Origin of the sequence: Pseudomonas sp. ARP3 (assembly GCF_001029595.1) — a bacterium.
GTDB lineage: Bacteria > Pseudomonadota > Gammaproteobacteria > Pseudomonadales > Pseudomonadaceae > Aquipseudomonas > Aquipseudomonas rhodesiae.
In genome coordinates this window covers 1-56,943 of record NZ_LEKF01000028.1, presented here as the reverse complement: position 1 = coordinate 56,943, position 56,943 = coordinate 1, and the positions used below count along the sequence as shown (strand labels likewise).

The window sequence follows — 56,943 nt, the reverse complement described above, 5'->3', positions numbered from 1 at the left end:
GGATCGATATGAAACCGACCGCAGCCAACTGCGTCAGGACTTCAAACAGTCGCTGAATCAATTTCTCAAAGTGGCCTGGAACGATACCCACCGCGGCCTCTATCCCACCGAAGAGGGCCCCGGTCGCACCGACGCCTTTGGCCGCATCGCCAACGCCAGCTTTGGCGATGGGATTTCGCCAGACAACTACCGCGTCGCCAATGCCCCCGTGGACTACCCGCAGCTGTGGGACATCTGGACCTTCGACTGGGTGCAATGGAACGGCTCGGCGCAACAACCCATGGCACGCAACATCGGCGAAGCCCTGGGCGTCGGCGCGACCCTGACCTTCTTCGACAGCGCCGGCCAACCCCTGCAAGGCGAGGCGCGCTACCCTTCCAGCGTACGGGTGCGCGACCTCAACCTGATTGAAGAAACCCTGCAACGCCTCAAACCGCCCACCTGGCCGGAAGACCTGTTCGGCGCCATCGACAAGCCTCTGGCCGCCCAAGGTCGTGCGCTGTTCGCCGAAAACTGCGCAGGCTGCCACGTACCGAATGTGACCGAGGAAAATGGTCGGCCAGTGCAGCACTTGAAAATGCTGCCGGTTGAATACATCGGCACCGACCCCGGTACCGCCAGTAATATCGCTGATCAACGTTACGACCTCAGCGCCCTGCAATGGGACCCGGCCGAACTGGCCCGACTGAATGTCGAACTGCACCCCACCCCGACCGAACCGTTGGACCTGAAGAAAATGTCGGTGGCCAAAGGCCTGGCCTACGTCACAGCCTTCGTCGAAGACCATGCCTACCGTGCCGCCGGCGTGACTCCGGCCGAGCGCCCACGGCTGGATGGCTATGGCCTGCCGATCGGCGTGCGCGAGTTGCGTGCCTACAAGGCGCGCCCACTGGCCGGCGTGTGGGCCACGCCACCGTTCCTGCACAATGGCTCGGTGCCGACTATTTACCAACTGCTCTCGCCCCAGGATGAGCGCAGCACCACCTTTTATAAGGGCACCTTCGAGTACGATCCGCGCCATTTGGGCTTTGAGACCGCGGCGTTCAAGAATGCCTTCCTGTTCGACACCCGGGTGACGGGTAACCATAACAGCGGCCACGAATTCCGTGCCGGCCAACTAGGCAACGGCGTGATTGGCCGTGGCCTGCTGCCACAGGAGCGCTGGGCGCTGCTGGAATACCTCAAAGTACTGGGCGGCCCTTTGGAGCAACAACTGCCATGATGATTCGATCTCAATATGACCGCCCTTCCCTGCTTGCACGCCTCTGGTTGTGGGTTGGCCGCTTTCTTGGCAAGACGTTGCTCTGGCTGGTAACGCTGGGCCTGATTGGCTGGCTGGCGACCACGGCCTGGTATGCATGGCAACATAGCGGCCCGGTGTCGGCAGATGAGCAAGTGCCGCCGGGTGAAGCAGCGATGACCCAAGGCATCATCCAGACGGCGGTACGCATCGTCGATCAGCATCGCGAAGGCACGCGCTACCTGCGCGACGCCCATGCCAAAGCACATGGCTGCGTGAAGGCCGAAGTCAGCGTATTGAGCGATCTGGACCCTGCGCTACGCCAGGGCGTGTTCGCCGAACCTGGTAAGACCTGGCAGGCCAGCATGCGGTTATCAAACGGCAATGCCTACCCACAGTTCGACAGCATCCGCGACGCGCGGGGCATGGCGCTCAAGTTACTCGACGTACCGGGCAAACAACTGCTGGCGGACCAGCAAAGCCGTACCGAACAAGACTTTGTGATGTTCAGCCATCCCAACTTTTTCGTCAGCGACGTCGCGGAGTACGCCCAGAACATCGGCGCCCAGGCGGACGGCAAGAAAGTGCTGGCGTTCTTTCCCAAGATCGACCCACGCACATGGCAAGTGCGCCATCTGTTTATCGCCCTGGCAACTCTGGCGCCGGCACCGGCCAGCCCGACGCAGACCACCTACTTTTCGGTATCGCCCTACAAGTTCGGCGCGGCCAATGCCAAATTCCGCGTAGCGCCCGCCCCACAGAACTGTCCGGAGTACGTGCTGCCCAAACAGAACCAGGACCTGCCGAACTTCTTGCGCAGTGCCTTGAGCCAGCAGCTCTCGACAGATCGTGTACCGGCGTGCTTCGTCTTGCAGATCCAGCGGCAGAATCCGCAGAAGTTCATGCCCATCGAAGACACCAGCATCGAGTGGAAAGAGAGCGACGCGCCCTATGAAACCGTAGCCACCGTTCGGATTCCGGCTCAGGACTTCGACACCCCGGCGCAAAACCTGGCGTGCGACAACCAATCGTTCAACCCCTGGTTTGGCGTCGCGGAGCACCGCCCCATCGGCGGTATCAACCGCCTGCGCAAGGCGGTGTATGAAGCGGTCAGCGACTACCGCCATAGCCGCAACGCGCCGTAAAGAGTACGTAACAAAGGGCCCGACGCTGTAAGGATTGCGTCGGGTCTATTGAGGTGTTTTCGCCATGCACTTAGCGTGATTTCCTACCCCATCATTTAGGAATTCACTGTGGAAAGCTCAACCCTCGGCATGATCGTACTGACCCTTATCGCGGTGTTCGGCACGGCCTCGTTTTGCTTCGAGCACCTGGCTATCCGTCAGCCGCGCAAGGAAAAGCCGACTAACCAAATCCCAGGCACAAAAAAGCCCGCTCAATGAGCGGGCTTCTTGTGGTGACCTGGCGTTCAGTGGTCCAGGTTACCGAATATGGCGCAGCGGACGGGACTCGAACCCGCGACCCCCGGCGTGACAGGCCGGTATTCTAACCGACTGAACTACCGCTGCGCGTAACACTTGAAGCGAATGGTGGGTGATGACGGGATCGAACCGCCGACCCTCTGCTTGTAAGGCAGATGCTCTCCCAGCTGAGCTAATCACCCTTCACTTTCGGTGTGGGCGGCATCATACAGCAAAATTTCGCAATGTCTTGATTTAAATGCACTTTATTTAAAAATTTTTCTGATGACCGGAAAAGGCCCGTAAAAACAGGCTCCACTCCCCTTCAAACGCGAGTCTATTGCGTTTACCTGTTGCTTGGCCGCACAATTAAAAACCATTCTCAATAACGCCTGAGTCACACCTATGTCTGTGGGTGAACCGCCATTCCAACGGGAAATTTCCCAGCTCTACAGCGAGCATCATGGCTGGCTGCTCACTTGGCTGCGACGCAAACTGCGCTGCCGGCATCATGCGGCCGACCTGGCCCAGGATACGTTTGCACGCATCCTGAACGCGCGCGAGTCCGTGGCCGGCATTCGCGAACCCCGGGCTTATCTGAGCACCACAGCCCGGCGCCTGATCATTGACCAGACGCGGCGCCGACAGATTGAACAAGCCTACCTGCAGGAATTGGCCCTCACGGTGGACGCATTGGAGGGGTTTCAGTCCCCGGAGCAGATCCACACCACCCTTGAAGCCCTTGAACAGATCGCGTTTATCCTGGAAGGCATGCACGAATACGCGCGCCAGGCATTCGTGCTGTATTACTTGGAAGAAATGACCCAGCAGCAAATCGCCCGCCAGCTCAAATTGTCGGAACGCACTGTACGCAAATATCTGATCCAGGCGCTCATGCACTGCGGCCATAGCATGGACACTTGATAAAGCATGTCGGATAGCCACCCAGAGATCGAAGAGCAAGCCGCCGAATGGCTCCTGCACCTGCATGAAGGCGAACTGAACGAGCCCCAGCGCCAGGCGTTCGAACGCTGGAAACAGCAAGGCCCGCATCACGCTGCGGCCGCCGCTCGAATGGAAGCAGTCATTGTCCGCATGCAGGCCCTGCGCGGCAAAAAAAACCTAGCAAAGGCGGCGCTGAACGCGGCTTTCGCGCAGCCTAGAAACCGCCGTAGCAAGAACGCCGTGCGCGCATTGGTATTGGCGTGCAGCCTGGCGATTCCAACCGCCGCATTGCTTGTCAGCCTTTACCCCCAGCAATGGATGGCCGATGTGCGCAACGGTCCGGGCCAATGGCAAACCCTGCAATTGGCAGATGGCTCGACGCTGGCCTTCAACGGCGTCAGCGCGGTGAACCTGCATTTCGATGGCAAGCAGCGCCGTATCGATTTGCTGCAAGGCGAAATACTGGTGGAAGTGGCCCACGACAGCACGCGGCCGTTTGTCGTGCAGACACCCCAAGGCACATTGCGCGCGCGGGGCACACGGTTCGTGGTCAAGCGAGACGGTGATGTCACCGTACTGAGCATGCTCGAATCCCGCGTAGCCGCACACAGTGCCGATGGCGAGCAGACGCTGGAGGTCGACGCAGGCTCGCGGGCCCTGATGCGCTCGAATGATGTCCGCCTAAGCGGCACGGTCGACCCGGCCAGCATCAACGAGGCGTGGCGCCGTCATCAATTGGTGGTCGAGAATCGGCCATTGCCCGAGGTGCTGGACGAAATCGCCCGGCATCGCGCCGGCCGTGTCCAATTCGATCGCCATGCGCTCCAAGGCATACGAGTGTCGGCCGTCATACCGCTGGATGACAGCGACCATGCCTTGCAACTGTTGGCGCAAACACTGCCGATACGGGCCCATGCTTTCACCCCTTGGCTGATCGTCGTCACACCCGAAATGCCGCCCAATGAATAATTATTCGCATTTGCTTCCGGTTTTTATGAAGCTGCCCGTCAAGGAAGGTAATTCAGCACATAAAGGACTACCTTCACCATGCCTACCCCCTCCCCCGCGGGCAGACGTTTTCGACTCCTGAAAAGCGCGCCACTGTCGCTGGCGCTGATCACCACCATCACATTAAATATGAGTCTGGCCCATGCAGACGTCGCCAGCATCACCACTCGGACGTACGACATTCCAGCCGGGCCGCTAGGCAGCTCGCTCAATCGGTTTGCCCAGCAGGCGGGCGTCGCCATCGTGTTCCAGTCCCACGAACTGGAAGGCCTTCAAGGGCAAGGTCTGAAAGGCTCCTACGGCATCCAGGACGGTTTCGATAGTTTGCTGCAAGGCAGCGGCTACCGTGCGGTAAAAGGCGATCAGGTCTATGCGCTGGAACCCGCGCCCGTCAGCGGCGGCGACACCATGGAGCTGAGCCCGACCCAAGTCAGCGGTAACCAGCTCGGTAACGTCACCGAGGGCACCGGATCCTACACGCCCGGCACAATCGCGACCTCGACACGGCTGGTGCTGACGCCCAAGGAAACGCCGCAATCGGTCTCGGTAGTCACCCGCCAGCACATGGATGATTTCGGCCTGAACAACGTCGACGATGTGATGCGCCATACACCCGGCATCACTGTGTCAGCCTTCGACACCGAGCGTACCAACTACTATGCCCGGGGTTTTTCCATCAACAACTTCCAGTACGACGGCATTCCGTCCACGGCGCGCAATGTCGCTTACTCAGCGGGCAACACCCTGAGCGACATGGCGATCTACGACCGCGTCGAAGTGCTCAAGGGTGCCACCGGCCTGCTAACTGGCGCAGGCTCGCTGGGGGCGACAATCAACCTGGTGCGTAAGAAACCTACCGCAGACTTTCAAGGACACGCCACCCTCGGCGCCGGTTCCTGGGACAACTACCGCAGCGAGCTGGATGTCAGCGGTCCGCTGACCGAAAGTGGCAACGTGCGCGGCAGAGCCGTGGCGGCGTACCAGGACAAGCATTCGTTCATGGATCACTACTCGCGCCAGAGTCCCACGTACTACGGCATCATGGAGTTCGATCTGTCACCCGACACCCTGCTGACCGTAGGCGGCGACTATCAGGACACGCTGCCAAAGGGTTCTTCATGGTCGGGCAGTTTTCCGCTGATCAACGCCAAAGGCGATCGCAATAGCGTCAAGCGCTCGTTCAACAACGCCGCCGATTGGAGCAGTTGGGAGCAATACACACGCACCGTATTTGCCGTGCTTGAGCACGATCTGGGTGATGGATGGGTGACCAAGCTGCAATTGGATCACAAGATCAACGGCTACCACGCGTTGATGGGTTCGATCCAAGGCGACCAGCCTCAACCGGATGGCACCGCACAACTCACGTCGGGCAAGTACACCGGGGAAACTGTCAGCGATTCCGCCGACCTATACGTGAGCGGCCCGTTCAGCCTGGGAGGTCGAGAACATGAACTGGTGCTGGGCGGCTCCATCAGCGCCTCCGAATGGAAAGGTAAAGGCTACTGGAATCTCTCGCCGAATATCGTCGATTTCAATAACTGGCACGGCCACGCCGCCATACCGGATTGGGGTCAGGCACAATCGCTGACCGATGACACCGTGCGCCAGACAGGCGCTTATGTCACCACGCGCCTGAACCTTGCCGACGACCTCAAGCTGCTGCTGGGCGGACGCGTGGTCAACTACCAGGTCACAGGCTACAACCCCAATTACCGTGAGTCTGGACGTTTCGTGCCTTACGTCGGTGCCGTGTACGACCTTAACGACACTTACTCGGTGTACGCCAGCTACACCGATATCTTCATGCCGCAGGAGAATTACAACCGCGACCGCGACAACAAGCTGCTTGAGCCCGACGATGGCCAGAACTGGGAGCTGGGTCTGAAAGCCGACTTCCTCGACGGTCGCGTGAACGCCAGTGCAGCCTACTTTGAAATCCATGAATCCAATCGCGCGCTTTCGGATGACGAGTACAACAACCAAACGCCAATCCCAAACAACTACGCCTACAAAAGCAGCAAGGCCGTTACCAAAGGTTATGAGTTGGAGATGTCCGGCGAGATTGCTCCTGGCTGGCAACTTCAGGCCGGCTACACCCACAAGATAGTGCGCGACGACAAGGACGAAAAAATCTCCACCTTCGAGCCTGAAGATCAGGTCAAGCTGTACACCACCTACCAACTCAAGGGCCAATTGGACAAGTTGACCGTCGGCGGTGGCGTACGCTGGCAGAGCGTTGGCTGGCAGGACATCTACAACAACCCGCATAAGCAATACGAAGAGTTCTCCCAGGACGCTTATTGGCTGGTGGATGTGATGACCAAGTACCAGGTCACTAAGAATCTGTCGGCCACACTGAACGTCAACAACCTGTTCGACAAGCACTACTACACCAATATCGGCTTCTATAACTCCGCCGCTTACGGCGAGCCGCGCAACTTTATGGTGACCACGCGCTGGGATTTCTAGAGCCCCAATAAAAAACGCCGCTGATCAAACCTGATCGGCGGCGTTTTTCAGTTTATGCAAAGTCCAGACAGCAAAAAGCCCGCTCAATGAGCGGGCTTTCTGTGGTGACCTGGCGTTCAGTGTTCCAGGTTACCGAATATGGCGCAGCGGACGGGACTCGAACCCGCGACCCCCGGCGTGACAGGCCGGTATTCTAACCGACTGAACTACCGCTGCGCGTAACACTTGAAGCGAATGGTGGGTGATGACGGGATCGAACCGCCGACCCTCTGCTTGTAAGGCAGATGCTCTCCCAGCTGAGCTAATCACCCTTCGTTTCGGTGTGGCGCGCATTCTACGGAGCGTCCCCAAGTCTGGCAAGCACTTTCTTAAATCTTTTTTTTGATAGCTTCCAATGGCTTAGGCAGGGTTGGCCTGGCGCGATATGAAGAGAATAATGCCCCCCTTTGTATAAAGGAGAGACTCACCCCATGTGGTTCAAGAACCTGCTTATCTATCGCCTGACCCAAGATCTGCCTGTTGATGCCGAGGCGTTGGAAGCGGCCATGGCCACCAAGCTGGCGCGCCCATGTGCAAGCCAGGAGTTGACCACTTACGGTTTTGTCGCCCCGTTCGGCAAAGGTGAAGATGCGCCCCTGGTGCACGTCAGCGGTGACTTCCTGCTGATCGCCGCGCGCAAGGAAGAACGCATTCTGCCGGGCAGCGTGGTGCGTGACGCACTCAAGGAGAAAGTCGAAGAGATCGAGGCCGAGCAGATGCGCAAGGTCTATAAGAAAGAACGCGACCAGATCAAGGATGAGATCATCCAGGCCTTCCTGCCCCGCGCATTTATTCGTCGCTCGTCGACCTTTGCCGCCATCGCGCCGAAACAGGGTCTGATCCTGGTGAACTCGGCCAGCCCCAAGCGCGCCGAAGACCTGCTCTCCACCCTGCGTGAAGTGATCGGCACCCTGCCGGTACGTCCGCTGACGGTGAAAACCGCACCGACCGCCATCATGACCGACTGGGTCACCACCCAGAAACCGGCCGATGACTTCTTCGTCCTCGACGAGTGCGAGCTGCGCGACACTCACGAAGACGGCGGCATCGTGCGTTGCAAGCGTCAGGACCTGACCAGCGAAGAAATCCAGCTGCATCTGACCACCGGCAAAGTCGTGACTCAGTTGGCCCTGGCCTGGCAAGACAAATTGTCCTTCATGCTCGACGACAAAATGACCGTCAAGCGCCTGAAGTTCGAAGACCTGCTGCAGGACCAGGCGGAACAGGACGGCGGCGACGAAGCCCTGGGCCAGTTGGATGCCAGCTTTACCCTGATGATGCTGACCTTCGGCGACTTCCTGCCGGCGCTGATCGAAGCGCTGGGCGGAGAAGAGACCCCGCAGGGCATCTAAGCCGTGTGAGGATCGGGAGGCGTTAGAGGCGCGTGTTCGGGATTGCGCTGTGTCGGTCAACTTATTCATTGGCTGACACAGTGCGATCACGGGCAAGCCCCCTGCCACATTTGACCGCATCAACCCTTCAAAAAAAGACCAACGAAAAAGGACATTCCCATGCGCGCCCTCGCCAGCCTGAGCCGCTTCGTCGGCAACACCTTCGCCTATTGGGTGTTGATTTTCGCCGTTGTGGCGTTCTTCGAACCGTCCTGGTTCATTGGCCTGAAAAGCGCCATCGTGCCGTTACTGGGGCTGGTGATGTTCGGTATGGGGCTGACCCTGAAGCTGGATGACTTCGCTGAAGTCGCCCGGCACCCATGGCGCGTGGCGCTGGGCGTGGTGGCGCACTTTGTGATCATGCCCGGCGTGGCCTGGTTGTTGTGCCAGGTGTTTCATCTGCCGCCGGAGATTGCCGTCGGTGTGATCCTGGTGGGCTGCTGCCCAAGCGGTACCTCGTCCAACGTAATGACTTGGCTGGCCCGTGGCGATCTGGCGTTGTCGGTGGCCATCGCCGCCGTCACCACCCTCCTCGCCCCGCTGCTGACGCCGGCGCTGATCTGGTTACTGGCGTCAGCCTGGTTGCCGGTGTCGTTCATGGAGCTGTTCTGGTCGATCCTGCAAGTGGTGCTGCTGCCGATCGTGCTCGGCGTGGTGGCGCAACGCGTGCTTGGTGAGCGCGTGCGCCATGCGGTGGAGGTACTGCCGCTGGTGTCGGTGATCAGCATCGTGACGATCGTCGCGGCGGTGGTTGCGGCGAGCCAGGCCAAGATTGCCGAGTCGGGCCTGTTGATCATGGCGGTGGTGATGCTGCATAACAGCTTCGGCTACTTGCTGGGTTACTTCACCGGTCGCCTGTTCAAACTGCCCTTGGCACAACGCAAATCCCTGGCGCTGGAGGTGGGCATGCAAAACTCCGGGCTGGGCGCCGCGCTGGCCAGCGCGCACTTCTCGCCATTGGCGGCTGTGCCGAGCGCGCTGTTCAGCGTCTGGCACAATATTTCCGGGGCATTGCTGTCGACTTACTTCCGCCGGATGAGCGAAGCGCAAGACCGTCTCCCACTGGAGAGCACCCCGCCAACTTGATCGCGTGATCGATGTTCGGCACTCTAACGCCCTTCGCGGGGACGACCCCGCGACGCTTCCAAGCGCCAATTCCGGGGACGACCCCATCCACAGAAGGGGTTACCCATGTCTTGGATCATTCTGTTCTTTGCCGGGTTGTTCGAAGTGGGCTGGGCCGTCGGCTTGAAGTACACCGATGGTTTCAGTAAGCCACTGCCCACCGTGCTGACCCTTGCCGCCATGGCTGTGAGCCTTGGCCTGCTGGGGCTGGCCGTGAAAGAGCTGCCGCTGGGTACTGCCTATGCCGTATGGACGGGCGTGGGTGCCGTCGGGACGGTCATCGCCGGGATTATCCTGTTTGGCGAATCCATGGCGTTGTTCCGGCTGGCCAGCGTGGCATTGATCATCTTCGGGTTGATTGGTCTCAAGCTCAGCACCTAGGTCGCCAGCGCTTACCGTGGGCAAACCCGCCCGCGGTAAGCGCTGATTAGCCGTACAAATCTAACGGACCGTGCCGCGCAGTCCCGCTACCACTTCCTGCAATTGCGCAGGAGTAGCCGCCTCCACCGCAACCGGCTCGCCGGCCACCAGCACCACCCGCGACCAGATGCGATGGAAGAAGCCTTTATTCGGATCGCGACTGAAGAAACTGCCCCATAACCCCTGCAACGCCATGGGAATCACCGGCACCGCCGTCTCTTCCAGAATACGCGTCACGCCACCGCGAAACTCATTCATCTCACCATCGGCGGTCAGCTTGCCCTCCGGAAAGATACACACCAACTCCCCTTCTTTCAGGTACTCGGCAATCCGCTTGAAGGCTTGCTCATAGATCTGGATATCTTCGTTGCGCCCGGCAATCGGAATCGCCCCGGCGGTGCGGAAGATAAAGTTGAGCACCGGCAAACGGTAGATCTTGTAGTACATGACAAAACGAATCGGCCGACGCACCGCGCCACCGATCAGCAGCGCATCGACAAACGACACATGATTGCACACCAGTAACGCCGCGCCTTCGTCCGGGATGGCCTGCAGGTTGCGGTGCTCCACGCGGTACATGGAATGGCTGAGCAGCCAGATCATGAAGCGCATGGTGAACTCGGGGACGATTCGGAAGATGTAGGTATTGACCGCGATATTGAGCAGCGACACCACCAGGAACAGCTGCGGAATCGACAGCTTGGCCACGCTCAACAGCAGGATCGACACCAGCGCCGACACCACCATGAACAGCGCATTGAGGATGTTGTTGGCGGCGATCACCCGAGCGCGCTCATGTTCAACCGTGCGCGACTGGATCAACGCATACAGCGGCACGATATAGAAACCGCCGAACACACCCAGGCCGAGAATATCCGCCAGTACCCACCAGGCCTGCCCGTAGCTGAGCACCGCCAGCCAATCGTTGGCCTGGACGTTCTGCGGGAAGCCGCCGGAATGCCACCACAGCAACAGGCCGAACACCGTCAGGCCGAATGATCCGAACGGCACCAGACCAATTTCCACCTTACGGCCGGAGAGCTTTTCGCACAGCATCGAACCCAGGGCGATGCCTACTGAAAACACGGTAAGAATCAGCGTCACCACGGTTTCGTCGCCGTAAAGCCACTCCTTGGCATATGCCGGGATTTGCGTCAGGTAGATCGCGCCGACAAACCAGAACCACGAGTTGCCGACAATCGAGCGCGACACCGCCGGCGTCTGCCCCAGGCCCATGCGCAAGGTGGCCCACGATTGGCTGAAGATATTCCAGTTCAGGCGCAATTGCGGCGTGGAGGCCGCCGCGCGCGGGATGCTGCGGCTGGCCAGGTAACCCAGCACCGCCACGCCGACAATCGCCACCGACACCACCTTGGCGTAATGGGTGGACGACATCATGATCCCAGCGCCGATAGTGCCCGCCAGGATCGCCAGGAAGGTGCCCATTTCCACCAGGCCGTTACCGCCGACCAACTCGTCGTCGCGCAATGCCTGGGGCATGATCGAATACTTCACCGGGCCGAACAGCGCCGAGTGCGTGCCCATGGCGAACAGCGCCAGCAGCATCAATTCCAGGTGGTTGAACAAAAAACCGGTGGCGCCCACGGCCATGATCACGATCTCGGCGATCTTGATCACCCGAATCAGCGCGTCCTTATTGAATTTTTCGCCGAACTGCCCGGCCAGCGCCGAGAACAGAAAGAACGGCAGAATAAACAGCAGCGCGCACAGGTTGACCCAAATGGCGCGATCGCCGTCGATTGCGAGTTTGTAGAGGATCGCCAGGATCAGCGATTGCTTGAAGATGTTGTCGTTGAACGCACCCAACAACTGGGTGATGAAAAACGGCAAAAATCGCCGAGTGCGCAGCAAGGTGAATTGGGAAGGATGGCTCATCGTCGTCCGTGTTCCTGCGTGGCCTGAAGGCTTATCGATTATCAGGCCACGACTTTACCTAATCCTGGTTACTTATTCCCTAATCCTGCAATACACGGTGAAACAAAAAGCTCACCTTTATAGGCCCCCACCACGGTGCGCTTGGTCACGATCAACCACATCCATGCCAACGCCGCCACCAGCACGCTGCCCACTACATTGAAGAACGCCAAGTGCAACACGTTCGCCAGTTTCAGAGTGGTCAATGCGTACACCCCCAGAGGGAAGGTAAAGCCCCACCAGCCCAGGTTGAAGGGGATTTCGGCGCGCAGGTAACGCAGCGTGATCAACACGGCGATCAGCATCCACCACAAACCGAAGCCCCACAGCGTAATACCGGCCACCATGCCGAGGCCGTTGGCGATGTCACCGATGCCTGGCAAGCCGTTGGCGGCGAAGATCGCCGGTGCATCGCCCCCCAGCAGCAACATGCCGAGGGCGCCGGTGCCGATGGGACCTAAGGCCAGCCAGCTGGATGCGGCCATGTTGGCGTGGGGCAGTTTGTGCAAGGCCATGCGCAGCATCAGAATGGTCAGGATGCTGAATGCCACCGGCAGGGAAAACGCCCACAGCACGTAGCTGGTCACCAACATCACCAGTTGCGAATGGGCATCGGCCAGGTGCGGCGCCAACAGCCCACCACTGGCAGCAGCGACCTCGGCGGCGACCACGGGCAACAACCACACGGCGGTCATCTGGTCGATGCTGTGCTCCTGGCGCGTGAACATCATGAACGGGATCAGCACGCCGCAGGCCAAGGCCATAGCCACATCCAGCCACCACAGCACCTCGGCCAACGGCACCACGGCACTGCCCCAGCGCGGCAGACCGAACAGCAGCAAGCCGTTGAGAATCGTGGCCAGGCCCATGGGGATGGTGCCGAAGAACATCGAAACCGTGGAGTGCCCGAAGATCCGTCGCGCTTCATGGAAGAACATCACCCAACGCGCGGCATACAGCCCACTGAACAGCATGAACAAGACGATGGTGAACAGCCACAGCGCTTCGGCCAAAACATGCAGGCCCGGCAGCGCCACCGGCAATTGGGCCAAGGCCAGCGCGAGCACGCCGGTGCCCATGGTCGCGGCGAACCAATTGGGTGTGAACTGGCGAATCACTTCCCGAGGCCGGGTCAGGTGACTGAAAGGTTTATATCTAAGCGTTGTGGAGCAGGTCATCGTGTCAGTCCTCTTCCTCTTATGAGGTTGATTTCATGATAGAACCTGATCACATATCTATATAACGGGTAATTTCTCTAACTGTTATCTATTCAACCGATAAGTATCAGACACTGCCTTCACTTTCGATCACCAGGACGCGTGCCGGGCCTTGGGGATGGGCGACATGCTCGGTACCGACGCTGGCATAAAAGATGTCCCCCACCGCCAACTCAGCTACCTGTTCAAAGCCGTTATCGCGGTAGTGCATCAGCACCCGACCGTCGAGCACGACAAATACTTCTTCGCCGTCGTTGATGTGCCAGCGGTACGGTTGATCGGTCCAGTGCAAACGGGTGGTAATGCCGTTCATAGTGGCAATATCCAGCGCCTCCCAGGCACGGCTGCCGGTGAAGTCTTTGCTGCGGATAATCTTCATCGTCGAACCCTTCGGCTGTTGAAGTCGCGGATTATGACCGGATCACCGACTGGATGTCGCGCGGCTCCTGGTGCTGTCCTGGAGCAGCAACGCCATCAAGGCACTGAGGGCCAACACGATCAACGAGGCGCCATAGCCGTCGGTGGTGGCGATCGGGCCGAACGTGCGCGTCAGGGTGCCCGCCAACAACGAGGGTATGCAGAACGCCAAGTAGCTCAGGACGTAAAACGCCGACATCAAGCCTGCGCGCTCGTGGGGCTGAGCCAATGGCACGACGCTGCGCACAGCGCCCAGAAACCCGGCGCCGAACCCGCTGCCGGCGATCAGGGTGGCGACGAAGAACAGCGGCAGGCTGGCTGTGTGTACGGCGCCGATGATCAGCGCCACGCCCAGCGCCAACAGCATGGCGCCCAGACGCAGGACTTTGTCAGCCGCACGGTGGCGCAGGCCGTAAATCATCAGCGCTCCGCTGACGGTCAGCACCGCCACCAATCCACCGCCGATCAGGTTCGATGTCGACCCGGTCGCCGCCCGCACCAGAGAAGGCGCCAGGGATAAATAGAAACCGCCCATGGCCCACACCGCGATATCCACCGGCAATGCAATCCACAATGCGCGGCGCGCCTGGGCAGGCACATGCAACGTAGGCCACAACGACGCCAACGCCCCGGCGATGGGACTGACGGTTTCCGGCAGGCGCAACACAAGCAAGGCTTGTAGCAGCATCGCGCCGAACAGCACCCAGTAAATCAACTGGGTCGGAAATGGCGCGAACTCCACCAGCAGGCTGCAGCCCATCGCTCCGCAGGCCATGCCCAGCAACGGCGCAAGGCTGTTGATCAGTGGGCCCTGTTCGTGATCGGTATCCAGCAGCGCTGCGCCCAGCACTGCGGTGGCCATACCGGTGGCGAAGCCCTGTAATGTGCGCGCGACGATCAGCCAGGCCACACTGCTTTCATTGATAAAAAGCAGCATCGCCAGCATCTCAAGGATCAGTGCGGCGAAGATCACCGGCTTGCGCCCCAGGTAATCCGACAGCGAGCCCACGGTCAGCAGCGCCGCTAACAAGCTCAGGGCGTACACACCAAAGATCAGCGTGAGCATGCCTGCGGAAAAGTCCAAGTGCTGCTGATACAGGTGATACAACGGCGTCGGCGCGCTGGAGGCGGCGAGAAACGTCAGCAAGGTGATCGCCAGGAACACCAGGCTGGGGCGATGGGAAGTGAGACTGGACATGGGCACGCTCCGCTAAAGCTAATATTTTGCTTTTGTGCAGTGTGCGACCCGCCGACGCTTAAAGCAAATTCTTTGTGTTAAGGTCGCGTCCATGGTGATTAAAGAAGGCCTTCGCCCGGGAGGCCGCAGTGCCCGGGTACAAGCATCGGTACATTGTGCCGTGCGTGAACTATTGGAAGCCCACGAGCGATCCAGCGTGACTGTGCCGATGACTGCCGCGCGCGCCGGGGTGACGCCGTCGACCATCTACCGACGCTGGGGGGACCTCTCCGCCCTGCTCGCCGATGTGGCCGTGGCACGCATGCGCCCGGACAGCGAGCCGGCCGATACCGGCAGCCTGCGCGGCGACCTGCGAGCCTGGGCCGAGCAGTACCTGGATGAGATGAGTTCGGAACCGGGGCGCATGATGATGCGCGACGTGCAATGCAGCCCAACGCAAGGCTACTGCGTCAGCATTCTGAGCGGGCAGTTGCAGACAATTGTCGATCGCTACCCCGGCGAAACAGCGCCAAGCGTGGACCGCTTGATCAACCTGCTGGCGGCGCCGACAGTGTTTCGTATTCTCTTCTCGAGCGCGCCGTTGGCAGTTGAAGAACTGCACGAGCTGATCGAGCTGGCACTCAAGTCCTGAAGACCTGATGCAAAACCATAGGTGGGAGAGCGCTTGGCTCTCCCACATTTTCACTGCGTTCGGAGCAGCTTAGGTGCGCATCCCGCGCCCACTGACCAGCAACCGTGCACACCCGATGTAAAGCACCACAGTGGCCACGATCATAAAAGTGATCGCCACGCTGATCTTGATATCCGATACGCCGAGGATGCCGTAACGGAAGGCATTGACCATGTGCAGGACAGGGTTGGCCAACGATACGGTCTGCCAGAACGGCGGCAGCAGGCTGATGGAGTAGAACACCCCGCCCAGGTACGTCAGCGGTGTCAGCACGAAAGTCGGGATGATCGAGATGTCATCGAAATTGCGCGCAAACACCGCGTTGATAAAGCCCAGCAGCGAGAAAATCGTCGCCGTTAGCACCACCACCAGAATCGTCACCCCCAGGTGATGCACCTGCAGATGGGTAAAGAACAGCGACAACAGCGTCACGATCACGCCCACCATCAAACCGCGCAGCACACCGCCCAGGGTGTAACCGATAAGGATGGTGTGGGGCGACACCGGCGACACCATCAGTTCCTCGATGGAGCGCTGAAACTTGCTGCCAAAGAAGCTGGAGACCACGTTGCCGTAAGAGTTGGTGATCACCGACATCATGATCAGGCCCGGCACGATGTACTCCATGTAGGTGAAGCCACCCATGTCGCCGATCTGCCGACCGATCAGGTTCCCGAAGATTACAAAGTACAAGACCATGGTGATTGCAGGCGGCAGCAACGTCTGCGGCCAGATCCGGGTAAAGCGCTTCACTTCGCGATAGACGATGGTCTGCAGGGCGACGAGGTTGGGTTGCAGTTCGGAACTCATACCGCCACCTTCGCCAGATTTTTCTCCACCAGGGACACGAACAACTCCTCAAGGCGATTGGTTTTATTACGCAGGCTCAGCACTTCGATGTTCTGGGTCGCCAATTGGGTGAACAGCGCGGTGATGCCCATGGCTTTGTCCACCTGGACTTCCAGGGTATGGCTATCCACCAGGCGGCAGGGGTAGCCGAGCAGTTGCGGTGCGACGGTCAGATTGTTCTTCAAGTCCAGCAGGAACGTTTCCACATGCAACTGGCTCAGCAGGTTACGCATGCTGGTGTTCTCGACGATGGTGCCGTGGTCGATGATGCCGATATTGCGGCAAAGCTGCTCAGCCTCTTCCAGGTAGTGGGTGGTGAGGATGATGGTGATGCCCTTCTCGTTCAGCTCGGTGAGAAAGGTCCACATCGAACGCCGCAGCTCAATGTCCACGCCGGCGGTGGGCTCATCGAGGATCAGCAGGCGCGGCTCATGCACCAAGGCGCGGGCGATCATCAAACGCCGCTTCATGCCGCCGGACAGCGAACGCGAAGGCACGTCGCGCTTGTCCCACAGGCCCAATTGGGTGAGGTACTGCTCGGCGCGCTCCTTGGCGATTTTCGCCGGGATGCCGTAGTAGCCCGCCTGGGTCACGACGATGTCGAAAGTCTTTTCGAACTGGTTGAAGTTGAATTCCTGGGGCACCACACCGATGCAACGCTTGAGCGCCGCCGGGGACTGGTCCAGGTCATTACCGAAAATATTCACCGTGCCGCTGGTTTTGTTGACCAGGGTCGACAAGATGCCGATGGTGGTGGATTTGCCGGCACCGTTGGGGCCGAGCAAGGCGAAGAAGTCACCCTCAGCAACGTCCAGATCGATACCACTCAGGGCCTGGAAACCGTTGCCGTAGGTTTTGGTTAGCTGCCGGATGGACAGAGCGGAACTCATATCGGATTACGCACCAGAGAAGGGAATAGAAAGAGTAGATGAGGGCGCACCGCCCTTAGTTCAACGACAGCGCAGGACAGGCATGGTGCTTGGCCGCGCCGCACAAGTACAGTCACCCGTATTAATAGTAGGTATTAAGTCAACGCGGTCATGACGGCTTTTCGGTAGGCCGGGCGTTGCTGCAAACGCTGGTACCACGCCTCCAGATGCGGCATGGCCGGCCGTTCGATGGGCATTTCAAACCACGCGTAGATAAAGCTGCCCAGGGGAATATCGCCCATGCCGATGGCGTCGCCGGACAGGTAGGGATGTTCGGCCAGCGCCTTGTCCACCATACCGAGCGCGTCAATGCAGGCGTTGCGCCCGGCATTGATGGCATCCCAGTTCCGTTGCTCCGCTGGGGTGCGCACGATGCCCCAGAACACTGCTTTGAATGGCTCGGCGAGGGTCGAGGTGGTCCAGTCCATCCACTTTTCCGCGTTGGCGCGGGCCTTGAGGTCGGTCGGATACCAGCTCGCCCCGTGCTTGGCGCACAGGTAGCGCACGATGGTATTGGATTCCCACAACACGAAGTCGCCGTCTTCAATCATCGGCACCCGACCATTGGGGTTCAAGGCACGGTACTGCGGCGTGTCGACCACCCCAAAAGCGCCGCCCGCATCGATGGCCTCATAGTCCAGGCCGAGCTCCTCGGCGCACCACAGTGCCTTCCTGACATTCGATGAATTTTTACGACCCCAGATTTTCAGCATGACCGCGCCTTAGTGGGTGGGTGGACGCAGCAGCATACGCCGGTTCACGAGCGGCTTAAATCCGTCTGCAAGTCGCCGAGCAAGGGAGGCAGCCCATCGTCAAACAGGTGCGGGTAACATTTCTGCAGGTGGGAAAAGAAAAAAGCCTCCGGCACATCGGTAAATTGCCCATGGTCCACCACGTATTCCATCGAGCGCTGGCCTTGGCGATTGAAGGGGTGGAAAACGCTATCGTTGATACCGTCGAACGCCAAGGGCGGCACATCGAAAAGTTCACACAGCTGGGCATTGAACGCCGGCGTGGCCTTGACCCAGCGACCGTGCAGATACAGTTCGGTGTACCCATGCATGGCGAACACATCACTCTTGAGCAATGCGATCAGGCGTGGGGTCGACAGGTGGTTGCGCACGTCCGCCAGGCCGATGCGCGCGGGGATGCCGCAATGCCGGGCGCAGGCGGCGAGCAAAGTGGCCTTGGGCACGCAGTAACTCTCACGGCTGGCCAGGGCGAAACTGGCACTGAGGGTGCGCGGATCGCGACTGAAGGTGTAGGGGTTATAGCGAATCGCCTCACGCACGGCATAGTAAAGACTGACCGCCTGGTCACTTAAATCCGCGCTGGTTCCGCGATGTTTTACCGCGAACTCCACCACCGCAGGGTGGTCACTATCGATGAAGCGGCTGGGACTCAAGTACGCATTCATGATGTTTCATCTCCGAGGCAAGCCTGGAGTTTAACCACAGGCTCACCCCACGGATAACGACGATTCGGCCAAATGTCGGCGCCCGCTGCAGGTGGCTGTCAGCACAACTGGTTACACCCTGACCACCGCGTTTTCTCGGATGCCGACTAAGCTCCTTGGTGGTTTCGCCCTTGGTTTCACGGAGGATTGAATATGCTGTTGTTGTGGATACTGGTTCTGGTGGTCGGCATTGCCTACCTGGCACACCGCCGCACCGCGCCCCTGCCCGCCCTGGGAGTGGTCGCCGTTTACCTGTTGGCGATGGGCGCCTGGAGCCACGCACCGGGCTGGTTGTTGGTGATCCTTTGGGTGCTGCTGGCCGTCGTCGCGGCGCCGCTGCTGCTGCCGGACCTGCGTCGCCAATATTTCACCAAGCCGCTGTTCAGCTGGTTCCAGAAAGTCCTGCCGCCGATGTCCGAAACCGAGCGCGACGCCATTGACGCCGGTACGGTGTGGTGGGACGGCGAACTGTTCAGCGGGCGTCCCGACTGGGACAAATTGCTCGCCTACCCCAAGGTGCAGTTGACTGAAGAAGAACAAGCCTTCATCGACGGCCCCACCGAAGAACTCTGTGCGATGGTCAGCGACTGGGAAATCGGCCAGGCCATGGACCTGCCTCCAGCCGCCTGGGAGCACATCAAGACCCACGGTTTCTTCGCCCTGATCATTCCCAAGGAATACGGTGGCAAGGGCTTTTCGGCCTACGCCCACTCACAGGTTGCGATGAAGCTCGCAACCCGCAGCGGTGACCTGGCTTCCACCGTAATGGTGCCCAACTCCCTCGGCCCGGCCGAATTGCTGCTGCATTACGGCACCGACGAACAACGCAACCACTACCTGCCGCGCCTGGCGCGTGGCGACGATATCCCCTGCTTCGCCCTGACAGGTCCGCTGGCCGGTTCCGACGCCGGCGCCATGCCCGATACCGGCGTGATCTGCAAAGGTGAATGGCAAGGCCAGGAAACCATCGGTCTGCGTTTGAACTGGGAAAAACGCTACATCACCCTTGGCCCGGTCGCGACCCTGCTGGGGCTGGCGTTCAAGGCCTACGACCCCGACCACCTGTTGGGCGAGGAAGAAGACCTGGGCATCAGCCTGGCCTTGATTCCCACCGACACCCCCGGTGTTGAAATCGGCCGTCGCCATCTGCCTTTGGGCGCGGCCTTTATGAATGGCCCCAACTCCGGCAAGGACGTCTTTATCCCCCTGAGCTACCTGATCGGCGGCCAGGAAATGCTCGGCAAGGGCTGGATGATGCTGATGAACTGCCTGTCGGTAGGCCGTTCGATTTCCCTGCCGGCGGTGGGCACCGGCGCCGCGAAGTTCACCAGCCTGGTGACCGGCCAGTACGCCCAGGTACGTGAACAGTTCAACGTGCCGCTATCGGCCTTCGAAGGCATCCAGGAAGCCCTGGCCCGTATCGGCGGTAACGCCTGGCTGATGGACAGCGCGCGGATGCTCACCGCCAATGCCGTCGACCAGGGCGAAAAACCTTCGGTGCTGTCGGCGATTCTCAAGTACCACCTCACCGAGCGGGGCCGCGAATGTATCGGCCACGCCATGGACGTGCATGGCGGCAAGGGCATCATCATGGGCCCGAACAACTACCTGGGCCGCAGTTGGCAAGGCGCGCCGATCTTCATCACCGTGGAAGGCGCGAACATCCTGTCGCGCAACCTGATGATCTTTGGCCAGGGTGCAATCCGTTGCCATCCCTTCGTGCTCAAGGAAATGGCGCTGGCCGGGCGTGAAGATAAGGACCAGGCACTCAAGGAATTCGACAGCCTGCTGATGCAGCACATCGGCTTCGCTGTCAGTAATGCTGCCAGCACGCTGGTGCTGAACCTGGGCATCGGCCACTTCGAGAAAGCGCCGGGCAACCGCCTGAGCCAGGGCTACTTCCGTGCATTGAACCGCCAGGCAGCGGCGTTTGCGCTGCTCGCCGACCTGAGCATGATGTTGCTGGGCGGCGAATTGAAACGTCGCGAACGCCTCTCGGCGCGTCTGGGGGATGTACTGAGCCACATGTACCTGGCATCGGCGGCACTCAAGCGCTACCACGACCTGGATTCGCCGGATCACCTGGAACCCTTGTTCGTCTGGGCCATGGAGGAAAGCCTCGGTGAGTCGGAGCGTGCATTGGATGAACTGCTGAGCAACTTCCCGAACAAGGTGCTTGGCTGCCTGATGCGGGTAATCGTATTCCCGTTTGGGCGTCGCCATACTGGTCCGTCGGATGCGCTGGATGCCGAAGTGGCCGCAGTGATCGGTCGTGCGAAAGGCGACCCGACCCTGGAAGAATTGCTGGCCGGCTGCTATCGCCCGCAATCGGCGGAAGATCCGGTGGGCGCCCTGCAACATGCCTACGATCTGCTGAACGCCAGCCACCCGCTGCAAAAGAAACTGCACACCGCGCTCAAAAGCGGCCAGCTCAAACCGGCTGCCGGCGAGCACGCCATCGACGCGGCACTCAACGCCGGCGTGTTGCAGGCGGCTGAAGCGCAGACACTGCGCGACGCCGAAGCTGCACGCCGCAAGGTGATCGACGTGGATGATTTCAGCAAGGAAGAACTGGCCCAGGCTGAGGGCAAAGTCCGCTGATACGAGCGGTCATATAATTACGGGCGCGTGAGCTATATACTCTCGCGCCCGTTTTTGCTTTGAGGACTTATCTCGTGTCCAACGTCGTTGCCGATCATCTCGTCTTGCTCGACCACCTGCGCAGCATCCTGGTAGCCGTCGGCGAAGCCGAACAGGTGCCCGAGGAAAGTCACGCCCTGTTCCTGGAGCGCTTCGACGAACTGCGCGCCCTGTTGCCCATCGACCCAATCGAAAGCCAGTACCTGGGCCAAGACCTGATGAGTCAGGTCATCCTGCGGTATCCGCAAATTGCCCACCTCGTTCCGCGTGACCTGCTGTGGTTCTTTGGCGGCGACTGCCTGCACTTCATGCCCGATGAAGAACTGGACCTCTATCAGGCCCTGGAAGAACGTCGCTACGAAGCCGAACAGAACGACGAACCGTTCGACTGGAACCAAGAAAAGCAGCTGCTAGCCATGCCGGACGACCAGAGCAAACACTGATCTGCCAGGAGCGAGCGTGCTCGCTCCTAACGTTTTCTCAGCGTCGGCTCCTTGGCCATGCACGCCACCAGGTAATCGATAAATACCCGTAGCTTCGGCGGCAAATAGCGTGTCGGCGAATGCAGCAGCCACGCCTCGCCGTGGTACGACGCAATAAAGTCCCAAGCCGGCAACACCTGCACCAAGCGCCCCTCCTCCAAGGCATGGCGCGCCGTGAAATACGGCAGGCTGCCAATACCCACATGCTGCAATACCGCATCCAGACGCACGCCGGTATGGTTCGCGGCATAACGCCCGCGTACCGCGACGGTCACGGCCTTGGTGCCCTGACGAAACTTCCAGCGTGAATCCGCCGGTGTCTCACCAAGATAAATGCAACTATGCGCCGCCAGATCATGGGGATGGTCCGGCGTACCGTGCTCGGCCAGGTACTGCGGTGTCGCACAGAGCAAATGTTCGATCGGCAACAACTGCCGGCCCACCAGCCCCGGCGGCGGGCTGTCGGTGATGCGGATACTCAGGTCGACGTTGTCGTCGATCAGGTCCACATGGCGATCCTCAAGGATCAGCTGCACATCCACCTGGGGATAGCGTCGCAGGAATTCCGGCATGTGCGGATGTACGACAAACCGCCCCACCGCCTTGGGCACGCTGACCCGCACCAGCCCCTCGGCTTCATGGGTGAACTGGCCACTGATCTCCATCACCGAACGCGCCGCGTTGACCATTTCCTGGCAGCGCTTGAACACCTCTTCACCGCCCTCGCTAAGGCGCAGTTTGCGCGTGGTGCGTTGCAGCAAGCGGGTCGCCAGCGCCCGCTCAAGACGCGAAATACTGCGACTCACCGCCGAAGGCGAAACGCTCAGTTGGCGCGCCGCTTCGGAAAAGCTGCCGGCCTCTACCACTTTGACGAACATCGCCATTTCCCCCAACAGGGGCAACGGAAGATTAATGCTCATGACGCACAGGTCCATTGATAATTGAACGGATTATCACCCATTCGAGCAGTATTTATACTGCCCGTAGAACCCTGATGCGGATGCAGATGATGACCGAACGCCTGTTTTTTACCCACGACCACCTGACCGCCGAGCTTGAAGTGCTGAGTTGCACGCCCCACGACGATCACTTCGCGGTAATCCTGCAATCGACCCTCTTCCACCCTCAAGGGGGCGGGCAGCCGTTCGACACCGGCTGGCTGGGCGAAAGCCAGGTGCTGCGTGTCACCCAGGAGGCCGACCGCGTGGTGCATTATGTCGACCGCCCTGTAGAACCCGGTCCGATCACCGCAAGGGTCGATGAACAGCGCCGCGCCCTGCACACGCGCCTGCATTCGGCCGGTCACTTGATCGGCAACGTCGGCGAAACCCTCGGCTGGATGCCGATCAAAGCCCACCACTGGCCGGGCGAAGCCAAAGTGACGTTTATCCGAGGCGACGCGGCGCAAGCCATGCAGGCCGAGGCGATTCAACAGCAGCTCAACGAATGGATCGCCGCCGACTATCCCCGTCATATGGCCGTGGACAACGGCACTCGCGAAGTCGGCTTCGGCGAACTGCCCGCCTACGCCTGCGGCGGTACGCATGTGCAGACATTGAGCGAATTGGGCCAAGTTACCATCCAGGCCCTGTCCGAGAAAAAGGGCGCGCTGTCGGTGCGCTATACCCTGGATTGAAGCGTGTGTTGAGCGTTCACCCATTACGCCCTCAAATCGCGACCGCCCCTGCTCTCCCCGGCTCCACCGCGAACGATTTGAGGGTCGACACCGTCGCCGCAGGGTCCTGCGGGTCACTGATGACACGCAGGTGCGTAAGCATCTGCCGCTCCTGCATCTCCACCGAAACGTAGCCGCGCTGGCGGCTGTCGAAAAACTTCACATGGGGGTTCATGGGCAGGATTTTGCTGAACGCCTCGAACGGCGGCCCATCGGAAGTCACCGAGGTACCGACGAATTCGGTGGCGATCACCGGCGAATCCGGGTCATTGCCATCGACGTGTAGGTCGTTGGCCCAAAACGAGTGGATATCACCGCCCCAGAACACCGGGTTGTTCACCCGGTTGCGCTGAATAGACGCCAGCATCCTTGAACGATTGGCCATGTAGCCATCCCAACCGTCGGTCCAGCGGCCCGGCTTGTGGTTGGTCAGGTCCCGTTGCACCAGCGGCGCCACCAATAAGTCTTGAGCGATCACATTCCACTGCGCCCTGGAGTGGGCAAAGCCCTGATCCAGCCAAGCCTCTTGCTGCCACCCCAGCATCGTGCGGCCAGGATCGCGCAACTCGCTGCACGGGTTAGTCACCACATGCCCCTGATGACTGCCATTGGCCAAAACGCAGGGTTGCTCGGAGCGGTATTGTCGTCCATCGAGTACATGAAAACGGGCGAGTCGCCCGTAGTCCAGGCGCCGGTAAATGCGCATATCGGCGCCTTTGGGCAGGCTGCTGGCGCGCAGCGGCATATGTTCGTAATACGCCTGATAAGCCGCCGACCGCTGCTGGAGAAATGGCGCCATCGGGGTTCTCGGGTCCTGGGACCAACGGTTGGCGTAGTCGTTCTGCACTTCGTGGTCGTCCCAGGTCGCCACGCTGGGGGCGGCAGCGTGCAAGGCCTGCAAATCCGGATCGGTTTTATACAGCGCATAGCGGTTGCGGTAATCGCTGAGGCTCACCGCGTTGCCACTGCCATGGGCGCGAAATACCTTGCCCGACTCCGGCGCGTAGGAACTGTCGTAGATATAGTCGCCCAGGAAAAATACCAGGTCCGGCTGCTCGGCGGCCAAGTGGCGATACGCACTGAAATAGCCACGCTCCCAATGGGAGCACGAGACAAATCCCACACGCGCCGATGTCATTGCCTGCAACGGTGGCGCCGTACGTGATTGCCCCACCGGGCTCTGCGCGCCCAGCCCTTCAAACTGATACCAATACGGCCGCCCCGCCTGCAGCCCTGCCACCTCCACATGCACCGAATGCGCCCAGCGCTCGCTGGCCATGACCTCCCCCTGGCGCACGATGCGCGTCATCGCCGCATCGCTGGCCACCCGCCAACGCACTGGCACCGCGCGGCTCAAGCCACCGCGTCCGTCTACGGCATTGAACCGCGGCGCCAGCCGCGTCCAGATCACAAAGCCATCCGGCAGCGGATCCCCCGAGGCCACCCCGAGGGTGAACGGATAGTCCACCCCGGCACTGCGGGCGAATGGACTGAGGATCGAAAACGTGGTGGCCACCGCCAGCCCGGCCAGCACCCGACGTCGCCCCTGATCGACCGGGCCGTTCATACGCGGTGCTCCCACTCAGAACGCAGGGCGGCGAACACCAGCATGTCCTCATGCACACCGTTCTTAAGAAACGCCCCGCGCAGACACCCCTCGTAGTGCAGACCGATTTTTTCCATGACCCGCGCCGATTCTTTATTACGGCTGAAGCACTGACTGCCCACGCGGTGCAGCCCCAACGCCTCAAACCCATAGGCCATCAAGGCAGTGGCGGCCTCAGCCGCAAACCCTTGGTTGCGCTCAGACGCCGCCACCCAGCCGCCCAAGTGCCCATACCCGTGTGCCGCGTTGATGCGCAGACTGACGACGCCGATCAATTCATCATCGTCGCGCCGGTGCATACCCAGGCTCAGCAACCCCGTGGCGCGAAACTTTTCCTGCATCCCCTCGATAAAATCCTGCGCGGTTTGCAGCGTGTAGGGCGACGGAATGCTGGCCGTGTTATCGGCGATCTTCGGCCCGTTGGCCAGGGCGCATAACCGCTCGGCCTGGTGCGGTTCCAGTGCGTGCAGCAGCAGGCGCGGGGTCGACAGATACGGCAATTGGCAACTCATTCCTAAGGGCCCTCAATGTAAATTTTTTGAGAATGCGCGCCTTGGATTTCAATTCTGTTACGCCGGAAAAATGACCCTAGAGTCTTCTGTAAGACCCGTCCTAGAGCCCTCAAAACGTCAACTAAAGTTAACCAATCGGTCATTTTTGCTTGTTAGCGTGTCGCCCCTAATTCAATAACGGGGTAAGGGAATGAGAACCTGGGACGAACCGAAAAAACGCAAGGCGCACATCGAATTGATCCCGATGATCGACGTGATGATGTTCCTTCTGGTGTTTTTCGTACTCGTGAGCCTGAACGTGATTCCGGCCCTCGGCATGAAGACGCAACTGCCCAGCGCCAGCAGCTCGCAGCAGCTCAAGCCGCAGAACAAATTCATCCTGACCCTGGGCGTGGAAGGCCAGTTGCAACTCGACGGCAAGGACCTCACCGTCGACGCCCTGGTACCGGCGCTCAAAGCCGCAGAGAAGCCCGATACCAAGTCGACGATCATCGTCAACAGCGATAAGGGCGTGGAGGTTTCGCGCCTGGTGGAAGTGATGGACACCCTGCGCCTGGGTGGCTTCACCTCCGTGTCCATTGCCACGCGTAAGTCCTGACCATGTACGTTCTGTTTCGTGTGCGCCAACTGCTGGGCAGTGTCCCGGCCGTGATCGCCCTGGTGCTGATTGCCATGGGGATCCAGTCCCAGACATTGAAGGTCGAGCCGGTGTATGACGAGTCGGCGGTCGAGCTGGCCCTGGTCGATCCGGAGCCAGAGCCGCCAGTCATCCCGGAACCGGTGGTTGAGCCGCCACCACCGGTGATCGAGGAAGCCGACGCCGAGCCGGCGCCGCCGCCTCCACCGCCTAAACCGTTGCCAAAACCCGAACCCAAGCCCAAGCCCAAACCGCTGCCCAAACCGGTAGTGGCGAAAGCCGCGCCTACTCCGCCCCCGGTTGCCGCCGCCAAACCGGTACCAGCCGTAACCGCCCCAGCGGCACCTGCGCCGGCACCGCCCGCGCCGCCGAAAGTCGACGGCCAAGCCCTGGAGGGTGGCTATCTCAAGGGCCTGCGCAACGAGTTGGACACGTACAAGCAGTATCCCACCGGCCGCCAGGCATCCCTCGAACGCCCGAGCGGCGAGGTGGTGGTGTGGTTGTTGGTGGATCGCCAGGGCCGCGTGCTGGATTCCGGCCTACAGACCCCGGCGTCGAGCATGTTGCTCAACCGGGCCGCCACCAACAGCTTGCGTCGTATCAAGCAAGTCAAGCCGTTCCCCGAGCAAGCCTTCGGGGGCCGCAATGAGCAGCGCTTCACCGCCACCTTTAACTACAGCGTGCAATAAGCACCCGACACCAGGACGACACTGATGAGGTTCACACGGATTCATCTGGCACTCGTTGCCGCGAGCATGGGGCATGGCATGGTCATGGCCGACACCAACGACAGCGATGTCGGCACCATTGGCGTGCAAGGCAAGGCCACGGCGGGTGGCGGCTACATGGTGCAGGAAGAAAGCATCAAGGGCCGCTCCACGGTGACCAAGGAAGCGCTGGATAAACAGACCGCCACCGGCAACGCCGTGGACAAGCTCAAATACACCCCGGGCCTGAACATCTCCAGCGAAGACAACACCGGGCTGTCGGGCTTTCGCTTCACCATGCGCGGCCTCAACTCCGACCAGGTGGGGATGTCGGTGGATGGCATGCCGATCAACGACTCGGGCAACTACGCGCTGTATTCCAACCTGCTGGGCGACCCGGAAAACATCGAGCAGATCTTCGTCACCCAGGGCTCAGCGGAGGCCGACGGCCCGCACATCGGCTCCAGCGGCGGCAACATCGGGATCGTGACCGTTCGCCCAACCAAAGAAACCGGCGCATTCGTCAAACAGATCATGGGCAGCAACGCCACGCGCAAGACCTTCGCGCGGCTAAATACCGGAGAGATCAACGGCCTGAGCAACTGGCTGTCGGCTTCGCATACCGAAGGGGACATGTGGCGTGGTTCCGGCGCCGTGCGCGCGGATAAAGTCGAGTGGAACAGCTTTTTCGACGCCGGCGATGGCAACACCGCCAACCTGATCCTCAAGTACCACGAGCAGGACAACAACAGTTACAGCCAGTTGACCAAGAGCCAGTTCCAACAGAACGGCCGCAAGTTCGACCCCTACCCCGCCACCCCATCGGTGGGCAGCAACGGCAAGGTCAACAGCTATTACGCCCTGGCACAGAACCCGTTCCAGACTTTTACCGGCGTGCTCAACACCCAATTCAAACTGGCCGACAACCTGGCCCTGTCGGTGATCCCGTATTACTACTGGGGCAACGGCAGCGGGGTCGGTTCGTCCAGCTATGCACTCAACCGCGGCTCCAACGTCGGTGGGGTGTTCGACCTGAGCAATTTGCCGACCGCCGCGCAGTACAACGCCGACGGTTCGTCCACCACCGGCGTTTACTACCGTCCTTCACGCACGCAGACCTGGCGCCCCGGCATCACCACCAAGCTGAACTGGGACCTGGAAGAGCACAGCCTGCAATTCGGTTACTGGTATGAGCGCGCGCGCCAAAGCCAGACCCAGCCGTTCATTGCCCTGAAAAACAGCGGCAAGCCCAGCGACACCTGGCCGGATGGCGATGCCGTGGTCGATGCCAACGGCAACACCGTACAGGGTCGCGACCGCTTTACCGTGACCCCGGCGCAGAAGGTCTGGGCCCAGGACACCTGGTACATCAACCCGGACTGGACCCTGGTGGCCGGCCTTGCCTACATGAACGTCAAGCGTGACGGCACCAACCACGGCAGCCTCACCGAGCAAGCCGAAAAACGTAACCAGACCTACAACAAACTGCTGCCCAACGCCGGCCTCAAATACCAGTTGGATGAGCGGGACCAGTTGTTCTATAGCCTCTCGCGCAACATGCGCATCCCGCAGAACTACGTGCTGTACGACAAGGGCGCCGGCTCCATCGACGCCAAACCGGAAACCAGCTGGAACCACGAGCTGGGCTGGCGCTACACCGATGACGACATGACCGTGGCCGCCACGCTGTTCTACATGCAGTTCAAGGATCGCCAGGTCTCCTCCAAGGACATCAACGGCGACTTCGCCGATATCAACGCCGGCTCCGTCAACAACAGTGGCCTGGAACTGGAATGGAGCGGCCTGCTGCCCCACCACTTCAACTACTACACCTCCTACACCTACACCAAGGCCGAGCAGCAAGACGACCTCACCGTTTATAACGCCGGCAAAGCCATCCTGTTGCCCACCAGCGGCAAGCAGTTCGCCAACGTGCCGAAGAACATGCTGGCGGCCAACATCGGTTATGACGATGGCCACTACTACGGCACCTTCGGCGGCAAATACACCAGCAAGCTCTACGGCGACCTGACCAACGACGAAGCCATCTCCGGCCGCACCGTATTCAACGCCGGTGCCGGTATCTACCTGCCGGTGGACAAGAAAGTGGTGAAGGACGCGACCCTGCGCCTGAACGTCGACAACCTGTTCGACAAGAAGTACCTGGACGGCGTCTACACCACCAAGACCAACTCCGCCAGCTACAGCGGTTTTCGCGACGGCGACCCGGCGTACATCGTAGGCCTGGAACGTACCGTGACGGTTTCCCTGGAAGCCAATTTCTAACTTGCGAGGTCAGTGAACATGGACATGAATTTGCTCCACGACATCACCTTCTATGTGATGTACGCCGCGATGGCGATTGCCATCTTTATCACCATCGAGCGCGGCATCTACTTCGCCTATGTGCGCCGCCAGGCCCGCGCCCTTAACGAAGTGCTGGGCGCCAATGTGCACAGCGAACGCGACTTGCCTCAGGAGTTGGCCCGTCGCCATAGCCTGCCGTTGGATATGGTCTTGCCAGTACTGGCACAAAAAGCCTCCCACGGCTCGCGCAAAGACCTGGATGACGTAATCGAAACCCAGTACCTGAGCACTCGCGCACCGTTGGCCCGCAGCCTGTGGATCATCGAAACCATCACCACCGCCGCGCCTTTGTTGGGCTTGCTGGGCACCATCCTCGGCATTATCGACACCTTCAAGGCGTTGGCCACGGCGGGGGTGTCGGACCCTGGGCAGATTTCCGGCGGCATCGGTACGGCGTTGTTCGCCACCGGCTTGGGGATTGCCATCGCGCTGTTCTGCGTGGTGTTTCATAACTTCTTCCAAGACAGCCTGGAGCGCATCAACGATCAGTTGAAAATCCTGCTGATCCGCGCCGCCACTGGCGCCCGCGTGCAGAGCGAAACGCCGCACCTGGTGCCGACGCCGTTGCACAGCCGCACCGCATAACCGTTTGCGCGGGCGCGCAATGCGCCCGCTTCTATTTAAAAGAGAGCCTTATGTCCGCCTCCTTGAAAATGCGTATCGCAGGCCTTGCCGGTTTGCTCCTCAGTCCGCTTGCCCAGGCGGACTTTTCAATTCCAGGATTTGAATTGGTACACACCGTACCAGTGGACACTGCCCTCGGCACCGCCGATCTACGTCAGCCGGGCCCGGTCTGGATCGAACTGTTCGACGGGGCGAAAAACACCATTGATATCGGCCAGTTCTACGCGGCCGATCATCCTGGGTCGGTCATGGACAAGGTCATCGACCACCTGGAAGCCGCTGGCAAGCGCGGTGTGAAGATTCGCTTTTTGATGGAAGAAAAAGGCATCAAGTTATCGGAGGGTTCAACCCTGGAACGCTTGCGTGCGATCCCCAACCTGACCTTCCGCGTGATGCCCTACGGGCAAGTCAGCGGCGGCATCATCCACGCCAAATACATGATTGTGGACGCTCGGCAGGCATTTGTCGGCAGCCAGAATTTCGACTGGCGCTCCCTGGAACATATCCATGAAACCGGGTTGCGCATCAGCGATGCCACGATGGTGGGCCAGGTACAGGCGATTTTCGATCAGGACTGGCAAGCCCAGCAGGCGCTGGCCGAGCACCGACCGGTGCCATTGCCGGCGACCGGCCAGGCGCCTGTACGCACCGGCAATTACCTGGTGGCCAGCCCGCAGCGTTACAACCCGCCGGGGGTGGGCGACTCACAGCTGGAATTGCCACGCTTGTTGGCGGAAGCGAAGAAAGAAGTCCGCGTGCAATTGCTCGACTACGCACCGCTGTCCTATGGACCGGACAATACGCGCCCATACTATGCAGTGATCGACAATGCCGTGCGGGCCGCGGCCGCGCGCGGTGTGTCGATCAAGCTGATGGTGTCCAATTGGAACACCGACAAACTGGAACTGCCTTACCTCAAGAGTCTGGCCGTGCTGCCCAATGTGCAGATCAAGATTGTCACCCTGCCCGAGGCCAAACAGGGGTTTATCCCCTACGCGCGGGTAATTCACAGCAAGACCATGGAGATCGATGGTCAGCTCGCGTGGGTGGGCACCAGTAATTGGCTGGGCGGCTATCTGGATAATTCGCGCAACCTGGAGGTGGTGATGCGCAGCGAAACCATGGCCAAGCGTGTCGGGGATTTGCACCGACAGTTGTGGGACGGCCCCTACGCTAGAGCCCTGAACGTGACCGATGAGTATCCAGCGCCCCACCCTGGCCAGCATTGACCCGATACACCTGAGTGGTGGTAGTGTGTAGAAATGTTTCTGACAGTTTGATCAGAAACGTCCTACTCACTACTGGCAAAGGAATGCGACTGTCCATGCACTTTCCACTCAAACAATTAGTAGCTGCGAGCCTATTCGCGGCCAGCCTCACGGCCATTACAACACCGGCCTTCGCCAACATCACCGCCGAGCAAAGCACAGCGATTCTCAAGCAATTTGGTGAAACGCCAGTCAGCGATTTCCGCGGTTTCCTCGCCACCCTGGGCAAGGGCGATCTGGGCAAGACCGCCGATGTGGGCCCGGCGATCAACGCCTTTCTCGACAACAAAACCCTGAGTGCCGAGCAGCAGAACGAAATCAACCGTTTGCTGGGCATTTACACGCGGATCAAATACGGCAAGGCCGCTCTGGAGACGCTGCGGGAACTGGTGGAAATCCCGACCTTCAACGTGGACGGCGTACCGCAGTACCAGAACCCGGAATTCCTCAAGATCGCCGACAAGATCCAGGCCCTGGCCAAAGCTTTCAACCTGAACTTCCGTAACATCGACAACCGCGTGTACGAAATTTCCCTGGAAGGCAGCGGCGATGAAGTGGTCGGCATCCATGCCCACGCCGATGTGGTGCCGGTGACCCCGGAAAATTGGGTGCTGAAGGACGGCACCAAGCTCGACCCGTTCAAAGTCACACTGATCGGCGATCGCATGTACGGCCGCGGCACCGAAGACGACAAAAACGGCATCGTAGTGGCGATGTATGCCATGAAGGTGATCAAGGAAGAGAAGCTGCCGCTGGCGCGCCAGTTCAAGCTGCTGGTGGACACCACCGAGGAAACGTCCGGCGACGCCATCCCGTATTACTTCGAACACAACCCGACCCCGCAGTACAACCTGGCACTGGATGGCGGTTACCCGGTGGTGATTGCCGAGAAAGGCTACGGCACGGTCATGGCCACGTTCCCGCGTCGCAAAGGTGAAGGCAGCGGCGCGGAAATCGTGGCGATGACCGGCGGCATGGCAACCAACCAGATTCCATCGGCATCGGTGGCCACGTTTGTCACCGATAAGCCGGCCGAACTAGCGGCTAGCCTGCAAAAGGCCGGCGCGGAATATGCCAAGCGCAACGGTGGTGACTTCGAAGTGGCCGCCAAGGTTGAGGGTAAGGATGTGAAACTGACCGTCACCGGCGTGTCGGCACACTCGTCCGAGCCGGAGTCGGGTGTCAACCCGGTGGCGCGCATGCTGGAGTTGATCCACAGCGTCGACGGCAAGATTGCCCTCAAACACAACCACATCACCGATGCCGCGCGTTATGCGTCGGACAATTGGGGCCTGGATTACCTGGGCGGCAAGTTGGGCGTGGGCTTTGCAGACGACTTTATGGGCCCGCTGACCACCTCGCTGACATTCGTCGGCCAGGACGACAAAGCCTTCAAGCTAGCGGTGAACCTGCGCGTGCCGAAGGGCAAGTCGCCGGAAACGCTCAAAAAAGAAATCGCCGACAAACTCAGCGCCTGGGACAAAAACAGCAAAGTGGCGGTGGACTTCACCTATTCGATTGCCGAGCCGATGTACCGCAACCCGGAAGGCGAATGGGTCAAAGCGTTGCTGGCGGTCGCCACTGAAAACCTGGGCATGGAACATAAATTCGGCACCTCGGCCGGCGCCACCTCGGTGCATGAACTGCCCAACGGCGTGCAATTCGGCCTGGCTCGCCCGGAAGTGAAGTACACCGGGCATACCGACAATGAGTTTAAGACGGTCGATCAGTTCTTACTGGACTTGCAGATCGTCACTGAAATGATGGGGCGCGTCGGGCAGTTGCCAAAGCTGTAATAGCAAAAAGCCCGCCGTGTTGGCGGGCTTCTCCAGCTTGATAAAAATCAAGCGCACACAAAAACGCCGATCATCTCTGATCGGCGTTTTCATTGAATATGGAGCGGGAAACGAGACTCGCATCTGGCGACCTACCCATTGAAAAATAAGGGTTTTCTTTTCTCGCCGAAGCAGGAAAAGACTTAATTCTGGACTCGTTTTTGGGGAGTATCAAGGGCCAAGAAGGGGGTGACTCCGGGCTGTGCCATTTCCTTCTATCCATAGCCAACCGGACGGGAAGCGTCCGCTCTGGACAGTTAAGCGATGGCTTACGAGGTGACGATGGCGCGTCGGTCCGTGAAGGACGGCAGGCTCATCTCGTCACGAGCGAGCACGCACCAACCGAGTCGATGATGCCTTTTCAGTACCAGCGGAACACGCCCGCCTTGTGGACTGCTTGTGCCCAAAATTCTCCGAAATTTAACATCCGCTCCGACCGAGTTGACCTAAACACGCGATAGATTGGGGATGACAGACTGCATGTACACATTAGTGACCTTCACCATTGCGGAACTGTTCGAAAAGGTATGGGAAACGCCGATGGGCAAATTGGCTCAGGACATCGGTGTGTCTGACGTTGCCGTCGCCAAGGCTTGCCGCAAAGCCGGCATACCTCTCCCTGGCCGTGGCTACTGGGCGAAGCAGGAAAAGCAGCGACCACGCAAACCCAAGCTTCCTGCTATTGAGGGCGTGATCCAATTCCAAGTTCTCGACCGTGCCCCCCTACCCGCTGCGCATAATGCAGAGACAAACTCACCTACAGTCCAGCGAATGATTGAAGTCCCGTCTCAATTGACCGAGCCCCACGCTCTGGTGAGTCAGTGGTTAAAAAGCGCAAAGGCAGCAAAGCTCAAAGATGGCTACCTCGATTACGCAGGCAAGCGTGTCTTGAATGCAATGATCTCCTCGTCATTGATCGAACGCTGCGCAATCCTGTTTGATGCACTGATCAAAGAAGGTGAAGCTGAAGGTTATGCATGGAAGATCAATGCTGAAGGAAAAACCATTGTCACTGTTAACGACGAGCCCATAGCCGTGCGACTCGTGGAACGCTTAGACAAACATACGATACCGCCCCCGCCTCCCCCCAAGCGCCGCCCCGGTGCTCCTTGGGAACCTGATTTTATGTCGCTGCGAAGGCCACAGTTTGAGTGGACCTCAACGGGTGAGCTGACCTTTCAGATTGAAGCGCGGATGGATTATGGGGAACGGAAAAATTGGAAGGACACCAAGACCGCACCGCTCGAGAAAAAACTACCTAGCATTTTGTCCGGCCTCACGTGCGCCTCAATCTCCATCAAGGCACTTCGAGAGAAAGAGGAGGCAAGAAATCGTGAATGGGCTGAAAATGAGAAACGTCGCCTTGAACGTGTCCGAGAAGCAGAAATACAACGTCGTCTCAGGCGGTCACTCGTTAAGCATACGGAGTGCTGGGAACGCGCCGAGCGCTTACGGGCGTTCATAAAGAGTGTTGAAGACAGCCTTAAATCTGCATCTCTGGCAGATCCCGAAATGGCCCAGAGATGGATTGATTGGGCTCACAAGCAGGCTGACCTCTTAGATCCACTCCAGGAGAATCTCGCACAGATCACCAATTTGGACGTGCAGCTGGAAAGCTGGTTCAGTGGTACACACTACGGCCAGGTGGAAAAAGGTTGGTGGTCCGAATAAGCGCTGAAAGGAGCATTCCTGCCTGGCTTAAATTCGTCGATTCGCCCGTCTCCCAGGACATGGTCCCTTACATCTCAACCTGCGTACCAAGCTCTATCACCCGGTTCAACGGCAGCTTGAAATACTTCAGGTTGCTGTTGGCATTCTTCAGCAAAAACGCAAACAGGTTTTCGCGCCACCGAGCCATACCAATGCGCTTGGTTGGGATCACCGTCTCACGGCTGAGAAAGTAAGTGGTTCGCATAGGACTGAAATCGAGCTGCTCGAGATGGCACTGACTCAACGCCAGCGGCACGTCAGGCTCCTCCATGAAACCGAAATGAAGGCTGACACGGAAGAACCCTTCGCCGTGGGCCTCAGCCTCAAAGCGACGGCCTGCGCAAACGCGAGGACTATCCTCGGAAACCACGGTCAGCAATACCACCCGTTCATGGAGCACCTGATTGTGCAGCAGATTGTGCAAGAGCGCATGCGGAACGGCGTCGGCCCGCGCGGTGAGGAAAACGGCGGTACCCTGCACCCGATGGGGTGGCTGTGAACGGACGCTGGCGATAAACAAAGGCAGAGGGAGCGCAGTCTCATCGAGCCGCTCGACGATGATCTTGCGGCCCCGTTTCCACGTAGTCATCAAGAGGAACAGACCGATGCCGGCAATCACTGGGAACGCACCGCCCTGAAAGACCTTCGGCGCGTTCGCTGCAAAATACAGGCTGTCTACCAGCAAGAAACCGATCAGCAACGGAATGGCCAGCCAACGCGGCGTTTTCCAAAGGAGCAGCACCACCGCTGACGACAGGATCGTGGTGATCAGCATCGTCCCCGTGACTGCAACGCCATAAGCGGCAGCCAGGGCACTAGACGACTCGAAACCGATGACCAGCAACACCACACCGACCATCAATGCCCAGTTGACCGTACCGATGTAGATTTGCCCCTGTTCATGGCTGGACGTGTGCTGGATGAACATGCGCGGAACATACCCAAGCTGGATAGCCTGCCGCGTCAGGGAGAAAGCACCGGATATCACGGCCTGGGAGGCGATGATGGTCGCCAGCGTGGACAGCGCGACCATGGGCAGCAGTGCCCAGCTTGGCGCCAGCAAATAGAACGGATTGCGAACCGCCTCGGGGTTTTCCAGGATCAGGGCACCCTGGCCGAAATAGTTGAGTGCCAATCCTGGCAGTACCAACATGAACCACGCACGAGAGATCGGCCTGCGACCGAAGTGGCCCATGTCCGCATAAAGCGCCTCCGCACCGGTCAATGCCAATACGACGGCGCCCAGGATCGCCACCCCGACACCTGGGTGGACGATGAAGAACTGTAATGCCCAGATGGGGTTCAGCGCCTGGAGCACCTCAGGTCGCTGCAAGATACCGTGGATCCCGAGTGCACCTAACACCACGAACCACAACACCATGACTGGTCCAAACAGAATGCCAATTCGCGCCGTGCCATGTTTCTGTATCAGGAACAGCGCCACCAACACGATGACCGAGAGTGGCACCACCCAGTTCTCTACACCATCAAAGGCAAGCTGAAGCCCTTCGACCGCGGAAAGCACTGAAATGGCCGGAGTGATCATGCTGTCCCCGTAAAACAGTGCGGCTCCAAACAGGCCTAGCAGAACCAGGACCTTGCTCATGTTCGGATAAGGTGACGACGCACGACGGGCCAGGGCTGTCAGCGCCATGATGCCGCCTTCTCCCTGGTTGTCGGCCCGCAGAATGAATAGCACGTATTTAATCGAGACAACCCAGACCAGAGACCAGAAAATCAGCGACAGGATGCCCAGCACCCCATCGTGATTCGCTTGAACCCCGAAGTGACCGGAAAACACCTCTTTCAGAGTGTAGAGAGGACTAGTACCGATATCGCCATAGACTACTCCGACAGCGGCAATGACCAAACCGACGCCGGATGTTTTAGTGGCTGAGTTTTCGTGTGCAATGGTCGCCGTTTCACTCAAGGGGGGCTTCTCTCAAACTGCGGGAGTAAGTACATGTATCCCTGGGCGTTATCACTGCAACGTAGATAAGACACAGGTCGCCAGAAATGCGCTTAGTATCCCGGTGACCAAGAAAAGCCTCCGTAAAAAAAACGTAAAATTCGAGCTATTGAGTCAAATTCGGAATTGCCCCATTGCCCGCCCGCTCCCTTTTCACCATCCGAGGTGATTTAAGGTTTTACGACGACACGGTGCATCGATCTGCTCAAAAACCAGCCTGATGAACGTCGTCAATCGCAAGGCAGCCCCATTTAAGATGCGTGACCTCTTCACCTATCGAAACAGCTTTTCTTTTTCCCTGCGCAGTAATAACGTAGCTATATCTACATTATTTCGATCTATCACTACATGAATAATTGGCTGACGCTGGTTCTCGGGTTGCCAACTGCAAACGCGACGGAGCGCATGCGCGCTTGGCGTGCCCTAAAAGCTTCGGGGGCTGCCGTCCTGCGCGACGGTGTCTACCTCTTGCCCGATACGGCTGCCTGTCGCGAAGCGCTGGCCGCAGTTGAGCGGGACATCCTCGCCATCAATGGCACCGCAGTTGTCCTGCCCGTGGTGGACCCGGCTGGCGAACGTTTTATCGAGATGTTCGACCGCAACGAGGATTACAGCAAACTGCGACTTGAGATCGAGGAATGCCGAGGGCAGTTGACGGCGGAAAATGCGCTGTCGACCACCAAGCAAATTCGAAAGTTACGCAAAGCCTACGATCAGTTGACCGTCATCGATTACTTTCCAGGCAAGCCCAAGCAACAGATCGACGCCGCTTTGCAGGAACTTGAGGCAGCAGTCAGCAAGGCGTTGTCGACGGACGAACCACATAGCCGGGACCTGCCAATAACGGTGCTCAGCGTGGTCGACTATCAGGGTCGTGTCTGGGCGACCCGCAAGCGCCCATGGGTTGACCGTTTGGCTTGCGCCTGGTTGATCCGGCGGTTCATTGATCCGCAGGCCCAGATCCTCTGGCTGAACCATCCCCAAGACTGCCCAGCCGAGGCCTTGGGCTTTGATTTCGATGACGCGGCCTTCAGCCATGTCGGCAACCGTGTGACCTTCGAAACCCTGCAAGCCAGCTTTGAACTTCAAGAACCAGGGTTAAACCGCATCGCGGCCTTGGTGCATTACCTAGATATCGGTGGCCCCCAACCCCTGGAGGCTGCCGGCGTAGAACGGGTGCTGGCCGGTCTACGCGCAACGATTTCCCATGACGACCATCTGCTGGCTGCTGCCAGCGCCATCTTCGACGGCCTGCTCGCCGCATTCGTGAAAGAGGAGCAACCCAATGAGTAAGGTTTTCGAATCGACGGTTGAAACAGATCTATCGAAGCCCGCGCCGATCAGCCTGCGTGAGGCTTTCTGGTTCTGGCTGAAGCTCGGTTTCATCAGCTTCGGTGGGCCAGCGGGACAGATTTCGATCATGCATCAGGAGCTGGTGGAACGCCGGCGTTGGATTTCCGAGCGACGCTTTCTGCATGCGCTCAACTACTGCATGTTGCTGCCCGGGCCCGAGGCCCAGCAGTTGGCGACGTACATCGGTTGGCTGATGCATCGAACCTGGGGCGGCGTGATTGCCGGAGCGCTGTTCGTATTGCCTTCGCTGTTCATCCTGATTGCCTTGTCCTGGATGTACATCGCTTTCGGTGAAGTGCCTGTGGTAGCGGGACTCTTTTATGGGATCAAGCCGGCAGTGACGGCGATCGTCGTACAGGCAGCGCATCGTATCGGTTCACGGGCACTGAAGAACAACTGGCTGTGGGCTATCGCCGCTGCGTCATTCACCGCGATTTTCGCCTTCAATGTCCCCTTCCCGCTGATCGTGCTGGGCGCCGCGTTGATCGGCTATGTCGGCGGTCGCCTGGTGCCTGAGAAGTTCAGGACAGGGGGCCATGGCGGCGCGAGAAAATCCTTCGGCCCAGCCTTGATCGATGATGACACCCCCTCCCCCGCGCATGCCCGCTTCAGTTGGATGAAGCTGACGTTGCTGGCATTGGTCGGCGCCGTGCTGTGGGCCTTGCCGATGGCGACCCTGACGGCCCTCTATGGCTGGCAAGGCACCTTGACCCAGATGGGCTGGTTCTTTACCAAAGCCGCATTGCTGACCTTTGGAGGCGCCTACGCCGTGCTGCCTTATGTTTATCAGGGTGCGGTTGGTCACTATGGCTGGCTGACCCCGACCCAGATGATCGACGGCTTGGCACTGGGGGAAACAACCCCAGGGCCGCTGATTATGGTGGTGGCTTTCGTCGGTTTTGTCGGGGCTTATGTCTCGCAGGTGTTCGGTGCCGATCAAGTGTTCCTGGCCGGGGCAGTCGCGGCCAGCCTAGTGACCTGGTTCACTTTCCTGCCTTCGTTCCTGTTCATTCTCGCTGGGGGCCCGCTGGTGGAGTCAACCCACAACGAACTCAAGTTCACTGCGCCTCTGACCGCGATCACAGCTGCAGTGGTGGGGGTGATCCTTAATCTTGCGTGTTTCTTTGGATATCACGTGCTGTGGCCGACAGGTTTCAGCGGCAGTCTCGACTGGCCTTCGGCGCTGATCGCGATTGCGGCGGCGGTTGCCTTGTTCCGCTACAAGCGCGGCGTGATTGAGGTACTGGTGACCTGTGCACTTGTCGGCTTGGCCGTACATCTGTTGCGCTAAAACACAGCGACTGACTAACGATCTCGCTTCCACGTACGTGAGGAAAACCTGCTCGTACCAAAGCCCAGCCTGACGCTGGGCTTTTGCCTTTAGTGACAGTGGTAATCGTTGGTCTTGTGGTTGCGGTGGCAACCTTTTGAATCAGTACCACCGCTGTGGGCAAAGGCAGTGACGGAAATAAACGAGAGTACAGCGGCGATCAGAATGGCAGACAGTTTCATCAGGGCTTGCTCCATGCGCGTGTTGTTATCGATGTGAGATCTTTCACAACTCGCAGAGTATGGCCAATTGCCTTTATCGAGCAAGCAACTACTTCATTCCTCTGTCGAGTGTTCGACGAAAGGCTCGAATGTCTATTTCTTGAGCTACCACGGCCTCTGGTTTAGGATGGCCTAATATCCTCCCTAGGGGGATGCAGAGTTCCTTGAGAACGAACAACTCGCCGCTCTCTTTTCTCAAGCGTACTTCGACAATCAAGTGATCACACGCCCTCCTCTGTGAGACGCCTCATGCTGAAAATACTCGCCAACCGAACCTACCGTCATCTCTTCCTAGCCCAAGTCATTGCGTTGGTAGGTACGGGGCTTGCGACCGTCGCATTGGGACTGCTGGCCTTCGACCTTGCTGGAGCCCAAGCGGGTGCCGTCCTCGGCACAGCGTTGGCGATCAAGATGACGGCTTACATCGGAGTTGCACCGATTGCCGCGGCTTTTGCAGAACGCCTGCCACGTAAGGCCATGTTGGTCTCGCTGGACTTGGTACGTGCTTTGGTCGCGCTGGCCCTGCCGTTTGTGACGGAGGTCTGGCAGGTCTATGTGCTGATTTTTATCCTGCAATCGGCCTCGGCCGCGTTCACTCCAACCTTTCAAGCGACCATTCCCGACATCCTGCCCGATGAGGACGAATACACCCGGGCCTTGTCTTTATCGCGACTGGCCTATGACCTCGAAAGTGTTGCCAGCCCTATGCTCGCCGCTGCATTGCTGACCGTGATCAGCTTCCATAATTTGTTCGCCGGCACCGTTATCGGTTTTCTCGCTTCGGCGGCCCTGGTCGCCACAGTATTGCTACCGAAAGCGAAGCCGACCCCCAAACGCAGCATCTACGAACGTACCACCCGCGGCATGCGCATCTTCCTGGCGACACCTCGCTTGCGCGGATTGCTGGCATTGAACCTGGCGGTAGCGGCGGCCAGCGCCATGGTCATCGTCAATACGGTTGTGTTGGTCCAATCGCGTTTCTCGTTGCCTCAGAGCTCCACCGCACTGGCACTGGCCGCGTTTGGTGGTGGCTCCATGATCGCTGCCCTGGTGTTGCCTCGGCTGTTGAAAGATATCAAGGACCGAACAGCGATGTTGTTCGGCGGAGGGATACTGGTTGTCGGCCTGGCCATGGGCATCAACCTGACCTCCTACCATTTACTACTGCCGCTTTGGATGCTGCTGGGCATGGGCTATTCGTTGGCACAGACTCCGAGTGGCCGGTTGCTGCGTCGTTCTGCCCATGCCGAAGATCGCCCTGCGCTCTTTGCCGCCCAGTTCGCGCTGTCTCATGCCTGCTGGTTGATTACCTATCCATTGGCAGGATGGCTGGGCGCCGACATCAGCTTGACGGCATCATTTATCGGGCTCGCCGTGGTGGCCGGCGGCGCATTGCTAGTCAGCGTGGTGATCTGGCGTCCTGCCCATGATCAGGACTCGATCAAACACTCTCATGAGAACCTTGCTGACGACCACTCCCACCTGGACGGCGAGGCTATTGAGCACGAACACCCGTACGTGATTGATGATCAGCATCGCCGGTGGCCAAATAACTGATCACGAGTTCAATCATTTTCAAAACTGGCCCGGCGCCGTCACACCAGCAAACGCACCGCTTGCAGAGCGGCGAGGTGGCCTGGGTAAAACCAGTAACCCCATTGCCCCACTGGCCAGACGTTGAGGCTTAACCTCTGGCGCAGTAACCAGAGCCCGATCAGCGGTGCCGCAAATGCAGCGCCCAGGGCCAGTATCGAATAGAGCTCCAGATCCAGCGCCCGACTGATAATGCTACTGCGGGTGTTGATCAACACGCACAGGCCCGCTGGCAACAACCACAGCACAGCGGGCCTGTTGATCACCAGCAAGACCGAGGCCGGGACAAGGACTCCGTAGAAACCAAACATCAACGGATCATCCAGCTCATTGGCAACGGCGGCAGCGAACAACGCCATGGCCCCACTCAATAATGTCCGATGGTGACATCCCCAGGCCACGACCAAGCCCAATGCCAGGGTCAGCAGCACGTTGTACGAGCCGGAAGTGCTGATCATGCGATAAGGCACCTGCGAAATGGCCGCGAACAACAGCATCAAGGCGAGGTAGCGGCCGTTTTTGTAAGTCAGCCATTCACCACGTCTGGACCGCGCGACGTTGGCCGCTATCGCGACACAAAACAGTGGGAATGAGAGCCGGCCTGGAATGAATGGCGTGCTCAGCTCCGGCCACACCAACCGCAAGTGATCGATGACCATTGTCAGCATTGCCAGCCATTTGATCAGATCAAGGCTGGTGCTGCGGCCTTTCAACGAAGGATCCAAGTCTGGGTGAGTCTCAGTCATAAGCCTTATGTGTTTAAACCGATCCAGCCGTGAATGCCCACGTACAGACCGACACCAATGATCAACACGCTGGACAAATAAGGAGCCCGCCGCGCAACGGTGCCCAGCCATGGCCAGCGGTTAGAGGCTTGCCGCGCGCCGATGGCCGCGGCCGCTCCCACGGTAACCAAGGTGATTGCCAAGCCGATGCTGAAGCACAGGACAAGCATACCGCCCAGCGCAACCTCTTTGACCTGAAGACAGAGCAGCAGCACGGTAATCGCGGCGGGACAAGGAATTAGCCCACCCGTCAGGCCGAAGACAATGATCTGGCCCGTGGTCACATCGCGATTGGTGAAGCGCTTGCGGATATCGTTGGCATGCGCCCGTTCGTGGGCGTCTTGGTACCCCTCTAATGACAGTTCCAGGCCTTCCAGTTCGGAGTGTTCATGCCCATGGTCATGCTCGTGGTACTCAAGATCGTAATCGTGGGAATGCCCAGCATGCCCAAGGCTCAAGCGAGCGCTGAATTCATGAGGCTCGGGAATATCGACCGTCGACTCCAGGAATCCATCGTGTTCGGCAAATGAGAACGTCTGAACGCTTCCATCGGGACGAGTGGTCGTCACGCGAACGTCCGCGGCGGACCAGGCATGGCCAGTCAACGTTTTCAGGCGCCAGTGTGGTGGCATGCCCAGCTCGAAGATCGAAAGCTCGACACGGCCGTGGCCGGTATCGATGCGATGGGTTTCATCATGATGCCCATGGTCATGTTCGCCGTGGTGATGTCCCTCGCCATGCTCGAACTTGAACATCTGTTCGCCACGCCATGTACGCCAGAGCATCCACAGGGCGATCGCGATGATCAGCGCAGCCGATGCGAGCTGGAAATATGGCTGCGTGGTCTCGGCGTCGAGGCCTTGGCCCAGGTACATGCCACCAATGGCGACCAACCACACCACGGCAGTGTGGGACAGCGTCGCCGCCAACCCCAGCAACACCGCTTGCTTGACCGAGCCCCGGATGGCCACGATAAACGCCGCCATCATGGTTTTCGAATGACCCGGCTCCAGGCCATGCAAAGCGCCCAGCAAGATAGCGCTGGGGAAATACAGCCAGGCGTGAGCGCCACCCTGTTGCAGCAATTCAGCAAAATTGGGCATCGTCGGGCCTAGAGGTACTTGGTGATTTGCTTGAAGGCTTCCAGCGGTGCGCGCTCACCCTTGTTCAGCGCCGAAACCGTGTCCTCCAGGCAGTGATCTATGTGATCCTGGATCAACGTACGCTTGGCCTGGCATACCGCTTTTTCCACCGCATGCAGCTGCTGGGCGATATCCACGCACTCACGTCCCTCTTCGATCATGAGGATGATGCTGCGCAGGTGACCGTCCGCCCGCTTGAGGCGCTTGATGATTGCTTCATGGCTTTGGTGGGTATGGGGATGGCTGTGTTCGTGCTCGTCACTCATGACTTGAGTCTCGGACTTCAATGAATTACGCTGGCAATCCTATCCCCCCATGGGGGATATGGCAAACGTATCACGATCCAAAACAACGAGTCGAAACACGACACTATGTTCAGCAGAACACTGACTACGACAGTGGTATTCGCGCTGGCTTTCGCCATGTTCATGGCCTGGGCCGGGCATACCCGTACGCTGTCGATGATGTCGCAACAGCCCTCCTGGGATGTCGCACAAGATGCTCATCATCATTCCCATGATGAGCAGGCCAACGTGTCTTGTTCAAACTGCTCGGATCACTATCACTCCCCCCTGACGCCCGATCATCAGCACGAGACGCCGCAACTCACCGCCACGCTGATCCTGGCGGCCCAGCCACAGCTCTCTCCACAAGCCGAGGCCCTTGGTTACGCCGTTCCTCGTCCGCCCATTTTTCTGATCGAACGTCCACCTCGTCCTTCGCTTGCCTCCTGACATGGTCGCCCTGCGGCCCTTGATCACTGCAACGAAGGATTTTATCCATGTATTCGCACTCAATGAGTGGCGTCGGCGCGTTCACTGCGCCATCGCGTCGCCCACTACTGCTGTTGTTTCTCTTGCTCGCGTCATTTCTTCTCGGAATGCCCGAAGCTCTCGCTCACGCCGTCGCTGAAGGCGATAAAGGCTTCATCCAGGAAAGCTCCGGCGTCATGTTGCTGCCCTTCATCTACATGGGCGCCAAGCACATGATGACGGGCTACGATCACCTGCTGTTTCTGTTCGGGGTGATTTTCTTCCTGTATCGCCTGAAGGACGTAGGGCTCTACGTCACGTTGTTCGCCGTCGGACACTCGGTCACGCTGCTGCTCGGCGTGCTGACCGAGGTCAGTATCAGCTCATACATCATCGACGCCATCATCGGTTTCTCGGTGGTGTACAAGGCGCTCGATAACCTGGGCGCATTCCAGCGCTGGTTCGGTTTCCAGCCCAATACCAAGGTCGCCACGCTGATCTTCGGCCTGCTTCACGGGTTTGGCCTGGCAACGAAAATCCAGGAATACGAGATCTCGTCCGACGGCCTGATTCCCAACCTGATCGCCTTCAACGTCGGCGTAGAGATCGGCCAGTTGCTGGCCCTCAGCGCCATTCTCATTCTGATGGGGTATTGGCGGCGCACCGGCAGTTTCTGGCGGCACGCCTATACCGCCAATGTCGCCATGATGAGTGCCGGTTTCCTTTTGATGGGTTACCAGATCACCGGCCTGTTTGCCTCAGCCTAAGGAATTTCAACCATGTTCAATACGCCACTTCCCACTGTTAATGAATTACCCAGCACCCGCCAACTGGTGCGCTCGACTGTCATCGCCTTGTTGACCGCGGTCGGCTTGTTGGTCACCGTCGTTATGCCTTCGGAATATGCGATTGATCCAACAGGCGTGGGCCGTGTACTGGGCCTGACGCAAATGGGCGAAATGAAGATCACGCTCGCCCAAGAGGCGTTGGCGGATGCAGCGCCGCAGCCGGTGCAAGAGACTCCAGCTCCGGCTACGCAGACTGCAGCGGTCACTCCCGCGGCTCAACCTGCGCCTCCACCCGCCGCCCAGCCCGACCCAGCCCTGAAGACAGATGAAATGACCGTCACGCTAAAACCTGGTGAAGGGACAGAAATCAAGCTGGAAATGCTCAAGAACACCACCGTCAGCTATGAATGGGCGGCATCTGGTGGGCCGGTAAACCATGACACCCATGGCGAACCCTACAACGGCGAAAAGGGCTATTTCCACAGTTACTCCAAAGCCAAGCAGGTCAAAGGCGACAAGGGCGAATTCACGGCTCTGTTCGACGGCACCCATGGCTGGTTCTGGCGTAATCGCACGAATAACGACGTGACTATATCGCTGAAAACGACAGGTGATTACCTGAGCGTCAAACGCTGATTCCAGTCGAAACACATTTTTAATTCTTACGGAAAACTCAATGAACGCCTCAACCACGCTGCTCCGTTCCGTGCTTCTGATTTGTTTTATCGGCCTGATGACCGCCTGCAGTGGCGGCGAGAAGCCTGCTGAATCCGAAAGCTCGGGTCATGGGCACTCGCACGAGTAATGCCATAAAACAAAGGGCCGCAAATGCGGCCCTTTGTCCATCGCAGATACGACACGCCGTTCTCACGGTGCGTGGGCCTGTCAGATTCTGTAATAAATCGCCTCGTATGAATTGTTAAAACCGTTGTAGGATTTCTTCCCAAAATTATTTCCAGGTCTGTATGAACACCCTCCAGGAACCTCCCTGTCGCCTTTCGAAGAACCGCTTTCCCCCCAGCGCTCCAGCAGCGCCCTGCATACACTCGTTGCAGTCCCCTTCCCTCGTATTGGCCGTCCGAGGAAGCGAATAATCCATGGAATGGATCGTTGACCCCACGGCCTGGCTGGGCCTGCTGACCTTGATCGTGCTGGAGCTGGTGCTCGGCATCGATAACCTTGTATTTATCGCCATCCTGGCTGACAAACTGCCGCCCGAGCAGCGCGACCGTGCCCGTATCATCGGCCTGTCCCTGGCGTTGCTGATGCGCCTTGGCCTCCTCGCCAGCATTTCCTGGATGGTGACGTTGACCAACCCGCTGTTCGAGGTCTTCAGCAAGACGTTCTCGGGCCGGGACTTGATCATGTTGTTTGGTGGTGTGTTCCTGTTGTTCAAGGCAACCATGGAGTTGCATGAGCGACTCGAGGGCCACGTGGCACAACGTTCCGGCAATGCCGCCTATGCGATGTTCTGGCCTATCGTTGCGCAGATCGTGGTGCTGGATGCGGTCTTTTCCCTGGATGCGGTGATCACCGCCGTGGGTATGGTTGAGCACCTGTCGGTGATGATGATCGCGGTGATTTTCTCCATCGGCCTGATGATGATTGCAAGCAAGCCATTGACGAAATTCGTTAACGGCCACCCTACCGTTATCATGCTGTGCCTGGGTTTCCTGATGATGATCGGCTTCAGCCTCACTGCTGAAGGCCTGGGCTTCCATATTCCGAAAGGCTACTTGTACGCCGCGATTGGCTTCTCGATCCTGATCGAACTGTTTAACCAGTTGGCGCGCTCGCGTCGCAAGAAAAGCCTGCAAGGTCTACGGCCAATGCGCGAGCGTACCGCCCATGCGGTGTTGCGCCTGCTGGGTGGCCAAAAACTGGACGCCGATGAAGTCGGCGAGGAAATCGCCGACATGCTGGAAGGCGACGAACCGGAACAGGTTTTCCATCGGCGCGAGCGGGTCATGATCAGTGGCGTGCTGCAATTGGCTGAGCGCCCGATACGCAGCGTGATGACGCCTCGGGCGCAAATCGACCACCTTGACTTGGCAGATGCTGCGCAAGACATCCGTACGGCGCTGATGCACTCTTCGTATTCACGCCTGCCGTTGATTCGAGAAGGACGCGTGGATGAGCCGCTAGGCTTTGTCCATAAGAAGGAACTGCTCAAGGAAATACTGGCGGGCAATCAGCCGAACCTGGAAATCATGGCGCGCAAAGCCATCAACCTGCTCGACAGCTTCACGATCCTCAATGCATTGGAGCAAATGCGTAAGGAGTCGACCCACATCGCGTTTGTGGTGAATGAGTTTGGTGACTTCGTCGGCCTTCTCACCATGACCGACATCCTGGAGTCCATTGCCGGTGAGCTGCCGGATGCCAGTGAAATCGAAGGCCCGAACATCGTCCCCCAGGAAGGCGGTTTTCTCGTCAGCGGTGCCTTGAATCTCAGTCAGATTCGCGAGCACATCGGCTTCCTGGTTGAAGCGACGGAGGATTACCAGACGCTGGCTGGTTTGGTGATGAGCCTGCTGGATCGTCTGCCGATGATTGGGGATACCCTGAGTTGGCAGGGATGGAGCATGACCGTGATGGAGGTTGAAGAACGCCGGGTGACCAGGGTGCTGTTGCGTAAGGAATAGACGTAGAACAAGGCCGCATTTGCGGCCTTGTTTATTTTCGCTGCCTGCAAATAAAAGAAGGCGAAAAACGCCACTGGAAGAGGAAGAAAAACGTCGATCTGAACGCGCCCGAGAAGCGGAAACACAACGTCGTCTCAGATGGTCCCTCGTACGAGTGCTGGGAACGCGCCGAGCGCTTACGGGCCTTAAAAGGTGTTGAAGATCGCCTTTGGATCTGCTTCGTTGCGGGATCCCGAAATGACCCAGAAATGGATTGATTGAGTTCACAAGCAGGCTGACCTCTTAGATCCACCGCAGGCGAATATGGGGCAGATCACCAATCTGGACGTGCAGCTAGAAAGCTAGCTCAGTGCTTAAGTACGGCTAAATGGAAACAGGTTGGTGGTGCGAGTAAGCGCTGAAAGAGCATTCCGTTCTTACCCGCCTGGCTTAATTTTGTTGGGCATATCAGCCCGTGACATCTTATCTTGGATACCAGACTCTATCACCCGATTCAACGGCAGCAATGAAATATTTCAATTTGTTGTTGGCATCAACAGGAATGCAAACTGAATCGTGCCCCCACGGCCTGGCTGAGCCTGCTGCCCTGATCGTGCTGGAATGTGCTCGACATCGATAACCTCGTATTCATCACCATCATGGAAGACACCTCCCCCGAGCTGCGCGACCGTACCAGTGTGACCTGCTTGCCTTTCGCATTGCTGATGCACCTTGGCTTGCTGGCGAGCATCTTTTAGATGTGATGCAGCTTGAAGTCCTTCTTTTCCCACTCAGGGTCGTTCGCGGCCGTCAAGACAGGCAGAAAACTGCCAAAAGCGGTCACATCAACTCGCACTCTGGCCGTTAAATTCGAAGCGCTCGTGTCCTCCGCCGCACTTCTTTTTTGATACCATCACGCCATCAGAAAGGAGGCAAGCATGGCCAATCGGAGTGGATTCGAAAAGGTGATCCGAGCAATTGCTCGGGAGACAGCCAAGCAGCAACGGCTGAACGAGTCGGAACGTCGCGCTGCACTACGTGCCTCTGAACGCGCGGAACGTCAGCGGCTCAGAGCGCAGGCGATTCGTGAGCGTGACCAAGCACGATATGACCGCCAATCTGAGCGAGCCGCTAAACAAAACTACATGGAGTTTCGTGAGCAAGAGGTTCGTGACGGTAACGCAACCATTCGATCTTGGATAGGTGGTTTACAATCCATATTATCGTCAACGCTGATGGTTGATGACACCGTCACGTTCGACTCGCTTCGTATCACTGACAATCCGCCCCCATTCACACCAGCAAAATCTTTAACAACGGTAATTGAAGGCCCAGCACTGCAATTCTTTACTTCCAAAGTTGCCCCCTTGCCTTGGTATCTTTCACTGATACCAAAGTTTAAAGTAAGGCATGCCGATCAGCTGAGAGCCGCTAAGGAACGATTTCAATTAAGCGAGGAAGAGCATAAAGCCCAGGATGTCGAGCGTCTGGAAATGCTGAAGAACGCGCGAGAGACCTATGAGCGTGGCGTGTCGGCGTTCCTGGAGAAAAAGGCGCTCCGCGACTCTGAAGTCGATGCCTTCCGCTACTCGTACTATGAAGGAGACCCCGAATCAATTGTCGCTTATTGCAGCATGGTCCTAGAGAAGTCCGATTATCCAGAAGGGTTCCCGCAAAATTTCTCTTTGGCGTTCCTGCCTGAATCGAAACAGCTTGTAGTGGAATACGAGTTGCCCACCTCGGATATCATTCCTGATGTAGCCGAGTATCGTTACATAAAATCGAAAGACGAGGTTTCCACTAAACAGCGCAAGCCAGCTGAGATCAAATCTTTATATGCCGACCTCATCGCAAGTCTCGCACTTAGGTGTCTTCATGAGCTTTTCGAGGCAGACCAAGGAGAGTTCCTAGAGGTCTGCTGTTTCAACGGTTATGTGAACACCATTGATCCCGCAACTGGCCGGGAGGTGCAACCTCATCTCGTGTCTGTGCGCACCACGCGTGAAACATTCATGGAGATTGATCTTGCGCGCGTGGATCGTGCCGTCTGTCTGCGAAACCTCGGCGCACATGTCTCCCGATCCCCAAGCGAAGCGCAACCGGTTAGACCAATTATTGAATTCAACATGGTCGACAAGCGTTTCGTGGATCAGCAGGATCTGGCCTCAAATCTCAGTTCAGCAACAAATTTAATGGATCTCAACCCCTATGAGTTTGAAGCGCTGGTGGCAAATCTATTCGGAAAAATGGGGTTAGAGTCAAAACTAACCAGATCATCGCGTGACGGAGGAGTCGATTGCATTGCTTACGACCCTCGTCCTGTATTAGGCGGCAAGGTAGTTATCCAAGCAAAGCGTTACAAGCACACAGTTGGCGTTTCAGCAGTCAGGGACCTCTATGGGACCATGATGAATGAAGGCGCCAATAAGGGAATTTTGGTCACGACAAGCGGCTATGGCCCCGACGCGTTTGAGTTCGCGAAGGACAAGCCCATCGAGCTCATCGAGGGCGGGGGCCTGCTTTTCCTTCTCCAAGAGATTGGGATTGAAGCGCGAATTTTGATGCCTGTGGAGTAGCAAGAGATTAGTCTAAATACTTGAATAGAGTAAAGATTTGGTCCGAGCATTTCTATGCACAACCGAGTGCGCAGGATCCAAGCGCAGGCCTTCTTGCCACGAGCAAATTTTAAGGACCGCTCCGGGTGATTGCTGCCATTCGCGTCAGGCGCCTTTCGGCCAAAAGGAGCCAGTCAGGTGCGTCCAGGGAAACAGGGGCAATTCAGTAGCAGAGGCAAGCTCTGGTATTGGCATAGCGAATCGTTAGCGCTTGCGGCAGAGGGGAGCGTTGGCTTGCTACGACTTACGTCCGTATGCAAAATCGGGTGGCTAAGACGAAGAAATCGATCTCCACCCGTATACCTGAAGATTTAGGGACTGTACATGATGGTGGAGTAAATGCGGCAGATCACACAGCGTTTTTCCTACATAATGCTGTGCCAAACCCAGAGATGGTTAACACTTAACAAGGCGCTGCTACGGAAAATTTATTCGCTGGTGCTCCTAAATTTCCGCGGTAAATGCCTAAAAAGTGGTTAAAATCCTTCGCTTCGCTCCCTGGGACTGCGTGCCGTAGTCCCTTAATCTAAAAGTTATAAGCAAGGAGAGAAATTTTGACCGGAGTAGGTTTTCGCACACCTTTTATTGTTTTGTTCGGCGTATTTTTGTTACCTCTACTATCATTTAAAGATTATTCCGAAGCGCTAGATGGCTTTGTTTCAGAGCCATTGTATTGGGCTAGTGGTTTTGCAAGCCTAGAATTGGCTTTATTGATGTTGCTACTCAAGTTTAAGGAGTCCACTCTCACCAGGACAGCTGAAAATTTAGGTCAGATTTTATCTTTTACCTACGGTATGTTTATAACAGTTGTCATAGCTTTAGCAGTGAAGAATTTTTACTTATATATACAAGCAATAATAATTTGCCTTTGCCTAACCCTGCTAATGCTGCTAGTAGACGTTACATACACTGGAAGATCAGCATGGATAAATGATAAATTTAGTAAAAGCACCAATAAAAAAGCCAATATATTGGCTCAAAAACTACTAATATTCGCTATGCTATTATTTTTCGTCGCGTATATTTTATTGATTTACTGCAAGTAAAGTTATAACAGGCCGCTCAAGCATCGCACCTTTGGCGCTGGACAAATTTTTAATTTATGGCTTTGTGGTTTTGCTGCGCAAAAGTAATCCACAAAAATACGACTTACAAACTGCCGCTTAGCTCGGCGTTATGCAATAATCAGGAGTAAGAATGAGTTCAATAGTTAGAAAAATAGTAAACTCATTGAATAAAGGAGTTTTGGATGAGCTTGAATTGTCTCGAGAAATCAAGCACCCAGGTGAAAATGGAAGAGCTAGAGAGCAAATTCTTTCAGGTTTCTTAAGAAAGATCATTCCATCAAAATTTTCTGTGGATACCGGGTTTGTTATAGATACAGTAGGCGGAATAAGTAATCAAATAGATATTGTTATTTACAGAAGTGACTACCATTCTGTTCTTGAGGTTGGAAATATAAAGCACTTCATGATTGAGTCTGTTGTAGCTGTTATCGAAAATAAGGCTTCTATATCTGATGCAAAAACTTTAAATCAAGCTTTTAATAATATCAAATCAGTAAAATCTTTAGACCGCTCAAGTCGAGGAAGGAATATAATCGTATCTCCACGAGGCGCCTATGATAAAAATAATTTTCAGCATCAAGTCTTTGGTGCCATATTAACAGAGCGGTCACTTTCGAGTAAAAGTTTAAAAAATGAATTTATAAGTTTTTTTGAGAAAACGCCTGATAAAAATCTGTGGCCAAATATTTATATCGATGTCCGAGCTTCATCTTTTAGATACGTTGATAGCAAAGAGCATGTAACGGTAATTCCAAGAAATGCTGTAGCTTTTGCAATATCAGACCCAGAGGCAGAAAATTATACGCCTCCTCTTATTGAACTAGCATATGAGTTGATATCCTACCTTAGGATTGTTCCACTGATTGACTTTCAACCTCATGAGTACTTTTTTGGAGTAAGCGGTAGAGCGAAAGAGTATGTCAGCATTCCGGAGTTATACCGAGGCTGAAATGCATAGCAAATGCATGTTGTCGGACTGGTTCTTCACTACGTGTTGCCACTGGAGCATGATTAACCCAGTAGCTAATGTATCATTGCCTCAAGCGGTTATGAAGTAAACCATTATTGGCTTTGGATCTTTAGAGAGTTGACGCGTGTCAACGTTACCCCAGCAGCTGGGTCAATTCGGTATCACCTGCGACAGATCGTTGTCTGTCGCACCAAGCCACCGTCGCTTAAATCCTAAGTTACGCGACGTTGCGCTCGCACCGCAGGATAAAGCTTTGCGGCGTCGCGTGAGTCTGTCGCAGGTGCTCAATTATCTGCGACATGAAATTCGGTCACTGCCGCTCTGAGAAGGATTGGATGCGACTCCGATACGCCTGCCATTTCTCAGGGTTGGGATCTGCAACCGTAGCTAGTCACGATGGCGATTTTGTGGCTGCCACGAATGTCCGGATATGGCCGATTACTGCCACTGAATCACAGCAAGCGCTCGCTTATTCAACCGCCCTTTTGTTTCCACCCCTTCCGCTGCTACGCTCTTGAGTTCTCGATTGGAGTCGAAAACAATGCCCAGCGAATATTCACTTTCTGATGTTCTTGAGCGGCTGTACCAAAATCAGCTCGCCTTGGAGGCCGCGGTGATGGAGCTGACCTTGAAGGTAGAAGACCAAGGTGCAGCGGAGATTGGTGCCAACGTCCGAGGTGCACTTCAGACCATCGGAGAGAATGCCGGACACATCAAGCAGGGCTTGGCTAAGCTGAGAACCCAGGGTCACTGATTTAACGGCCCATGCGATGGCGAGCTTGGCGGTTATCCTGCACAGCATAAAGGCTGGACTCGCCGAAGTGTCAGAACTCCCGCGCGGTGCGCGGCGACATCGTGAAGATACGGGCGCTCTCAACCTCCCGTTATGAAAGGTGGCGCACCTTGATAATCCTGCCCGAAGCTACCTTATGCTTGGGCTTGGCCATCCGAATAACCGTGTGCAGACCATCGGCCGTTGTTTCAACGAGCACGCCATCCCTGATTTCCATCACACTGAGTCCGGCCGCCAGCGTATTGATATAGGCCGCCTTAATCGCGCCTTTCGCCATGGCTGGAATTTTCTCTTCCAGCCGGCTCACCAGTTCATCACTTAACATCTGGTTGACGTCCATAACGAGCTCCGCATTTCTAGGCCAGCACGGAACCAGCCATCGTTGTTGCTGCGCTCTGTGGCAGGCGCCGCCCCTTCCTTGGGATGTACGCGAAACGTGTCTGGCCGTCGACACCACGTAAAATTTGTACGGAAATTACCATTAATGCCCCTATTAAAGCCCCCGTCTTTAGCAAGATCTTATGACTATTGAATGGCGATTTCAGCCTCAGAGAGCGGATTCCAGAGGCCACTGTTCGGTCATTTTGACTCAGCTTTTTCCCGCAATGATAACGACCCCAATCCGCTCTGCCAGATTGAGCACCGTGTCGAACACAGTCGAGTCGCCGGTCAAGCTGCATGACGCCCCCTGCGGATGGAGTGCGCCGTCAGGAATCCGGTCACCAAAGAGCACCACCGCACGTGCCGAATCATCTTGTCGCGACACCCAAGACAGCCCTTGGGCATCTGGACACTGACGGTGGATAGCCTCGGCCCATTTGCGCGTCGCAGGATATTGATCTTTCTCAGTGTCGATCAATTGTTTGCGCGTGATGCCCAGTTTCCGCAGTGGCACGCTGGATAGATCAACCAGGTGCAGCGGTTGGCTAACCTGGACGGCAGAATGCACCTGTCCAGTCAGCTTGCCTTTGTCGAAGCTTTTAAACCCAGCCGTATGGGGAACGTCGTGGAAGACGGTCTCCATCAAGGCGCAATCGACTGTCGTGCCTCCATACAAGGTGGGAATCGCCCGCCCCTGATCATCCTGGATCGGGCTGAAGCGTGCGTTGCCGTGCACACCAGGATTGAATTGATCAGGCTGATACTTATCCTGATGCACACGGTGAAGCACATCGCCTTTGGCGATCACGGTGAAAGTGACGTGCAACGTAGCCGCAGGCACTGGGGTAACGGACGCCGCCAAATCCGTGGAAGGCGTCGCCCTACCCTCACTGGACTCGGTACGCTGCTTAGCCATGGACAATGCCCTGGATTTCATCCAGTGCAGCAGCAATCACCCGATCAGGCGCCGATGCCAACAGGTCCTGAGGTCTTTTGCCGCCCAGAAAACTATTATCGGAGCGAAACCAGTAAGCCATCCCCCAGCCGTCCTTGTGGCCAGCGAAAGCCTCAATGATTTTGGCCAGTGCCTTGAACGGCCGATAGCCCGCGTCCGGGTCCAAGCCGTAGCCAGGGAAATAGTCGACCCCACCGTGGCTGATGGCAAAGATCTGCCCCTGCTTTTTCCATTTGTTGGGCTGGGCACTCGGGTTTCTAGTACTCAACTGGGCCACCTGGGCGATGTCTGCGGCGGTCAGCCAGTCACCGCTTTCCAACACCGCTTTGCGAGCCTGTACCAGCATTGCCGCTTCCTTGAGCAAGCGAGGCGAAGGCGGCTTACGCGTCACAAACACCTCGGCCAGTCGCTCCAGCGACTTCGGGTCCTGACGCTCCTGCAGCACCTCGTACATCGAAGAAGCCACATTGGCGAAGTTTTCCGCCAACGCCTCAAATACGCTGAGGTTAACCTGATCGAAAGACACGACCAGCACTCGGTCCGCATGCGAGCGGCTTAAGCTAGCCCGAATCTCCTTAGGCGTACCGACCAAGGTGGAGACGCCCGACTGCTCTGTAACGCTCATGGAAATCTCCTCATCAGTTATCTGCGCTATCCAATCCTAGCATATCTTTGATAACCCCAGCCCTAGCCTAGCCTCCATTCATCTGGATGCATAGATAGGTTTGAGGGAGCGCGCCGTGCCGTCGCTCAGCGCATGGCGTTGGGGTGAGAAGCCTAAGGACACGATCTTGGCATTCAGGTGCTGCGAGCGGACTTGTTCAAGACATGCGTTGAAAACCGCAAGAAGTCGCGTAGCACAGTGGCGCTGTCAGCAGACCACGATCTCGATTTAATTACAGTCCGGTCACCGTCGTCGGTGATATCGATTCGTTGAGCATGCGCCGGGGCGAGTTGGGCTCTGCTCCTCCATGAATCACGGCGTCGGTGGCGGTAAGCACTGAGCAGCCATCGACTGAATTCTCGAGGAGGACTGACAACTGCCGGCCAGAAGTGGCAAGGCGGTCACGTAGACGAGCCTGATTCGTTGTGCATCGCTCAGTTCCTTAATGGGTCTGTTCGTTGGCCGACAGACGCTGCTCCAGTTCCAGGCGCCTTCCAGCTCGGGACCCGCCGCTCCACGTGGCCTAAGTAATCTACAGGGCTACATTGCGGAATTGTAGGCATCAAGCCTTGCGATAAATACCCAGTCGAGCCGTAGATGGAAGGGGTAACAGCTTCGTCGAGGTGAGAGTCATTGCCCTCCCTACACCGAACGCTAGCGCTGTACTCATAGACTCCCCCGGCCGCTCCTTGTAGTACTCCTCAAAAAGCATCGAACCTTCTCCGTCGTATGCACCAACAAACAATTGAACCGCCCCGGTGCGGGAAGTCCGCACCTGCACATCAATCTGCCCACCGTCTGAGAGCAAGCCATCGTGACAACGATTGTGAAGCTCGCTATCGGACCACTCCCAAAACACTCGCCTTCGTTGTTTTAAATACATCTGTCGTGGCCTTGGGGATTATTTGTATCTTTTACTCCTTATTTTATTTGGAAAGTAAGGAAATCGAACTTTTTATTGAACTATAATCTCACTGCACGGTACTCGCGCGCCCGTACCTCTTCTTACCTGCCTGCCGGTGAACCGCGGGCGAGAAATTCTTACGCCCGATAAAAATCGGCTGCGCGATGCTGCGATTGGCGCCAAGTTCGGCTTTAGAGAGCGAATTCAAGGGGCGCTGCTCGGTCATTTTGGCTCAGTTTTTCCCGCGATGATGACGACCGATCAGGTCCGCCAAATCTAGCACCGTGTCGAACACAGCCGAATCCTCAGTCAAGCTGCGTGACGCCCCCCTGCGGATGGAACGCACCCTCAGAAATCCGGTCACCGAAAAACACCACCGCACGTGCCGGGTCATCTGTCCCGACACCCACGACAGCCATTGCACATCAGGGTAGTGACGGAGGGTCGCCTCTGCCCATTTGCGCGACGCGGGGCATTGATCTTTCTCAGTGTCGATCAATTGCTTGCTGGTGACGCCCAACCTACGCAGGGGCACGCTGGACAAATCAACCAGGTGTAGTGGCTGGCTAACCTGGACGGCAGAATGCACCTGTCCGACCCTTCACTCATCCCGAGGCATAAATAGGGTTAAGAGGCACGCCTTCGAATGATGCCGCGCCCCTCCCTCAAGGACCGAGGATTTGCAGCACATCAACGCTAAAACGATGCTCAGGAGGCGCTTTGCAGGTCAACAGCTTGGCATTGCGCTCAAGGCGTCGCTGATCGCGGGGATCGATACCCTTCGCGATCAGCGCCCTGGCGATATCACGCAGAACGCGAGCATCGCGTAGACCTATTTCAGGATAAGTACCGAGCGAAATACGAGGCTGCTTGCCCGCCCAAGAAAAGCGGAAGTGCCAGCTCTTGGTGCCTTTCGTATTCACGAAAAGAGCAAGGCCGTCAAAATCAGGAAGGGTGTAGTTTTTGGCGCGAGGTTTGGCGTGCCGGATCGCCGTACTGGTAAGAACCATCGTACTAACTCTACTCATATGAATGAAGGAGTGTTGTAGGGCTTTCAGAGGGTCAAGCAGCTCTAAAAAATGATTTACCAAGCATCGAATTGATGTACTAAATAATGAATCGCCCCTAGTTTCGTAGACACCTCCAAGCCTTAAAATGAGGCCCATTAGGAGGTGCCATGAGCAACCAGCGATATCCCGAAGAATTCAAAATCCAGGCGGTCAAACAAGTGACCGAAAAGAA

52 protein-coding genes, 4 tRNA genes and 2 pseudogenes (1 of these 58 only partly in view) are annotated in these 56,943 nt (G+C 57.7%); 32 read left to right on the top strand and 26 right to left on the bottom strand.

Annotation, left to right across the window (positions count from 1 at the left end):
* From ABX75_RS24785 to ABX75_RS29525, 3 genes are all read left to right on the top strand, one after another.
* On the top strand, positions 1-1,222 hold the 3' portion of the coding sequence (locus ABX75_RS24785; RefSeq protein WP_047882850.1) for a di-heme-cytochrome C peroxidase. Its footprint begins 587 nt before the window's first position; 1,222 of the gene's 1,809 nt are visible here — the last part of the coding sequence; its start codon lies off the left edge, out of view; the stop codon is at positions 1,220-1,222.
* The gene (locus tag ABX75_RS24780) at positions 1,219-2,385 is read left to right on the top strand and encodes a catalase family protein (protein WP_034096724.1); all 1,167 of its coding nucleotides are present in this window, start codon (positions 1,219-1,221) and stop codon (positions 2,383-2,385) included. Before ABX75_RS24785 ends, ABX75_RS24780 begins: the two co-directional genes overlap by 4 nt.
* 108 nt (positions 2,386-2,493) lie before the next feature.
* Positions 2,494-2,643, top strand: a complete 150-nt coding sequence (locus ABX75_RS29525; protein WP_169868311.1) for a hypothetical protein — start codon at positions 2,494-2,496, stop codon at positions 2,641-2,643.
* Between the two features lie 49 nt (positions 2,644-2,692).
* Here the strand turns inward: ABX75_RS29525 and ABX75_RS24775 are convergent.
* Positions 2,693-2,769 (bottom strand) — tRNA-Asp (locus ABX75_RS24775).
* A 19-nt stretch (positions 2,770-2,788) separates the two neighbouring features.
* Positions 2,789-2,864, bottom strand: a tRNA-Val gene (locus ABX75_RS24770).
* 202 nt (positions 2,865-3,066) lie between these two features.
* On the opposite strand from ABX75_RS24770, the gene ABX75_RS24765 reads away from it, so the two are divergent.
* The 3 genes from ABX75_RS24765 (at position 3,067) to ABX75_RS24755 (ending at position 7,086) form a co-directional block, all read left to right on the top strand.
* Positions 3,067-3,585 (top strand): sigma-70 family RNA polymerase sigma factor, encoded by a 519-nt coding sequence (locus ABX75_RS24765; protein WP_034096723.1) that lies wholly within the window; start codon positions 3,067-3,069, stop codon positions 3,583-3,585.
* 6 nt (positions 3,586-3,591) lie between these two features.
* Entirely contained in the window at positions 3,592-4,575 is a 984-nt protein-coding gene (locus tag ABX75_RS24760; protein ID WP_047882849.1) for a FecR domain-containing protein, read from the top strand.
* Between the two features lie 78 nt (positions 4,576-4,653).
* On the top strand, positions 4,654-7,086 hold the full coding sequence (locus ABX75_RS24755) for a TonB-dependent siderophore receptor (protein WP_047882848.1): 2,433 nt from the start codon (positions 4,654-4,656) through the stop codon (positions 7,084-7,086).
* 139 nt (positions 7,087-7,225) lie between these two features.
* On the opposite strand, the gene ABX75_RS24750 is transcribed toward ABX75_RS24755, so the two are convergent.
* A tRNA-Asp gene (locus ABX75_RS24750) sits at positions 7,226-7,302 on the bottom strand.
* Between the two features lie 19 nt (positions 7,303-7,321).
* Positions 7,322-7,397 (bottom strand) — tRNA-Val (locus tag ABX75_RS24745).
* 159 nt (positions 7,398-7,556) lie between these two features.
* On the opposite strand from ABX75_RS24745, the gene rdgC reads away from it, so the two are divergent.
* The 3 genes from rdgC (at position 7,557) to sugE (ending at position 10,022) form a co-directional block, all read left to right on the top strand.
* Entirely contained in the window at positions 7,557-8,477 is a 921-nt protein-coding gene (gene rdgC, locus ABX75_RS24740; RefSeq protein ID WP_047882847.1) for a recombination-associated protein RdgC, read from the top strand.
* 159 nt (positions 8,478-8,636) lie between these two features.
* Complete coding sequence (locus ABX75_RS24735) at positions 8,637-9,602, top strand: bile acid:sodium symporter family protein (RefSeq protein WP_034112747.1); 966 nt, start codon at positions 8,637-8,639, stop codon at positions 9,600-9,602.
* Positions 9,603-9,707: 105 nt separating this feature from the next.
* A complete protein-coding gene (gene sugE, locus ABX75_RS24730; RefSeq protein ID WP_034096718.1) occupies positions 9,708-10,022 on the top strand; it encodes a quaternary ammonium compound efflux SMR transporter SugE in 315 nt (104 codons plus the stop codon).
* Between the two features lie 60 nt (positions 10,023-10,082).
* Here sugE and ABX75_RS24725 read toward each other — a convergent pair whose 3' ends face one another.
* From ABX75_RS24725 to ABX75_RS24710, 4 genes are all read right to left on the bottom strand, one after another.
* On the bottom strand, positions 10,083-11,957 hold the full coding sequence (locus ABX75_RS24725; RefSeq protein WP_034096717.1) for an MFS transporter: 1,875 nt from the start codon (positions 11,955-11,957) through the stop codon (positions 10,083-10,085).
* A gap of 68 nt (positions 11,958-12,025) precedes the next feature.
* On the bottom strand, positions 12,026-13,174 hold the full coding sequence (locus tag ABX75_RS24720) for a TDT family transporter (RefSeq protein ID WP_034096716.1): 1,149 nt from the start codon (positions 13,172-13,174) through the stop codon (positions 12,026-12,028).
* Between the two features lie 106 nt (positions 13,175-13,280).
* Positions 13,281-13,592, bottom strand: coding sequence for a cupin domain-containing protein (locus ABX75_RS24715; RefSeq protein ID WP_034096715.1), 312 nt, complete (start codon positions 13,590-13,592; stop codon positions 13,281-13,283).
* Positions 13,593-13,634: 42 nt separating this feature from the next.
* Positions 13,635-14,828, bottom strand: coding sequence for an MFS transporter (locus tag ABX75_RS24710; RefSeq protein ID WP_047882846.1), 1,194 nt, complete (start codon positions 14,826-14,828; stop codon positions 13,635-13,637).
* Between the two features lie 91 nt (positions 14,829-14,919).
* On the opposite strand from ABX75_RS24710, the gene ABX75_RS24705 reads away from it, so the two are divergent.
* Positions 14,920-15,459 carry a TetR/AcrR family transcriptional regulator gene (locus ABX75_RS24705; protein WP_047882845.1) on the top strand — a complete coding sequence of 180 codons (540 nt, stop codon included), beginning with the start codon at positions 14,920-14,922 and terminating at the stop codon, positions 15,457-15,459.
* Positions 15,460-15,528: 69 nt separating this feature from the next.
* On the opposite strand, the gene ABX75_RS24700 is transcribed toward ABX75_RS24705, so the two are convergent.
* The 4 genes from ABX75_RS24700 to ABX75_RS24685 all read right to left on the bottom strand — a co-directional run bounded on the left by ABX75_RS24700 (position 15,529) and on the right by ABX75_RS24685 (position 18,693).
* Positions 15,529-16,308, bottom strand: coding sequence for an ABC transporter permease (locus ABX75_RS24700; protein ID WP_034096712.1), 780 nt, complete (start codon positions 16,306-16,308; stop codon positions 15,529-15,531).
* The gene (locus ABX75_RS24695) at positions 16,305-17,237 is read right to left on the bottom strand and encodes an ABC transporter ATP-binding protein (protein WP_034137625.1); all 933 of its coding nucleotides are present in this window, start codon (positions 17,235-17,237) and stop codon (positions 16,305-16,307) included. Before ABX75_RS24695 ends, ABX75_RS24700 begins: the two co-directional genes overlap by 4 nt.
* A 134-nt stretch (positions 17,238-17,371) precedes the next feature.
* Positions 17,372-17,989 carry a glutathione S-transferase family protein gene (locus tag ABX75_RS24690; RefSeq protein ID WP_034137624.1) on the bottom strand — a complete coding sequence of 206 codons (618 nt, stop codon included), beginning with the start codon at positions 17,987-17,989 and terminating at the stop codon, positions 17,372-17,374.
* Positions 17,990-18,033: 44 nt separating this feature from the next.
* Positions 18,034-18,693, bottom strand: a complete 660-nt coding sequence (locus tag ABX75_RS24685; protein ID WP_034096709.1) for a transglutaminase family protein — start codon at positions 18,691-18,693, stop codon at positions 18,034-18,036.
* A 192-nt stretch (positions 18,694-18,885) separates the two neighbouring features.
* Between ABX75_RS24685 and ABX75_RS24680 the strand changes: the two genes are divergently transcribed.
* Together ABX75_RS24680 and ABX75_RS24675 are read left to right on the top strand one after the other, a co-directional pair.
* Positions 18,886-21,333: an acyl-CoA dehydrogenase gene (locus ABX75_RS24680; RefSeq protein WP_047882844.1), complete on the top strand. Its 2,448-nt coding sequence runs from the start codon at positions 18,886-18,888 to the stop codon at positions 21,331-21,333.
* A gap of 74 nt (positions 21,334-21,407) precedes the next feature.
* On the top strand, positions 21,408-21,815 hold the full coding sequence (locus ABX75_RS24675) for a PA2817 family protein (protein WP_034096707.1): 408 nt from the start codon (positions 21,408-21,410) through the stop codon (positions 21,813-21,815).
* Between the two features lie 26 nt (positions 21,816-21,841).
* Here ABX75_RS24675 and ABX75_RS24670 read toward each other — a convergent pair whose 3' ends face one another.
* The gene (locus ABX75_RS24670) at positions 21,842-22,774 is read right to left on the bottom strand and encodes a LysR family transcriptional regulator (protein ID WP_040266387.1); all 933 of its coding nucleotides are present in this window, start codon (positions 22,772-22,774) and stop codon (positions 21,842-21,844) included.
* An 89-nt stretch (positions 22,775-22,863) separates the two neighbouring features.
* Here ABX75_RS24670 and ABX75_RS24665 point away from each other — a divergent pair, with 89 nt between their 5' ends.
* Positions 22,864-23,490, top strand: coding sequence for a serine-tRNA(Ala) deacylase AlaX (locus tag ABX75_RS24665; protein WP_034112800.1), 627 nt, complete (start codon positions 22,864-22,866; stop codon positions 23,488-23,490).
* Positions 23,491-23,521: 31 nt separating this feature from the next.
* Here ABX75_RS24665 and ABX75_RS24660 read toward each other — a convergent pair whose 3' ends face one another.
* A complete protein-coding gene (locus ABX75_RS24660; protein WP_047882843.1) occupies positions 23,522-25,096 on the bottom strand; it encodes an alkaline phosphatase in 1,575 nt (524 codons plus the stop codon).
* Complete coding sequence (locus ABX75_RS24655) at positions 25,093-25,647, bottom strand: GNAT family N-acetyltransferase (protein WP_034096704.1); 555 nt, start codon at positions 25,645-25,647, stop codon at positions 25,093-25,095. Before ABX75_RS24655 ends, ABX75_RS24660 begins: the two co-directional genes overlap by 4 nt.
* Before the next feature lie 190 nt (positions 25,648-25,837).
* Between ABX75_RS24655 and ABX75_RS24650 the strand changes: the two genes are divergently transcribed.
* The 7 genes from ABX75_RS24650 (at position 25,838) to ABX75_RS24620 (ending at position 34,756) form a co-directional block, all read left to right on the top strand.
* Entirely contained in the window at positions 25,838-26,245 is a 408-nt protein-coding gene (locus ABX75_RS24650) for a biopolymer transporter ExbD (protein ID WP_034096703.1), read from the top strand.
* A 2-nt stretch (positions 26,246-26,247) separates the two neighbouring features.
* Positions 26,248-26,973 carry an energy transducer TonB gene (locus ABX75_RS24645; protein WP_034112736.1) on the top strand — a complete coding sequence of 242 codons (726 nt, stop codon included), beginning with the start codon at positions 26,248-26,250 and terminating at the stop codon, positions 26,971-26,973.
* A gap of 24 nt (positions 26,974-26,997) precedes the next feature.
* Positions 26,998-29,277: a TonB-dependent receptor gene (locus tag ABX75_RS24640; protein WP_034096701.1), complete on the top strand. Its 2,280-nt coding sequence runs from the start codon at positions 26,998-27,000 to the stop codon at positions 29,275-29,277.
* 18 nt (positions 29,278-29,295) lie between these two features.
* Positions 29,296-29,943 (top strand): MotA/TolQ/ExbB proton channel family protein, encoded by a 648-nt coding sequence (locus ABX75_RS24635; protein WP_040266381.1) that lies wholly within the window; start codon positions 29,296-29,298, stop codon positions 29,941-29,943.
* Between the two features lie 50 nt (positions 29,944-29,993).
* Positions 29,994-31,211, top strand: coding sequence for a phospholipase D-like domain-containing protein (locus tag ABX75_RS24630; protein ID WP_047882842.1), 1,218 nt, complete (start codon positions 29,994-29,996; stop codon positions 31,209-31,211).
* A gap of 95 nt (positions 31,212-31,306) precedes the next feature.
* Positions 31,307-33,046 (top strand): dipeptidase, encoded by a 1,740-nt coding sequence (locus ABX75_RS24625; RefSeq protein ID WP_047882841.1) that lies wholly within the window; start codon positions 31,307-31,309, stop codon positions 33,044-33,046.
* 519 nt (positions 33,047-33,565) lie between these two features.
* Entirely contained in the window at positions 33,566-34,756 is a 1,191-nt protein-coding gene (locus tag ABX75_RS24620) for a hypothetical protein (protein ID WP_047882860.1), read from the top strand.
* A 67-nt stretch (positions 34,757-34,823) separates the two neighbouring features.
* On the opposite strand, the gene ABX75_RS24615 is transcribed toward ABX75_RS24620, so the two are convergent.
* Entirely contained in the window at positions 34,824-36,725 is a 1,902-nt protein-coding gene (locus tag ABX75_RS24615) for a potassium transporter Kup (protein ID WP_047882840.1), read from the bottom strand.
* Between the two features lie 387 nt (positions 36,726-37,112).
* Here ABX75_RS24615 and ABX75_RS24610 point away from each other — a divergent pair, with 387 nt between their 5' ends.
* Entirely contained in the window at positions 37,113-38,057 is a 945-nt protein-coding gene (locus ABX75_RS24610) for a chromate resistance protein ChrB domain-containing protein (protein ID WP_047882839.1), read from the top strand.
* Positions 38,050-39,408 (top strand): chromate efflux transporter, encoded by a 1,359-nt coding sequence (chrA, locus tag ABX75_RS24605; RefSeq protein ID WP_047882838.1) that lies wholly within the window; start codon positions 38,050-38,052, stop codon positions 39,406-39,408. The genes ABX75_RS24610 and chrA overlap by 8 nt, the downstream gene beginning before the upstream one ends.
* A gap of 89 nt (positions 39,409-39,497) precedes the next feature.
* Here the strand turns inward: chrA and ABX75_RS29250 are convergent, their stop codons facing one another.
* Complete coding sequence (locus ABX75_RS29250; protein WP_144419326.1) at positions 39,498-39,629, bottom strand: YHYH domain-containing protein; 132 nt, start codon at positions 39,627-39,629, stop codon at positions 39,498-39,500.
* Positions 39,630-39,917: 288 nt separating this feature from the next.
* On the opposite strand from ABX75_RS29250, the gene ABX75_RS24600 reads away from it, so the two are divergent.
* Positions 39,918-41,225 carry an MFS transporter gene (locus ABX75_RS24600; RefSeq protein WP_047882837.1) on the top strand — a complete coding sequence of 436 codons (1,308 nt, stop codon included), beginning with the start codon at positions 39,918-39,920 and terminating at the stop codon, positions 41,223-41,225.
* A 38-nt stretch (positions 41,226-41,263) separates the two neighbouring features.
* Here the strand turns inward: ABX75_RS24600 and ABX75_RS24595 are convergent, their stop codons facing one another.
* Genes ABX75_RS24595 through ABX75_RS24585 form a run of 3 tightly spaced genes read right to left on the bottom strand, consistent with a single transcriptional unit; the run spans position 41,264 to position 43,454 of the window.
* Positions 41,264-42,007: a TraX family protein gene (locus ABX75_RS24595; protein ID WP_047882836.1), complete on the bottom strand. Its 744-nt coding sequence runs from the start codon at positions 42,005-42,007 to the stop codon at positions 41,264-41,266.
* A 5-nt stretch (positions 42,008-42,012) separates the two neighbouring features.
* Positions 42,013-43,149, bottom strand: a complete 1,137-nt coding sequence (locus tag ABX75_RS24590) for a nickel/cobalt efflux transporter (RefSeq protein ID WP_047882835.1) — start codon at positions 43,147-43,149, stop codon at positions 42,013-42,015.
* 8 nt (positions 43,150-43,157) lie between these two features.
* A complete protein-coding gene (locus tag ABX75_RS24585; protein WP_014338967.1) occupies positions 43,158-43,454 on the bottom strand; it encodes a metal-sensing transcriptional repressor in 297 nt (98 codons plus the stop codon).
* Positions 43,455-43,610: 156 nt separating this feature from the next.
* Between ABX75_RS24585 and ABX75_RS28805 the strand changes: the two genes are divergently transcribed.
* The 9 genes and pseudogenes from ABX75_RS28805 (at position 43,611) to ABX75_RS24550 (ending at position 52,758) form a co-directional block, all read left to right on the top strand.
* Positions 43,611-43,922 carry a hypothetical protein gene (locus ABX75_RS28805; protein ID WP_223194375.1) on the top strand — a complete coding sequence of 104 codons (312 nt, stop codon included), beginning with the start codon at positions 43,611-43,613 and terminating at the stop codon, positions 43,920-43,922.
* A 47-nt stretch (positions 43,923-43,969) separates the two neighbouring features.
* Entirely contained in the window at positions 43,970-44,707 is a 738-nt protein-coding gene (locus tag ABX75_RS24575; protein WP_047882833.1) for a HupE/UreJ family protein, read from the top strand.
* 12 nt (positions 44,708-44,719) lie between these two features.
* Positions 44,720-45,364: a hypothetical protein gene (locus ABX75_RS24570; RefSeq protein WP_047882832.1), complete on the top strand. Its 645-nt coding sequence runs from the start codon at positions 44,720-44,722 to the stop codon at positions 45,362-45,364.
* Positions 45,365-45,825: 461 nt separating this feature from the next.
* Positions 45,826-47,373 (top strand): TerC family protein, encoded by a 1,548-nt coding sequence (locus tag ABX75_RS24565; protein WP_047882831.1) that lies wholly within the window; start codon positions 45,826-45,828, stop codon positions 47,371-47,373.
* A 548-nt stretch (positions 47,374-47,921) separates the two neighbouring features.
* Positions 47,922-48,104, top strand: a pseudogene (locus ABX75_RS29820) (hypothetical protein); the annotation flags it as partial.
* A 186-nt stretch (positions 48,105-48,290) separates the two neighbouring features.
* Positions 48,291-49,928 (top strand): restriction endonuclease, encoded by a 1,638-nt coding sequence (locus ABX75_RS24560; RefSeq protein WP_047882830.1) that lies wholly within the window; start codon positions 48,291-48,293, stop codon positions 49,926-49,928.
* A 593-nt stretch (positions 49,929-50,521) separates the two neighbouring features.
* Positions 50,522-51,013 carry a hypothetical protein gene (locus tag ABX75_RS24555; protein WP_047882829.1) on the top strand — a complete coding sequence of 164 codons (492 nt, stop codon included), beginning with the start codon at positions 50,522-50,524 and terminating at the stop codon, positions 51,011-51,013.
* A 151-nt stretch (positions 51,014-51,164) separates the two neighbouring features.
* On the top strand, positions 51,165-51,983 hold the full coding sequence (locus ABX75_RS29240) for a DUF6602 domain-containing protein (RefSeq protein WP_144419325.1): 819 nt from the start codon (positions 51,165-51,167) through the stop codon (positions 51,981-51,983).
* A 562-nt stretch (positions 51,984-52,545) separates the two neighbouring features.
* Positions 52,546-52,758, top strand: a complete 213-nt coding sequence (locus ABX75_RS24550) for a hypothetical protein (protein WP_047882828.1) — start codon at positions 52,546-52,548, stop codon at positions 52,756-52,758.
* Positions 52,759-52,888: 130 nt separating this feature from the next.
* On the opposite strand, the gene ABX75_RS24545 is transcribed toward ABX75_RS24550, so the two are convergent.
* The 6 genes and pseudogenes from ABX75_RS24545 to ABX75_RS28795 form a co-directional block, all read right to left on the bottom strand.
* Positions 52,889-53,137, bottom strand: a complete 249-nt coding sequence (locus ABX75_RS24545; protein WP_047882827.1) for a hypothetical protein — start codon at positions 53,135-53,137, stop codon at positions 52,889-52,891.
* Between the two features lie 249 nt (positions 53,138-53,386).
* Positions 53,387-54,094 (bottom strand): RES family NAD+ phosphorylase, encoded by a 708-nt coding sequence (locus tag ABX75_RS24540; RefSeq protein WP_047882826.1) that lies wholly within the window; start codon positions 54,092-54,094, stop codon positions 53,387-53,389.
* A complete protein-coding gene (locus tag ABX75_RS24535) occupies positions 54,087-54,758 on the bottom strand; it encodes a hypothetical protein (protein ID WP_047882825.1) in 672 nt (223 codons plus the stop codon). Before ABX75_RS24535 ends, ABX75_RS24540 begins: the two co-directional genes overlap by 8 nt.
* Positions 54,759-55,359: 601 nt before the next feature.
* Positions 55,360-55,680 (bottom strand): hypothetical protein, encoded by a 321-nt coding sequence (locus ABX75_RS29815; RefSeq protein WP_013692855.1) that lies wholly within the window; start codon positions 55,678-55,680, stop codon positions 55,360-55,362.
* 88 nt (positions 55,681-55,768) lie between these two features.
* Positions 55,769-55,927, bottom strand: coding sequence for a hypothetical protein (locus ABX75_RS29520; RefSeq protein WP_177329712.1), 159 nt, complete (start codon positions 55,925-55,927; stop codon positions 55,769-55,771).
* Positions 55,928-56,444: 517 nt separating this feature from the next.
* A pseudogene (locus tag ABX75_RS28795) lies at positions 56,445-56,711 on the bottom strand (Arm DNA-binding domain-containing protein); the annotation flags it as partial.
* Between the last annotated feature and the right edge of the window lie 232 nt (positions 56,712-56,943).

What these genes read in the sequence shown, in the direction of transcription:
- ABX75_RS24645 (WP_034112736.1), top strand. Translation starts at nt 26,248, where the DNA reads ATGTACGTTCTGTTTCGTGTGCGCCAACTGCTGGGCAGTGTCCCGGCC.
- ABX75_RS24540 (WP_047882826.1), bottom strand. Translation starts at nt 54,094, where the DNA reads ATGGCTAAGCAGCGTACCGAGTCCAGTGAGGGTAGGGCGACGCCTTCC.
- ABX75_RS24680 (WP_047882844.1), top strand. Translation starts at nt 18,886, where the DNA reads ATGCTGTTGTTGTGGATACTGGTTCTGGTGGTCGGCATTGCCTACCTG.
- ABX75_RS24565 (WP_047882831.1), top strand. Translation starts at nt 45,826, where the DNA reads ATGGAATGGATCGTTGACCCCACGGCCTGGCTGGGCCTGCTGACCTTG.
- ABX75_RS24655 (WP_034096704.1), bottom strand. Translation starts at nt 25,647, where the DNA reads ATGAGTTGCCAATTGCCGTATCTGTCGACCCCGCGCCTGCTGCTGCAC.
- ABX75_RS24560 (WP_047882830.1), top strand. Translation starts at nt 48,291, where the DNA reads ATGGCCAATCGGAGTGGATTCGAAAAGGTGATCCGAGCAATTGCTCGG.
- chrA (WP_047882838.1), top strand. Translation starts at nt 38,050, where the DNA reads ATGAGTAAGGTTTTCGAATCGACGGTTGAAACAGATCTATCGAAGCCC.
- ABX75_RS24625 (WP_047882841.1), top strand. Translation starts at nt 31,307, where the DNA reads ATGCACTTTCCACTCAAACAATTAGTAGCTGCGAGCCTATTCGCGGCC.
- ABX75_RS24570 (WP_047882832.1), top strand. Translation starts at nt 44,720, where the DNA reads ATGTTCAATACGCCACTTCCCACTGTTAATGAATTACCCAGCACCCGC.
- ABX75_RS24610 (WP_047882839.1), top strand. Translation starts at nt 37,113, where the DNA reads ATGAATAATTGGCTGACGCTGGTTCTCGGGTTGCCAACTGCAAACGCG.
- ABX75_RS24720 (WP_034096716.1), bottom strand. Translation starts at nt 13,174, where the DNA reads ATGACCTGCTCCACAACGCTTAGATATAAACCTTTCAGTCACCTGACC.
- ABX75_RS29520 (WP_177329712.1), bottom strand. Translation starts at nt 55,927, where the DNA reads ATGACCGAGCAGCGCCCCTTGAATTCGCTCTCTAAAGCCGAACTTGGC.
- ABX75_RS24600 (WP_047882837.1), top strand. Translation starts at nt 39,918, where the DNA reads ATGCTGAAAATACTCGCCAACCGAACCTACCGTCATCTCTTCCTAGCC.
- ABX75_RS24640 (WP_034096701.1), top strand. Translation starts at nt 26,998, where the DNA reads ATGAGGTTCACACGGATTCATCTGGCACTCGTTGCCGCGAGCATGGGG.
- ABX75_RS29815 (WP_013692855.1), bottom strand. Translation starts at nt 55,680, where the DNA reads ATGTATTTAAAACAACGAAGGCGAGTGTTTTGGGAGTGGTCCGATAGC.
- ABX75_RS24735 (WP_034112747.1), top strand. Translation starts at nt 8,637, where the DNA reads ATGCGCGCCCTCGCCAGCCTGAGCCGCTTCGTCGGCAACACCTTCGCC.
- ABX75_RS24660 (WP_047882843.1), bottom strand. Translation starts at nt 25,096, where the DNA reads ATGAACGGCCCGGTCGATCAGGGGCGACGTCGGGTGCTGGCCGGGCTG.
- ABX75_RS28805 (WP_223194375.1), top strand. Translation starts at nt 43,611, where the DNA reads ATGTTCATGGCCTGGGCCGGGCATACCCGTACGCTGTCGATGATGTCG.
- rdgC (WP_047882847.1), top strand. Translation starts at nt 7,557, where the DNA reads ATGTGGTTCAAGAACCTGCTTATCTATCGCCTGACCCAAGATCTGCCT.
- ABX75_RS24715 (WP_034096715.1), bottom strand. Translation starts at nt 13,592, where the DNA reads ATGAAGATTATCCGCAGCAAAGACTTCACCGGCAGCCGTGCCTGGGAG.
- ABX75_RS24630 (WP_047882842.1), top strand. Translation starts at nt 29,994, where the DNA reads ATGTCCGCCTCCTTGAAAATGCGTATCGCAGGCCTTGCCGGTTTGCTC.
- ABX75_RS24595 (WP_047882836.1), bottom strand. Translation starts at nt 42,007, where the DNA reads ATGACTGAGACTCACCCAGACTTGGATCCTTCGTTGAAAGGCCGCAGC.
- ABX75_RS24545 (WP_047882827.1), bottom strand. Translation starts at nt 53,137, where the DNA reads ATGGACGTCAACCAGATGTTAAGTGATGAACTGGTGAGCCGGCTGGAA.
- ABX75_RS24695 (WP_034137625.1), bottom strand. Translation starts at nt 17,237, where the DNA reads ATGAGTTCCGCTCTGTCCATCCGGCAGCTAACCAAAACCTACGGCAAC.
- ABX75_RS24685 (WP_034096709.1), bottom strand. Translation starts at nt 18,693, where the DNA reads ATGAATGCGTACTTGAGTCCCAGCCGCTTCATCGATAGTGACCACCCT.
- ABX75_RS24755 (WP_047882848.1), top strand. Translation starts at nt 4,654, where the DNA reads ATGCCTACCCCCTCCCCCGCGGGCAGACGTTTTCGACTCCTGAAAAGC.
- ABX75_RS29250 (WP_144419326.1), bottom strand. Translation starts at nt 39,629, where the DNA reads ATGAAACTGTCTGCCATTCTGATCGCCGCTGTACTCTCGTTTATTTCC.
- sugE (WP_034096718.1), top strand. Translation starts at nt 9,708, where the DNA reads ATGTCTTGGATCATTCTGTTCTTTGCCGGGTTGTTCGAAGTGGGCTGG.
- ABX75_RS24620 (WP_047882860.1), top strand. Translation starts at nt 33,566, where the DNA reads ATGTACACATTAGTGACCTTCACCATTGCGGAACTGTTCGAAAAGGTA.
- ABX75_RS24635 (WP_040266381.1), top strand. Translation starts at nt 29,296, where the DNA reads ATGGACATGAATTTGCTCCACGACATCACCTTCTATGTGATGTACGCC.
- ABX75_RS24665 (WP_034112800.1), top strand. Translation starts at nt 22,864, where the DNA reads ATGACCGAACGCCTGTTTTTTACCCACGACCACCTGACCGCCGAGCTT.
- ABX75_RS24575 (WP_047882833.1), top strand. Translation starts at nt 43,970, where the DNA reads ATGTATTCGCACTCAATGAGTGGCGTCGGCGCGTTCACTGCGCCATCG.
- ABX75_RS24705 (WP_047882845.1), top strand. Translation starts at nt 14,920, where the DNA reads ATGGTGATTAAAGAAGGCCTTCGCCCGGGAGGCCGCAGTGCCCGGGTA.
- ABX75_RS24765 (WP_034096723.1), top strand. Translation starts at nt 3,067, where the DNA reads ATGTCTGTGGGTGAACCGCCATTCCAACGGGAAATTTCCCAGCTCTAC.
- ABX75_RS24650 (WP_034096703.1), top strand. Translation starts at nt 25,838, where the DNA reads ATGAGAACCTGGGACGAACCGAAAAAACGCAAGGCGCACATCGAATTG.
- ABX75_RS24585 (WP_014338967.1), bottom strand. Translation starts at nt 43,454, where the DNA reads ATGAGTGACGAGCACGAACACAGCCATCCCCATACCCACCAAAGCCAT.
- ABX75_RS29240 (WP_144419325.1), top strand. Translation starts at nt 51,165, where the DNA reads ATGAGTTCAATAGTTAGAAAAATAGTAAACTCATTGAATAAAGGAGTT.
- ABX75_RS24690 (WP_034137624.1), bottom strand. Translation starts at nt 17,989, where the DNA reads ATGCTGAAAATCTGGGGTCGTAAAAATTCATCGAATGTCAGGAAGGCA.
- ABX75_RS24710 (WP_047882846.1), bottom strand. Translation starts at nt 14,828, where the DNA reads ATGTCCAGTCTCACTTCCCATCGCCCCAGCCTGGTGTTCCTGGCGATC.
- ABX75_RS24670 (WP_040266387.1), bottom strand. Translation starts at nt 22,774, where the DNA reads ATGAGCATTAATCTTCCGTTGCCCCTGTTGGGGGAAATGGCGATGTTC.
- ABX75_RS24760 (WP_047882849.1), top strand. Translation starts at nt 3,592, where the DNA reads ATGTCGGATAGCCACCCAGAGATCGAAGAGCAAGCCGCCGAATGGCTC.
- ABX75_RS24700 (WP_034096712.1), bottom strand. Translation starts at nt 16,308, where the DNA reads ATGAGTTCCGAACTGCAACCCAACCTCGTCGCCCTGCAGACCATCGTC.
- ABX75_RS24535 (WP_047882825.1), bottom strand. Translation starts at nt 54,758, where the DNA reads ATGAGCGTTACAGAGCAGTCGGGCGTCTCCACCTTGGTCGGTACGCCT.
- ABX75_RS24725 (WP_034096717.1), bottom strand. Translation starts at nt 11,957, where the DNA reads ATGAGCCATCCTTCCCAATTCACCTTGCTGCGCACTCGGCGATTTTTG.
- ABX75_RS24590 (WP_047882835.1), bottom strand. Translation starts at nt 43,149, where the DNA reads ATGCCCAATTTTGCTGAATTGCTGCAACAGGGTGGCGCTCACGCCTGG.
- ABX75_RS24550 (WP_047882828.1), top strand. Translation starts at nt 52,546, where the DNA reads ATGCCCAGCGAATATTCACTTTCTGATGTTCTTGAGCGGCTGTACCAA.
- ABX75_RS24780 (WP_034096724.1), top strand. Translation starts at nt 1,219, where the DNA reads ATGATGATTCGATCTCAATATGACCGCCCTTCCCTGCTTGCACGCCTC.